Origin of the sequence: Oenococcus kitaharae (assembly GCF_025758695.1) — a bacterium.
Lineage (GTDB): Bacteria > Bacillota > Bacilli > Lactobacillales > Lactobacillaceae > Oenococcus > Oenococcus kitaharae_A.
The window spans coordinates 287,922-345,592 of sequence record NZ_JANJQP010000002.1 but is presented as its reverse complement, the minus strand read 5'-3'; the positions used below and the strand labels follow the sequence as shown (position 1 = coordinate 345,592).

Here is a 57,671-nt window from a genome sequence, read left to right as displayed (position 1 = left end):
GAATATAAAAAGTTCCTGTTGGTGTCGTATTATCCAAGCCTGATGAACAATACATCGTATAGAGAATTCGGCCGGTTTGCGATTTAATATAAACACGCTGTGCCTTCAAAGAAACCTGCACCCAAGTGCCGGGGTTTTCCGAGAAAACAGGATAAGCCTTCTTTTCAGACGCGGCCTGCCAATCAATTTTGACAGGAAGTGCTTTTTTGACCGGTGTCCTGCTGCCGGATGCAGCGGTCTGACTCTTCTGTGATTGTGATAGCAGGGACGAACTTTGACCCTGAGTCCTTGCCGCATGCGGACGAACCACAAAAAAGAGTGTAAAAACAGCCGCTAATAATATAACCAAAGCAGATAATACAATTAGTTTTCTTCTTGCCATTACAAAGTTAATTCTAGCCTAGTTGCTGATTCAAAATAGACAGGCGTGCCAGTTTTAAAGGAATATTAACGTAGATAACGCTGTTTTAATTCAGCCAAACTATCCTGATTCAAACCGATTATCTGTGTGAGATAGGCTTGCAGACTGCCAGCCACCTCATTCATTGCTGCAAAAGCGTTGGCAAGATAATCTGGGTCTGTCATGATAAAATGTTTGGCATTATCGATATCAGCCGCCGAAGCCCCTTGGCGAACCATTTTGGCCAACTCAGCTTCATTTTCAGGCTGATTAAATTGATCAGTTAACGCATAATCCCGAAAAACTGTCTCTTTATCAACACCAACTGCAGATAGAAAAAGTGCCGAGGCCAAGCCAGTGCGATCCTTACCCTTTGTACAATGAAATAACAAAGCGCCTTGACGGTCATCCAACAAATATTGAAAGAAAGCCTGCAGTGTCTGCTGAGAAAATTCATCGACCACCATATTGCGATAAGTGGCCATCATCCGTTCATAGGCAAAACCGAATTCATGTGCCTGGTGCTGAAAGTCATTGGCATCAGCCGTGGAATTGGTTGTATCCTCGTTTAACAAAGGCAGTTCAATCTCTTCAATTGACTCCGAGTAGGCATCTGGATCATTCAAACGTTCGTCTAGGCTTCTAAAATCAATCACGCGTGCAATCTTATGATGCTTAAGTACTTTTAGATCATGAGTTGAAAAATCGGCCATTTTGGCGCCACGAAAAAGACGACCCCAGCGGACCTGTCGATTGTCAACCGTCGAATAGCCGCCCAGATCCCGAAAGTTGCTGCCACCTTTGATGTTTAAAATACGTTTCTCGAACATATCACCTCAAAAAGAAAAAACCGCTATCGCGATTTAATTATTTTGTGCCGAATAAACGATCTCCGGCATCACCCAATCCTGGTACGATGTAGCCTTTATCGTTCAAATGATCATCCAGTGCTGCTGCAAAAATATCAACATCCGGATCAGCCGCTTGGACAGCTTTGACACCCTCGGGTGCCGCAACCAGAACCATTAATTTAATATAACGAGCACCACGCTTTTTTAAAGCCGCGATCGCATCTTTAGCCGACCCACCTGTCGCCAGCATCGGATCAACCACGATGACTTCACGTTTCTCAATATCTTCAGGCAGCTTGATAAAGTATTCATGCGGCTCCAGTGTTTTCTCATCTCGATACATACCGATATGACCGATGCGAGCTGCTGGAATTAATTTGACAACACCATCGACCATACCTAATCCCGCACGCAGAATCGGCACAACCGCCACTTTTTTTCCTGTTAACTGCTTGACGATCGTGTGTGCGACCGGCGTGTCAATCTCGACATCTTCCAGCTGCATATCACGACTGACTTCATAGGCCATCAAAGTGGCAATTTCGTTGACCAGCTCGCGAAAATCTTTTGTGCTCGTATTCTTGTCACGCAAAATCCTCAATTTGTGCTGAATCAACGGATGATCAATAACTGTAAATTTAGACATTTTAGAACCCTTATCTATCCTATCATTCCAAATGAAAATGTTGGCCGCCAGCTGACTTTTCCAAACGATTCATGTAAGCTTCGCCGATGCCTTTTTTCGCTAGACCTTGGACATAGATTCTCTGGATACTGTCACGGTCGTCAAAAGCGCGCAAGGCAGAAAACAATTCCTCAGCAGCTGAATTAGCATCCTTTCCTAATGACCAGCTTCGTTCTTTTGGAAGATCGAACTTCGCTAATATGTCCGTTAAAGCCAAGACTGCATCACTGGATTTCAGCACAGTTTTTAGTTGTTCGGCATCTTCAGCCTGAAAAATAACCACGTCTTTGCTTGGCGCATAATGACGGTATTTCATGCCGGGTGCTTTTGGGGCAACGCCCTTAGCAACTGTAATTGGTGAGCTAGGGTCGATGACTTTTTGGCCAATCACTGCCGCAATTTCATCAGCTGTGACTGCACCAGGACGTAAAATCGTGGCATCAGGGACTGATAAATCGACAATCGTTGACTCAACACCGATTTGCGAAGGGCCATCATCAATCACAGCATCAATTCGGCCGGCCATGTCATGCATGACATGTGCAGCTGTTGTCGTTGAGGGCTTCGTTGACAAGTTGGCAGATGGGCCAACGATCGGATTGTTAAAAAGACTGATCAGATTTCTCGTCACTTGGCTTTTAGGATTACGAAATGCGGCTGTTGGCAAACCGGCCGTGACATTACTTGGCAGAATTTCATCATCAAGTAAAGGCAGAATCAAAGTCAAAGAACCCGGCCAGAAATGCGCAATCAGTTTCTCAGCCCGCTGATCTAGTTTGGCAAAACGACGCAGCATCTGGTCGTCAGAAACGGTCACGATTAAAGGATTGTCATGAGGCCTTTTTTTGGCTGCAAAAACTTTATCAACTGGCTCGGACTTTGTCGCATCAGCACCAATGCCGTAGACTGTCTCAGTAGGAAAGGCTACCACGCCCCCTTTTGCCAAAATATCAGCCGCGCGCTGAATATCTTGATCATTCGTATGTAATAGTAATGTCACTTCAATTCCTCCATGCAATAAAACGATTAAGGCCAGCCATATCTTGAAAGACTTCCGGCTGGGCCTTGGGAAAACTAGCTTGAATTAGTTTGGAAATCGCCGGCCCTTGGGCATCATCCATTTCAAAAATAGCATATCCATCCTTTTTTAAATGGCTAACCATTTCCGGGATTAAGCGGCGGTAAATAGTCAAACCATCTTCTCCAGCAAAGAGCGCCTGATGAGGCTCATAATCCAATACCTGCTTGTCGACACTGTCAGCGCCTTGCGAAATATAGGGCGGGTTAGAAACGATCAAATCAAATTGGCCGGTGACATTGTCCAATAAATCAGATAAAACAAATTTCACATTGGAAGCTGAGAGATTTTGTGCGTTTTCCCTGGCCAAATTCAAGGCTTTCCTGCTGATATCAACTGCTAACACTTTTTCCGCTTTTAACTCCAAAGCCAGGGTAATGGCGATATTACCGCTGCCCGTGCCGACATCTAAAATAGAAAAATCCTTCTCCAAGGGCAGCAGAACCGCATCTTTCACATGATCAATCAGTTCGGCCGTCTCGACTTCCGGAATCAAAACTCGCGAATCAACTTTAAAATGACGCCCGTAGAAATTCGCAAAACCCAAGACATACTGAACCGGTTTGCCCGAAACAACCTGCTGGAAATCCGATCTTAACTGTTGTTCTTTGTCGTCCGGGATTTCATCTGAAAATTTCAGGAGCAGCTCGGTATTATTTAAGTTTAATTCACCACGCAAAAAAAGATCGATTGTTTCAAAATCAATCGACGTTTTAAAAAAATCATTTCTTATTTTGCGTAAAGTCGTCATGTTCCCTATTATAGTTAAATCATTTCCTCGAGCTGCTTTGTCTGGTCAGCAATAATCAGAGCGTCGATGATTTCTTCTAAATCACCATTCATGACACGATCTAATTTATTCAAAGTAAAATTGATGCGATGATCCGTCACACGGTTTTGCGGAAAATTATAAGTCCTGATGCGTTGAGAACGATCGCCGTTACCAATTTTAGTCCTTCTTTGCTGATCATAGAGCTCACGATTTTCTTGAGAAAAATGATCGTAAACACGCGAACGCAGAATCTGCCAAGCTTTAGCCCGGTTCTGCTGCTGAGAACGCTGCTCCTGCATTTCCACTTTGATACCCGTCGGCAAATGCACCAGTCGAACGGCCGAACTCGTCTTATTGATATGCTGGCCGCCGGCTCCCGAAGAGCGATAGACATCTTCGCGCACATCTTTAGGGTCAATTAAATCGTCACTATCAATATCTTCAAATTCCGGCATCACTCCGACTGTGGCCGTACTCGTATGAACACGTCCCTGCGTTTCCGTAACGGGGACACGTTGGACACGATGGGCACCGGATTCGAATTTGAGCTTGCTATAAACTTTCTCACCGGAAATATTGGCTACGACTTCTTTAAAACCACCAGCTTCGCCAGGCGTCTGATCAACAATTTCAAACTGCCAATTCTGAGACTGCGAGTAGCGTGCATACATGTTCAACAAATCGCCGGCGAACAAATTAGCTTCATCCCCGCCTGCGGCACCCCGGATTTCAATAATAATGTTTTTATCATCATTGGGATCCTTTGGAATCATCATCAGTTTCAGTTCGTCAGCCAGTTTTTCTTGGGCGGGTTCTAGTATAGCCAATTCCGTTTTGGCTAAATCAGACATCTCCTTATCAGCCAAAAGTTTTTTATCGTCTGCGATTTCCTGGGCATTTTTTTTGTACTGCTGATAGCTTTCGGCAATCGGCGTGATCTCGCCTAATTCCTTGGCATATTTTGTGTATTTATTACTGTCGGCCGTGACTTCCGGATCTGCCAGCAGTTCGTTTAATTCGTCAAAACGATCAACAACCTTTTCTATTTGGGCAAAAAATTTATCCATCTCTTCTAGTATACGTGCTCGCTTTTAAAAATTTCAGTCACAACATTTCCTTATCCAATAACAAAAAACCAGTCGTCACGGCTGGCTGATTTGTTTAAAATTTCCGAAAACGCGCATAGCGCTGATCAACTAATTTTGCAGCTGGCATCGCAAATAATTCTTTAAATTCGGTGACTAACTGCTGTTTTAAAGCTGTGATATCCAACGGTTCAGCAATAATCTGGTCGACAATCCCATCATCCAGCAAAGCCTTGGGCGTCAGACCCATTAATTCAGCCGCTTCCGCAGAGCGCTTAGCATCTTTCCATAAAATTGAGGCAAAGCCTTCCGGAGATAAGACCGAATATTCACTATGTGCTGTCATCCACACCTGGTCAGCACTAGCCAGCGCTAAAGCGCCACCACTGCCGCCTTCTCCAAAGATCAAAGCAATCACAGGTACTTTTAAAGACATCATGGTCGCGATACATGAAGCAATGGCTTCGCCTTGCCCGCCTTTTTCAGCATCGACACCTGGAAAAGCACCCGGCGTATTGATCAAAGTTAAGACAGGCCGGCTAAAACGTTCAGCCTGTTTCATCAGGCGAATCGCTTTGCGGTAGCCCCAAGGTTCTGGACTGCCAAAATGTGTAGCCAGACGATCTTTGACCTCAATCCCTTTTTGCGTGGCAATCAATGTGATTGGCTGATCGGATAGACGCCCAATACCAGCAATAATGGCCGGATCATCACCGCTATGACGGTCACCATGGAATTCGTGAAAGTCTGTCAGCAGCTGGTCAATGAACTTTCGACTGTCGCTTTTTCCATCACTGCGGGCCTGTTTGACAACTTCGGCGGCAGAAATGGCTTTCTCTTCTGTCATATCGCTGCCCCCCATATACGCTGTTGATTTAAAGCCAGCAGAGATTCAAGTTCCTGAGTTAAATTCTGGCGCGGGACGATTTCATCGACAAAACCGTTTTCCTGCAGTTTTTCAACACTTTGAAAGTCGTCCGGCAATTTACCACCCGTTGTCTGTTCGATCACACGCCGGCCTGCAAAGGCTACCAGTGCCTTAGGTTCGGCTAGTGTAATGTCGGCTTCCATAGCAAAACTCGCCGTCACGCCGCCAGTGGTCGGATCAGTTAAAACGACAATGTATAATAATCCCGCCTCGGCGTGACGGCTAACAGCTGCCGTAATTTTAGCCATCTGCATCAAGGAATGAATCCCCTCCTGCATCCGCGCACCGCCAGAAGCAGTAAATAGAATAACCGGCAGTTTCTGTTCAGTGGCTCGTTCAAAAAGTCGTGCTAGTTTTTCTCCGGTCGCTTGGCCTAGACTGCCCATCACAAAAAAAGGATCCATGATACCGACTGCAGCCAAATACTTGTTCAAACGAGCGCGCCCAGTCCAGACACTTTCGTTTAACTTGGTAGCTTTTCTGGCCTTAGACAATTTTTCCTGATAGCCGGGAAATGACAAAGGATCGGAGCTGACAACATCTTCATCCCATTCAGTCACGTCATTGGACAAGATTTTCAATCGTTTCCTAGCTGGAATCCGAAAAGCATAACCACAATCAGGACAAATTTCCATGCTGCCTAGACGCCGATAATAAAAACGCCCGTGACATTTCGGACATTCACGTATGATCCCTGAAGGAATCTGTGATGAGTATGTATGCAGCAGCTTATCGGTCTGCTGTTTTGAGAAACTTGTTAATCGGTCGAACCAAGTCATGAAGCCTCCTTCTCAGTAAATTTTTGTTTCCAAAAAGGCAAAAACTCTTTTTCGATATAATCGGTTGTCGAACTGTCCTGAACAACTGCCGGGGCATGCATTAAATCACGCTGATAATCAAGATTTGTTTTAACACCCTCGATCGACATTTCAGCCAGCATACGATCCATAATTGATAATGCTTCTGGTCGGTCTTTTCCGTGAGCAATCAGCTTAGCGATCATCGAATCATAGAAAGGCGGAATTCTGCTGCCAGAATCCACGCCAGAATCAATGCGCGCACCTGGGCAGCCCAATGGAAAATGAATCTTCTTAATCAGGCCGGCTTGCGGCATAAAATGATGCCGCGGATCTTCAGCGTTAATCCGGCACTCAATCGCACTGCCATCAATATGAATATCCTTTTGCTGCAAACGTAAGGCCTCTCCGGCCGCAACGTGAATCTGCATTTTCACAAGATCAAGTCCTGTTACCATTTCTGTGACCGGGTGTTCCACTTGAAGACGCGTATTCATTTCCATAAAGTAGAAATGATGCTGGCTGTCCATTAGAAATTCAAAAGTACCTGTGTTCAAATAATCAATCTCATTCGCAGCTTTAGCCGCTTGAGCTAATAAAGCCTGGCGTTCTTGTGTATTAATTAAAGAACAAGGACTTTCTTCAACCATTTTCTGGTGTTCACGCTGTAAGGAACAATCACGCTCCGGAAAAGCCAGTACGTGGCCAAAAGCATCGCGCATGATTTGTACTTCAATATGTTTCGGGTTTTCGATCACTTTTTCCAAATACATACTGTCATCATCAAAAGAAAGCTTTGTCTCGTGTTGGGCATCAGCAAACTTCTGACGAAGATCCTCTGCACTGTTGATCACACGAATACCCTTGCCGCCGCCGCCAGCCGCCGCCTTTAACATGACTGGATAACCGATCTCATCTGCAACCTGTAAAGCCGCATCGACAGATGTAACAGCTTCTTCACTGCCTGGGATGACCGAAATACCATGTTTTTTCATCGTATCGCGAGCATTGGATTTGTTACCCATTAACTCAATTGTGTCAGCTTTAGGACCAATGAAAACCAAACCGCACTCTTCACAAATGCGCGCAAACTCAACATTTTCAGATAGAAAACCGAACCCTGGATGAATGGCATCAGCACCTGAAAGGACAGCTGCACTGACGATATTTTGAATATTCAAATAAGAATCCGCCGGTTGCGGACCGCCGATGCAGACAGCAATGTCGGCCAGCTGAACATAAAGACTGTCGCGATCAGCTGTTGAATAGACCGCAACAGATTCTATTTTCATTTCACGAAGTGCTCGAATAATTCGAACTGCTATCTCGCCACGGTTGGCAATCAAGACCCGTTTAAACATCATGTTTACCTCACCCAATCAGAAAAAGTAAATCCGCTGAACAAGCCTTTTCCCCATCAACGGTCGCAAGTGCATGAGCGCTGCCGATATTTTCCTTCAATTTATCCAAAGTAACTTCTAACTTTAACACATCGCCAGGGCGGACCATACGGCGGAACTTAACTTTATCAACACCGCCAAAATAAGGTGTCTTGCCGGCAAAACGATCCATTTTAAGCAGGGCAATTGCACCAGCTTGTGCTAAAGATTCAACAATCAAAACACCAGGCATAACTGGGTTTCCAGGAAAATGACCCTGAAAAAATTCTTCATTGATCGTGACGTTTTTCTGTGCTGTAATGCTTTCTCCAGGAACTAATTCCAAGACTTTATCAACCAGCAGCATCGGATAACGGTGCGGTAACACAGCTTGAATTTCTTCAGCTGTCATTTCAATTTTATCTGTCATTTTCCTACCTCTGTTTTTACTTTGATCAAGGGCTGATCGTAATCAACCATTGATTCATTATCAATAAGAATTTCTGCAATTTGGCCAGCGACCTGGCTCTTAATTTCCGTCATCATCTTCATGGCCTCAATCACACAAACCACATCACCGACTTTCACCTGATCGCCAACTTTCACATAACTTTGAGCTTCTGGGTTGGGCTGCAGATAAGCCACGCCGACTAAAGGTGATTTAATTGTTTGAAAATTATCCTCAGATTCCGCGGCGGTTGTTTTTGGTACTTCTTCTACGGCCTGAGCAGCATTATCAGCTGCTGAAACTGGTGTATCCGAAGCCTTCAACTGCGAAGTATCTGCTGTTGCAGGCACACTGTGATTGGCAGTCTTATTTTTAGATAAATAAAGATGTACGCCATCAACCGTCAAGTCAAATTCACGGATACTGCTTTGATCTACCTGTTCGATTAAAGCTTTAATCGCTTTTTCGTCCACTTTTAATCACTCCATCTCTTTAATGCGAGCACCGCATTGTGCCCGCCAAAACCAAATGAATTGCTCAAAGCATAATCTGCTTGTGTCTGCTTATTGGCTTCATTGACCAATTGAACTGGACATTCTGGATCTTGTTCAGTGATACCGACGTTAACTGGCAGCTGGCCGTCTGATAATGCACGAGCAGTCGCAATTGCCTCGATCGCACCGGCTGCACCAAGTAAATGGCCAGTCATCGATTTGGTACTGCTGACCAAAACATGACTATCGCTGCCAAATAATTGATTAATTGCAGCAGCTTCTGCTGAATCATTACCTTTTGTAGCAGTACCGTGTGCATTAATATATCCGACTTGTGTTTTGTCTATGCCAGCTTCTTCAATAGCAAGCTTCATCGCGCGAGCGGCTTGCGTACCCGCTGGATCTGGGCTGGTAATATGATAAGCATCTTCTGTCGCACCATAGCCGACCAATTCGCCTAAGATCTTCGCACCGCGTGCACGGGCATGTTCTAAGGATTCTAAAATCAAAGTACCAGCACCTTCACCCATGACAAAGCCGTTTCGGGCTGTATCAAAAGGCAGAGAGGCTTTGGTTGGATCTGTGGATTTTGACAAAGTAGATAAAGCAGCGAAACCACTGATACCGATTTCGTTGACTGAAGCTTCTGATCCGCCTGTCAGCATGATATCCGCGCGTCCAGCTTGAATTGTCCGAAAAGCTTCTCCAATAGCATTGGCACCCGATGAGCAAGCAGTGACAATGGTCATACAAATACCCTTAGCACCAAAACGGATTGCCAAATTGCCAGCGGCCATGTTCGCAATAGAAGTCGGAACAAACATCGGCGATACGCGATCGTCTCCAAGATCATGCATGCGGATCACTTGATCTTGAATCGTTGTTAATCCACCAATACCAGAACCATAAATGACACCAAAGCGTTCGTCATCGACGGTTTTTTCATCCAAGCCAGCTTGTTCATAGGCTTCTAAAGCAGAATAAAGTGCTAATTGAGAAAAACGGTCCATTCTGCGCAAATCTTTTTTAGTCAAACGCTGTAAAGGGTCGAAACCATCTGTTTCACCAGCCAAGGTAACCCCTGTTGCACTTGAATCAAAAGCCGAAATAGGACGAAAACCAACTTTTTCCTGTCTCAATCCCTCGATAAATTCATCGGTCGAGTTTCCCAAGGGCGTTACTGCCCCCATTCCTGTGATTACTACTCGTGTCATACATTTCCTCCATCGTGAAATTAAAATCAGACCATAGCCAGACCGCCATCAACTGTGATGACTTGACCTGTCACATAATCGTTTTCCGCTAAAAAGACGGCCGTTTGAGCCACTTCATCGGGCTGGCCAAAATGGCCTAGCGGAATTTCGGATTTTAATTTTTCTTGTGTTTTTTCAGATAAAACAGCCACCATATCTGTATCAATCATGCCAGGTGTAATCGCGTTGCAGCGCACATTTCTGCGGGCCGCTTCTCTGGCAATCGTCTTTGTCATGCCAATCAAGCCGGCTTTACTGGCTGCATAATTGACCTGGCCAACATTGCCTATTAAGGCAACGACACTGGAAATATTAATAATACAGCCGCTGCGGGCACGATACATGGCTTTTAAAGCAGGCTGTGTGACGTTAAAACTGCCAATCAGATTAGTCTCAATCGGCGCCTTAAAGTCTTCCAAAGTCATGCGATTAGCCAGCATATCGTGTGTGATGCCGGCATTGTTCACCAAGATGTCCAATTGACCAAAATGTGCAAGTGCCTGAGCAACCATCTCCTGTGCTTCAGAAGCATCCGCCACATCACCCGTCACAGCAAACACGCGCTGCGAATCAGTAAATTCAGCTAATACTTGTTCCGGAATAGTTTTGCGTCCGTTTAAAACAACTCGGCATCCGGCTTGATAAAAAGCTTTGGATATTGCTAGCCCGATACCGCGTGTACTTCCAGTAACCAAAACTGTTTTATTTTGTAAATCCATGCAAGAAAATCCTCCGAATATCAGTTTGAGACCGCTGCTAATGCTTCATCCAATGATTGCGCATCACTAACAGCCTGATAACTGTCGAGTTTGATTGTTTTTTTAGCGAAGCTCACCAAAGAATGGCCAGGACCTAATTCAATCACGTGAGTCACACCTTGACGCTGCAATTCTAGTAAGCAATCTGTAAAACGGGTCGATGACACCATCTGCCGGCTTAACGTCTCTTTGATTGTGCCTGCTTGAAAAGCTTGACCTGTCGTGTTACTGATCACATTGATCGCCATTGGCCTAAAATCAGTTTCAGCTAATTCCTGAACAAATTGGTCGTTAGCCGTTGCCATTAAAGGTGTATGAAAAGCACCGCTGACCGGTAAATCGACGATCCGCTTGATACCGGCTTCCGTTAATTTCGAAACCGCTGCCGCCACAGCTTGTGTCTGACCGCCTATCACCGTCTGCTTGGGAAAATTATAATTAGCCGGCTGAACAATCTGATTGGTCTGCTGCGAAATTTCTCGGCAGACGCGTTCAATTAAATCAGTATCAGTACTCATAACAGCTGCCATAGCACCAGGAAAAGCTTCACTAGCTTGCTGCATTAATTCAGCACGTTTTTGAATCAGACGAAAAGCAGCGTCCCATTCTAATGTACCGGCCGCTGCCAAGGCGCTATACTCTCCCAAACTCAAGCCAACTAAAGCTTGTGCCGCGGGCAATTGATTAGAGATAACGCGGTACAAGGCTGTACTCAGCGTAAAGATAGCAGGTTGTGCAAAACGCGTTTGTTCTAAACGTACATCTCCGGTCTGCCACATTTGCCAAAAATCAATACCAGAAATCTCTGCAGCTTTTTGAAACACTTTAGAAAAAACTGGAAAACTTTCATATAATCGGCTGTCCAAAGGGGCAATTTTGCCGCCTTGTCCGCTAAACAAATAAGCTAACTTAATTTTCTTGCCCTCCGAGCAGTGCCGCTGCCTGGTCAGTAACTTCCTGCAAAATTTCAGCAACCGGTTGTATTTTATTTACCAATCCAGAAATTTCACCAGCCATGTAAGATCCTTGTTCCGGATCGCCGGTCTGTACGGCGCGCCTTAGGCTACCGTTACCGAGTTCCTCAACTGCCGCATAATCAGGATCGTTTTTTTGTGCTTCGATCTTTTCATCACGGATAAAGCGCACAGCCATTTTATTTTTCAGCACGCGCGCCGGATGACCGATATATTTACCAGTCACGAGTGTGTCAATGTCTTTAGCTTTTAAAACAGCCTCTTTATAAAGAGGATGAATGTGACATTCTTCGGCTACGAGAAAACGCGTGCCCATCTGGACGCCTTGGGCACCCAGCATCATGGAAGCTGCCAAACCACGGCCGTCGCCAATACCGCCCGCAGCGATCACAGGAATATCAACTGCATCAACAACCTGCGGTACCAGAGCCATGGTCGTCATTCGGCCGATATGCCCACCGGATTCCATACCTTCAGCAATTACAGCATCAACACCTTCACGTGCCATAATCCGAGCCATGCCAGTTGAAGGCACAACAGGGATCACCCGAATACCAGCTTGTTGAAAAGCAGCTAAATATTCAGAAGGATTGCCAGCACCAGTCGTTACCAAAGCAATTGAATCTTTTTCTGCCAAAATGACTTTAATGACTTCCTTAACATGTGGAGAAAGCAGCATCACATTAATACCAAAAGGACGCTTGGTTAAAGATTTAGCAATCTCAATTTCACTTTGGACGACATCAGCCGGTGCATGACCGGAACCAATAATTCCCATGCCGCCGGCGTTAGAAACAGCAGCTGCCAGTTTCCCATCTGCCACCCAAGCCATGCCGCCCTGAAAAATCGGATAACGTAAACCGAGTGATTTGAAAAACGGACTTAATAATTCCATCGGATTTATTCTCCCTTTTTTGCAACCAATTGCTTTGAGACAAAATCGACCAAGTCGCCAACCGTATTCAAACCTTCTTCAACTTCGATCTTGACATCCAATTGGTCTTCGATCTCGTTCATTACTTCAAAAACATCCAAACTGTCGGCATCCAAATCGTTTTTAATGTCGGTCGTCATTTCAATTTTGTCTGCATCTTCACCAGTCTGATCGGCGATAATGTCTTTTACTTTGTTGAATAATTCTTCTTTAGTCATGTGTTTGTTTCTCCAAAATTTTTAATAGTAGTTGATTGATGTTTAAAAATGATAAATAATCGTGCCAACACTCAAACCAGCACCAAAGCCGCTGAGTGTTAATAACTGGCCTCGCTGAATCACACCCTGGCGGATAAACTGATCCAATAGCAGGGGGATACTTGCTGAAGACGTGTTGCCGAACTCGCTAACGTTGCTAAGAAAACGCTCATTAGGCTGCCCTAAAATCTGCGCTGCCTTATTCATGATTCGCTGATTAGCCTGGTGCATGAGAAAGTAATCCGAGTCATCCGGCGTCTGTTCAATTTGGTCAAAAGCCCGTCGAATAGACGCTGGCACCTGTCGCGTGGCAAATGAATATACCGCTTTACCGTCCATTTGAAAATAAGGACTGCCTGTCTGCGGCTGCTGCCAAACTTTAGAAGTTTCATAGCTGCCGACTGTCAACGATTCGGCCTGTTCACCATAAGTGCGCAAATCAGTTGCCAATATACGGTTTGCTTCCTGAGTTGTTTCTAACAAGACACCAGCCGCACCGTCACCAAACAGCACGGCAGTACTTCGATCCTGCCAATCGACTAGTTTGGACAACACTTCCGAACCAATGACGACGCCATAACCTGCTGACAAGCTATTCACCAGCCCCTGGGCTAGCTGCAAGGCGTAAACAAATCCCGAGCAGGCAACGTTAACATCAAATGCAAATGCATTAGTAAGTCCCATCGCAGCCGAGATCGTAGCTGCCGTTGAAGGCGCTAGACGGTCAGGACTCATCGTTGCCACAATCACATACGAAATTTGTTCGGGATGGATACCGCTGTCTTGAATCAGTTGTTTTAGAACGCCAGCCGCCAGAGACGAGGTTGTCTCAGTGACCGCAATATGGCGATTAGAGATACCGGTGCGGCTCTTAATCCAGTCATCTGATGTATCCATCATGGCTGCCAGATCGTCATTGCTGACAACCTTTTTAGGCACTTGGCTGGCCGTGGCAATCATCTTAACTGTCTTCATCGCTATTGCCTTTCTCAGTCGTGATTTCTAAGAAGGACCGTAAATTAAGCATGGCACGTTCGATCAAATCGACTTGGCTGCTATCCATTCCGCCTAAGAAAGTTTCGGTCATTTGGCGATGGAAAGATTCATGTGCACGATAGATGAGCCGGCCGCGTCTTGTAAGGCCTAAGCGAATGACACGCTGGTCATCAGCAGATTGCAGCCGTACAACGTAGCCCTTTTTTACGAGTTTGTCGATCGAAGCCGTCACAGTTCCTGGAGAAAGCTGCAATTTACGAGCCACAGCGGTCGTGGTCTTGTGGTCATACATCGTAATCGCGTCAATCGTGTGCACTTCTTTGACTGTAATATCTTTAAAACGACTCGTACGAAGATATTTTTCTTCAACTTGCAGGATATCGTTATAAACTTCGATCAGCAGGCCGCTGATCTTTTTAATTTTTTGATCAGTCATACGCTGTCACCCGCGTTTTTTTAATGAACAAGTTCGTCCTTTTCCGGTGAAGCTGTCTCCTCGGGTGAAACAACGAACAAAAGCTGTGCACTCGCAATTTGTTCTGTGCCCACCAATGCCGTACAGTCGACGACACCCATGTTTTCACGCACTTTGGTCAATTCAATACTGAGTTCGACCTGTTCACCTGGAAGCAGCGAGCGCACAAATCGTGCTGAGTGAATGCCGCCTAAGTAGGCAGTCTTATGCGCAAACTTCGGGGACTTCAGAATTAATATGGAAGCCGCTTGAGCCAGCATCTCGATAATCAAAATATTCGGAACGGCTGTGATGTCTTGCCGCCCTTGCATGAAATGTTCATTGACCGTGATATTTTTGACGGCCGTGATTGATTCGTCCGGTGTAAATTTCGTAACGCCGTCAATCCAGGCGATCGGATATCGGTTAGGAATCAAATCAGCGATTTGTCGAGCATTTAATAACAACAGTCAACCTCCTTCAAATTTATTTCAAACATCAAAGTGTTTGTGCTTTGTATCTTAGCAACAGCTCTGCGTATTGTCAAACCTCAAGCACTTCCAAAAACGCATAAAAATATCATTTATGCCCAAATAAAGGCATACAAAAGAAAAAATTACAAATTAATTTTCCTATTAAAAACAAATAAAAGTAATTCGAACATCAAATAAAAAGTTCTTGACAATGGTCAACTTATACCTGACAATTGGTTAACAAATGGGGGTGATTTTTATTGTCAACAAGTGAGACCCTGCTCGCATTTCTCAGCCGGCATCCAGGAGAATGGCGTTCAGGAAATGAACTGGCAACTCAATTAGCTATCAGCCGAACGGCGATTTGGAAGGCGTTTAATACGTTAAAAAATCAGGGTTATCTCATCGACAGCAGACATGGCTTAGGATACAAATTATCAGCGAATGACCGTTTAGACGAAAAGATTATCCGTAGTCTTCTGACAATACCTGCCGGCGTCGCGCTGCATCTATTTGAAAACGTCGATTCGACTAATACACTAGCCAAAAAAATGCTGGCTGAGGGCTTAAAAAAGCCAGCAGTTATCATTGCAAACGAGCAAAGCAACGGTCATGGCCGTCGTGACCGCAACTTTTTTTCACCGGCCAACAGCGGGATTTATATGACTTTTGCTTTGCCGCTGAAACAAGGTGAGACCGTGATACCCGGCCTGTTAACGACCGCTTCTGCCGTTGCTTGCGGGCGTGCTATTAAAGAAGTTTTTGGTATTCAAATCCAGTACAAGTGGGTCAACGATCTCCTATTTCAGGATAGAAAATGCGGCGGGATTTTGTCTGAAGCAATGACGGACTTGGAAAGCGGCCAAATTAGTGCTCTGCTTGTCGGGATTGGGATTAACGTAGCCGAACCGCAGAGCCCCATGCCTGTTTCCTTACAAAACAAGGCCGGCAGCCTGGGCCAAGATGACGGCCAACAGCGAAATGTTTTAATCGCTGCCTTGATCAATCAGTTTTTCGGACTATATGCATCATATAAAAGCACTAATTTCCTAGGCGAATACCGACAGCATTCCTATATCCTGCATCATCAGGTTGTACTGGAATTGAATCATCAAAAAATCAGTGGTACTGTCCGGCAAATCGATGACGCCGCTGAGCTGGTACTAGAAGACAGCAAGGGCCAACAACGGCATTTTACGGCTGGCGAAATTACAAAAGTAAATTTAAAAGAAAGGTTATATCATGGATAAATTCACCATTCAAAACAATTTAAAAAAGATCGGACTGGCTTTCTTATTAGCTATTTTCCTAGGATTCAGTTCGCAAATCACAATCCCATTAATCTGGGTCCCGATTACAGGCCAGACCTTGGCTGTTGGCCTAATTGCCAGTATCTTCGGCTTGACTGTCGGGATTGAGTCCTTGTCAATCTATATCCTGATGGGCTGGTTAGGACTTCCCGTCTTCGCTAACGCCCACGCCGGCCTGAGTGTTCTATTGGGACCGACTGGCGGTTATATCTGGGGATTTTTAGTCTACATCCTGCTGGTTCGTTTGATCAATCGTGATCATAATAGTTGGCAATTAGGTATTGCCAATCTGTCAGCAGCCACGATTCAGTTAATTATCGGAGCTGTCTGGCTCATGTTTGCCGCGCCAATGACACTGCCGGCTGCCATAGAAAACGGCATTCTGCCTTTTCTAGTGCCGGGATTGATCAAAATTACAATCATCTGCGGTATCACAATGCTGTCTTGGCGTTATCTACCGAAATTAAATCCGATTAATAAATAATAAAAAACAGGCCTTGAGCCTGTTTTTTTAATCTTTGACGATATTTTTACGAACTAGCATGACCAGCAAAATCACAGCCAGCAGCAGGTCAATCAATAGTCCCCAGGTATAAGTGAAAAAGATGCCGGCGGCTGATGCGAATCTGCCTTGCAGCAACGCTGGAAAAAAGGGGCTAATCGCCGACAATAAGATCGCGAGATGGACAACTAACGCTAGGCCGACCATCATCATGACAACTTTACCTGCCTGCTTAATTTGCCAAAATAAGGCCAGCAGCAGAAAAATCACAAGTAGAAAAAAAGGAAGCAGATAAGTCGGTGTGGAAATAAACTGCCAGTAATTTTCATGACGGGTCGAAAAATTCGCCGCGTCGCCGTGACCACTATGTGTTAAAAAGGTTGACACTAGCAAGAGTAGCAGCAATAAATAAGTGCTAATAGGATTCTTTTTCATAAAAAAACTCCTTTTGCTTGCAAATTATAACAAAAAGAGATATATAAAATCATTATTTAATTAATTCCACTACAATCTGTTTTAGTCAGCAGGCTGATCTTTTTGAGGAAATAGCTCTGCAAGGCGCTTTTTATCAGGATGATGCCAATGCTTGCGGCAGACAGGCACGTAAGCCTCATCTCCACCAATGAAAACTTGGTCACCGGCATACTGTGGTTTGCCATTAACAATACGCAATTGTGTAATGGCTTTTTTGCCGCAGAAGGTACAAATCGTTTTCATCTCTTCTAATTTATCTGCGATTTCAAAAAGCCGTTGGGAACCAGGAAAGAGATGATTAAAAGCATCCTGACGCAAGCCGAAAGTCATGACAGGAATATTCAAATCGTCAACAACTTCTGCCAGTTGATCAACCTGCGCAGCGCTTAAAAACTGGGCTTCATCAATCAAAACAGCAGAAATTGCCTCCGTGTTCTTAGCTACTTCGTCAAAGAGATTGTCTTTTTTATGAATCGCAATCGCTTCGCGTTTTAAGCCAATACGGCTGGCAATAATGCCGACACCAGCCCGGTCGTCAACATCGGGCGTCATCAGTAGGACCTTCTTGCCTTGTGATTCATAGTTATGTGCTACCTTCAGGATTTCGATTGTCTTGCCGGATCCCATAGCACCATATTCAAAAAATAGCTGTGTCATGTTTCCAATTATATCAGTGATATTTTTATGCTAGTCTATAATTTGTTTATGACTATTAGAAGCAAATTCGCCTTGTTTGCCGGATCGACAAGCTACATACTATTACATAAAATTCTTCATCGCGGCGGTACCTCGCTCCCCGGCAAAATCGCTTATCAGCTGGATCCAGCTATTTTAAAAGAATTTGCCAACAAAATCCAGACCGTGATTATCACAGGCACAAATGGTAAAACGTTGACAACTGCCCTTTGTGCGCGTGTCTTGTCTCAAAGCGGCCGCTTGATTATTACAAATAAATCCGGTTCCAATATGATTCAAGGTATCGTCGCCACAATTATGGCCCACGCTGCTCAAATCCGTCAGGCTAATCGGCAGGGACAAAAGCCAATCGCTGTCTTAGAAGTCGATGAAGCTAACGTCAAAGCAGCGGCTCAGAGTCTGCAGGCCAGTCATTTTGTTTTGACAAATATTTTTCGCGACCAAATGGATCGCTATGGCGAAATTTATACAACTTATGAAAAAATCACCGATGGTATCAATAGCAGCCCAAAAGCTGAAGTGATTGCCAACGGTGATTCTCCGATTTTTGCACGCAAACCCTATCCCAATCCAGTTGTCTATTTTGGTTTCGCCGACCGTCCCGAGACTGGCGACCACCGCGCACCAACGAACACGGACGGCATTTTGGCTCCGACCGATGATCAGGTACTGCATTACCACTATTTGACTTACGCCAATTTGGGCAGCTATTTTACGCCTGATAAAAGTTTCAAACGGCCCGATCTGAAATACGCCGTCACCAAAGTCGATTCGCTAACGCCAGCTAAATCTGATTTTGAAATTGATCAGCATGCTTTCACACTGCCTTTAGGCGGTCTCTACAATATTTATAACGCGCTGGCTGCTTATGCTTTGGGCCGTGAATTCGGGTTGTGCGCTGATCAAATTTTCGCTGCGCTTAATGAAGACTCACGTATCTTCGGCCGTCAAGAACAGCTGCACATCGGCGACCACCTTGTCACGATTGTGCTGATTAAAAATCCCGTCGGTGCTAACAGCGTCATCGACATGATGATCAGCGATCCCCAGCCCTTCAGCCTCGTTACGCTGCTAAACGCTAATTACGCTGATGGGATTGATACCAGCTGGATTTTTGACGCGGAATTCGAACGTCTCCATGAGACAAAACTGGCTAAAATTATCGTTGGCGGCCAGCGTTATCAAGATTTTAGCGTCCGTTTGAAAATGGCCGGTTTCCCCGACCAAATTGTCGAACAGGATTTTGGCAAACTGATTGACCGCATTAAAGCCCTGCCAACGAAAAATGCTTACGTAGCCGCAACATATACGAGCATGCTCATGTTCCGAGCAGAATTAACCAAAGCCGGCTTGGCAAAAGGGAGTTTTTAATGACAGCTTATAAGCTTCGAATTGCACATTTATATGGTGATTTGATGAATACATACGGCGATTACGGCAATGTGATCGCTTTGACTTACTATGCTAAACAAATTGGTGTGACCGTCGATTATCATCTCGTTTCGCTCCATGACACATTTAAGGCTGACGATTATGATTTCGTGCTTTTTGGCGGCGGTCAAGACTACGAAGAATCCGTGACCGCTAAAGACCTGCCGGGCAAATCAGCGGAAATCAAAGCTTATATCGAACAAGGCGGATCATTATTGGCTGTTTGCGGTGGTTTCCAATTATTAGGCCGGACCATGGAATTTGCGGATGGCAAAGTCATCAACGGTATCGGCGTCATGTCGCATCATACTGTTAATCTCAATTCGCCTGAATTAAAAGATGGTATGCGCGGCAAACGCCTAATCGGCAATATCGAAATTAAAAATAACGAAAACGGCGAAACCTATCATGGTTTTGAAAACCATCAGGGCCGTACTTTTTTGGGCGAGGGCGAAAAAGCTCTGGGTCATGTTATTTCCGGCAACGGCAATAACGGCGATGACCAGACAGAGGGCGTAATTTATAGACAAGTCTACGGCACCTATTTTCACGGGCCGATTCTGACGCGTAATGGTAATTTAGCCAAGCGCATCCTGAAAAACGCGCTGTCAAAACGCTATCCAGAGATTGATTGGCAAGGCAAATTAGCCGCGATCCCAACTGAAAGTTTTTAAAAATCAAGCAGCTTGTTTTCTGGTGACCAACGTTTCCCAAAATAATAGGGCACAAAAGATCAATCCCAGTAGACCAAAAGCCATCGAAAAATTCACAATTTGGATTAAATAACCGACTAATGGAAAAACAACAATCATCGATAAAGAGAACAGCATGCTGGCCGTGCTAATCAGGGTCGCTCGTTGACCGCTCGGAATTAATTGATTATTGTAATTGCTGAATAACGGTTCCACAGCTGCAGCCAGCAAGTTGACAATTAAATAAAGGCCGATTAAAGTCGGAATCCAATTAACCCATGTCAGCAGCAGGCACAATGTCAGCAGAGTACTAAGACCAAAAATTAAATGTTTTTGAGAAAAACGGCTCTGCAAATAGGGCGTCATCTGAACAGCAGCAATGTTGGTAACAGCTGAAACCAGCATCAAAAACGAAATTAACCAGCTGCTGAAATGATAGTCGGCCATCAGAGACTGGAAATAGTAATAATAACAGGTACAAATGCTGGAAAACACAGCCTCAATCAGCATCAGATGCTGAAGCTGTTTGGTCTGATATAAAAATTTTGCCGATTCTTTAATAATGGACCAAATGCGCGGCTGTTCCGTGGCTAAACGATCATTTTGTCGGATCGGCTCATGCATCCTATAAGCTGCCAGACCGGCGATGATGGCGCAGGCAATTTCAATCCAGTAGGTTATTTGAAAATGCCAATGCACAAAAACAGCAGCTAACATGGCGCCGATTGTGCTAGCGGCTTCGATTAAAGAATTGCTGACGCTGACCACATGCGGATATCGGCCATGACGATCCTTTGGGTCCAATGATTCATACATCAGGGCATCAATCGTGCCGGACTGCATATTGTAAGACCAGGCACTGAAAATAAAGGAGACAGCAAAGAAAAAGAAATTATTGGCAAACAGCATGATAACTGCGCTAATAAGAGCCATCAGCCGGCCGAAAACCAGAACGGTTTTGTATTTGAAACGGTCGGCTAAAACACCTGTTGGCAGTTCAAACACAAAACTTGCAATATGAAAAATGCTTTCACAGAGGCCCATCTGCCATAAGGACAGACCTTGCTGCCCCAAGTACATAACCCAAAGGCTTGTGATACCGAAATAACTAGCAAATTGGTAGATATAGCCTTTGTAGAGATTTTGGCGAATTATTTTATTGTCCATATGACACTCCAAAGAGCATGTCAGACCGCCAATAAAAAAGTGGTCAGCTCATCGCCGACCACTGATCAAGTGTTTATAGTTCGGACTAACAGCAATAATTATTTGAATGCGTTAAAAAAAGAGACACTTGTCCCCTTGAGCACTAAAACATTGATTATTGCGTGTTGTAAACTAATCCAAGCCGCCAAGAATAGAAAAGCCTTTCCTATGAATTAGATTTATTTTAACAAAAAAACATCCGCACAATCGGATGTTTCAAAAATCATTTTTTAGTTAGCTTTAATATCAGATCATCTTTAGTGACTTGGCCGCTGCTTTTCACGAGTTCAAAATGCGACAGGCTGTTAGAATTCGTAATCACAGCAATTACGGTATCATCGAAGCCAGCTTTTTGAATGGCTGGATCCCAGAACTCGATCAGCAAATCACCGCGTTTGACATGCTGGCCGCTTTCGAAGTAATTAATAAAACCAGTCCCGCGCATGTTCACCGTCCCAACTCCGATATGGATCAGACTGGCAATACCGTCATCAGAAACCATCCCGACGGCATGCCGTGTCGAGAAAGTCGTTCGAATGATACCGTCAAAAGGTGCATAAACCCGGCCATCATTGGGCTTGATCGCAAAACCTTCACCCATGGATCCGGAAGCAAAAGTCGGATCAGAGACATCCTTCAGGGGTACGAGATCACCGGAAATCGGCGCATAGTAGGCGAATTCACCTTCTTTTAATGCAGCAACGGGAACCCTAGCGTTTTCCTTGCTGTCACTGAAGTTTTTGCCCCAGCTTTTTTCCAACTGATCAACAATTTTGGCGTGTGCTTTTTCATCCAAAGTGACTTTCTTAAAGAACACAATCGTGGCAATGGCCACTAGCAGCAAAGGCAGGCCGAACATCATAATTTTGAAGATCGTACTTCCCTGACCTGTGACTGTATGAGAAGAAGCACCAGCCGTCATGCCGGCCCAAACAGCCGTGATACCGACAACACCGTTTGAAATCGCGCCGCCCAGCTTATCAAGCAGAGGGCGAACAGACAAAGTCAGGCTTTCGTCTCGATGTCCGAACTTTAATTGGCCGTATTCGACAGAATCCGTAATTGTCATCAAAACGACTAGGAAAACCAATGGCTGTGGAATAAAGAAGAGTTCAGCACCGATCAGAACCAGCAGTAGAGAATTGCCAGCCATCGTAAACACGGCAATACCGACAATCAAGACAGCAATCGAAATGAAGAAGACGTTTCGACGATTGAACTTTTTGGCCAGCGGCGGGAACAATAAGACGGCCAGCAAGCCGATAAAGGTGTTTAACGTAGCTAGAATTGAAAACTGGCTGGCGTTACCCAAGATATAAGTAAAGTAATACAGTTCCAGAGCGTTCGTGATCTGAATACCAGTTGCATAAAAAGCATAAGACAGAGACAGCCACATCAACTGATCATTGCGCGTCAAAACATGCAAAACGTCCTTCAGCGAGGTCTTTTCTTTGTTTTTACGCAGATCAGAATCAATTTCTTTAGTTCCTAAACCAACTGCAATGGCTGAAATCCAGGAGACCAAGCCGATAATTAAGGCAAAAGCAAACCAGCCACGATTGTCTCCCTGCCCGTTATTGCTGTTCAAAGAGAAGAAAAGCACAATCGGCATGACAATTACACCGACAATATTCGCCCCGATCGTTGAACCAACACGAGCAAATGTCGCTGTCTTTTCACGTTCGCGAGAATCAAATGACAAAGCCGGAATCATTGACCAAAAGCCGATATCCTTAAAAGAATAAAACACGTCCATCGTGATATACAAAACAGCAAAAATAATTAAATACAAGATCGGATTAGATATATTCAACCCGCCGAGATTTGTAAACAATAATGTCAGTGCAATCGATCCAACAGTACCGCCAACAACGACCCAAGGCTTGAATTTGCCCCAACGCGTTGTCGTATTATCGATCGTATTGCCAATAAAGGGATCAATCGCCAATTCGATAAAACGCAGTACCATAATGATCAGCGTAATATAGCCGATCATGCGGGCACCTGATGCGCCGCTTTCCTTATCGAATAGATGCGATGTCACAAACATAATGAAATAGGTCGACAAGGTCGCATAAAACATGTCATGGCCAAAAGCACCAAAAGAATAAGACAGCCTCGAAGTTACTGTCTTCTTTGTTTTTTCCATAAAACTCTCCTTAATCCAGGTTGTATTGCCAAACATTTGTAGGGATAGAACCTGCAAATTATAGTAAGCGCTTCCAAAATAAAAGTCAAGTTTTTTACTAAATGTTTATTAAAAAAATTTGAAACACCCGCTGTCAGCTGTAAAAAATGCATATTTTCATGTGGCTTAAGTAAAGCGCTAACAAAAATATTACAATGAATTTAACTAGACTATGACAGTAACGATTAAGGAAATTGCAAAACTCGCAGCCGTGTCCCCTGGGACTGTTTCTCGAATCTTAAATTCAGATCCGACTTTATCTGTGACTGAAAGTACGCGCAAACGAGTGAAACAAATCGCGGGCAAGCTGAATTATGAAAATAATCGCGAGCAAAGAAGAAAGAGCGTCGCCACGATTGCTGTTGTTACCAGCATGTCCGAGCAAAGAGAGGTCGACGACCCTTATTGGCGCAGCGTCCACCAAGGCATTAAACAGGCCGCAAAACAAAGCAGAGTCACAATTGCGGGTATTTTTCGCTTGACCGATGGCCTCAAAGATATTGATTTAAGCCAATATTCGGCCGTCATCGTGACCGGCGACCTATCTATTTCGGCCATTAGGCAAATCAAGAAAATCAACCCGAATCTGGTGCTTGTTGATTCCCGAGATCGATTAGCCGATATCGATTCCGTCAATCCGGATTTAGCGGAAATGACCGAGAGAATTTTAAACGAATTCAAACAAAGCGGCCGTCAGCATATTGCCTTTATCGGCGGGATTAACGAACGAATTGGCCTGGATGGCCAAATCAAAAACCGCAGCAAGGATCCACGGACAATCGCCTATGAAAAATGGATGTCCCAACAGCAGCTTGAGAGCAACGAAATACTGGGCGGCTGGTCGTCTGCTGCCGGCGTGGATGCGGTCAAAGCACTACTGCAGCAAAACAAGCCTTGTGATGCTTTATTAATTGCTTCGGATGTGATCGCAATCGGCGCCATCAAAGCACTGCAGGAGAGCGGCCTCATGATTGGAACAGACTTGGTTCTGGCCAGCTTTGATGACTTAGATACCGCTGCCTATTTGAGTCCCTCTTTGACCAGCGTAAATCTGCCCCAGCACGCGCTGGGCGCAAGCGCCGTCAGCCAAGCCAGCGAACTCGCCCAAAGCAGTCGAACTTGGACTAAGTGGGTCACTATCCCCAGTCGGCTGATCTATCGAGATTCTTTTCAAAAAAATGAGTAAGCGCTTTCTTGTAATGCGTTTTTGTGGTAAACTACTTTTCGGATTTACTAAATGTTTACAAAAAATATCTCAGTAGGAAAGAGAAGCTGAGTAGGCAGTTAGATAAATCACACCTGCAAACACGCATTGTTAGAAAGTATTGATTTCGAGACGAAATTTGGAGTTTTATTCATGACGGATATTTATACAAAATTAGAGACTATTTTTCAAGAAAAATTTTCAGCTAAACCAGAGCGGCGTTTTTTCTCGCCTGGACGCATTAATTTGATCGGCGAACATACGGATTATAATGGCGGACATGTTTTTCCAGCTGCAATTACATTGGGCACTTATGGTGTTGCATCCAAAAGACAAGATCAGACAGTTCGCCTCTATTCGGGCAATTTTGAAGAACAAGGTGTTGTTAGTTTTGATTTGGATAAAATACAAAAAAGTCCTAACAACAGCTGGGACAATTACGTCAAAGGCATGATTCTCGCCCTTGAGAAGGAAGGCTTCCAGATTCCTAACGGTTTTGACCTGGCCATAGAGGGCAATCTGCCAAATTCTTCGGGCCTATCCTCGTCAGCTTCACTAGAGTTGTTGATCGGTGTTGTTTTGGAAGATTTATTCGATCTGAAAACTACACGCTTGCAGCTGGTTCAAGCCGGTCAAAAAGCTGAGAATGACTTCATTGGCGTCAACTCAGGCATCATGGATCAGTTTGCCATCGGCTTTGGTAAAAAAGACCAGGCCATCTTCTTGGACACGAATACACTGGACTATGAATTGGTACCGGCTAAGTTTGGCGATAATGTGATTTTGATTATGAATACAAACAAGCAGCGCAAATTGGCAGATTCCAAATATAATGAGCGCCGTCAGCAATGCGAAGAAGCACTGAAAAGACTGCAGAGCAAGCTGCCTATCAAATCTTTGGGCGAATTGAGCATCAGCGAATTTGATAAAAATACGGATCTGATCGCTGATGAGACCTTAATTAAGCGTACACGCCATGCTGTTTATGAAAATCAGCGGACCCTGTTGGCTAAAGATGCACTGACAAGGGGCGATCTCAAACAGTTCGGCCAACTAATGAACCGTTCTCATAAGTCTTTGAAAGATGACTACGTGGTCACTGGTGATGAGTTGGACACATTAGCCGAAACAGCTCAGCAGCAGGAAGGTGTTTTAGGTGCTCGTATGATTGGTGCAGGATTCGGCGGCTGTGCAATCGCCCTTGTTGACAAAGATAAAGTGGATCAAGTCAAACAAGTCGTTGGCGACCGTTACTTTAAGAAATTCGGTTATCGTGCCGGTTTCTACGTTGCACAGATCGGCGACGGTTCAAAAGCAGTAGATTAAAACAACATTTTTATGGAGGATTTTTAATGACGCAGAATTTAGCGGAGACTTTTGCGGATTTGGTGATCGGCTGCGGCCGTACTTATTCAGAGATGGATAAATTATATTTAGTCAATCGGATTTATGCCTTAAGTGGTGAAGAACATCAAGATTTTCCGACTGGCATTTCTGACAAAGATATCCTGCAGGTGCGTGATCAGCTGCTTCAAACAGCCGTCGCGAATGGAAAAATTGAAGACTCACTCACAGATAAAGAAATTTTAGGTTCTGAGTTAATGGCTTTCACGGTCCCAAAACCCAGCACGGTTAATCACATTTTCTGGGAAAAATACAAACAGTCACCTAACACAGCTACAGATTATTTCTTTAATTTATCCAAGGCCAGCGACTACATCAAAACTAAAGCAATTGCCAAAAATATCGCTTTTCAGACAAAAACGGATTATGGCAATCTAGAAATCACAATCAATTTATCCAAACCGGAAAAAGATCCTAAAGCCATTGCTGCAGCCGGAAGACAAGCTTCGACCAGCTACCCGCTTTGCCAGTTATGTATGGAAAACGAAGGCTATTCAGGGCGTCTAGGCTATCCGGCTCGTGCTGAACACCGCATCGTGCGTCTGCCCTTAAATCACGAGACTTGGGGCTTTCAATATTCGCCTTACGCTTATTTCAATGAACATGCGATTTTTATTGCGCCAGTACACCGCCCCATGCATATTGACGCCGTCACGATTAATAACCTTTTGTCGATCGTGACCAAGTTTCCTGAATATACGGTTGGTTCCAATGCTGATCTGCCAATTGTCGGCGGATCGATTTTAAGCCACGACCATTATCAAGGCGGCCGGCACGAATTTCCGATGGCCAAAGCACAAGTAGAAAAGACTTTTGCTTTGACAGACTTTCCCGGTGTTTCAGCTGGTATCGTGAAATGGCCCATGTCTGTGATTCGTTTGGCTGGCAAAGATCAAGCTGATCTAGTCAAAGCAGCCGCACATATTTTGGACAGCTGGCGGCACTATTCCGATGAGTCGGTTGATGTGCGTGCAGAAAGCCAAGGCACCAAACATCATACAGTGACACCGATTGCGCGCTTTAGAGACAACCAATTTGAATTGGACCTGGTCCTGCGCGACAATCAGACTTCCAGCCAATATCCTGATGGCATTTTTCATCCGCATCAAGATGTCCAGCATATTAAAAAAGAAAATATCGGCCTGATTGAAGTCATGGGATTGGCTATCTTACCAGCTAGACTGAAGACTGAATTAGCCGAAGTGGTTAAATTTGTGCTCGGTCAAGACAATCAAATGGCTGATTACCATCGTCTCTGGGCTGAAAAATTGAAGGCGAGTTTTACAGGCAATGCCCAAGAAGCAGATGATTATGTTTTGCAGGCTGCAGGGCGTGTCTTTGCTCGCGTCTTGGAAGATGCTGGTGTTTTCAAACGCAATGCACAAGGTCAAGAAGCCTTTGATCGTTTTATTAAACAACTTTAAAACGAAATCGGCCTCTTAAAAAGGAGCTCAAAATGATTTTTCGTCAAGATGCTTTTGGCAGATATAATAAGCAAAAAGTGATTCGCTATACACTGGTTAATCAGCACGGAACTAAAATTTCTGTCCTGAATTTCGCCGGCATTTTGCAAGAATTTTCTGTCTTGGATGCCGGCAAACGGCGTCAGCTGTTGTTAAAGTCAGATGATTTAAGCAATTATACCGACAATGATCTTTATCTCAATCATGTGGTTGGGCGCACCGCTGGCCGCATTAAGAATGCCTCATTTCCACTGAACGGCCAAAATATTTCTCTGTTAGAGAACGAAAACGGCAATTCACTGCACGGTGGGCCGCAAGGTTTTTCTTTTCAATTCTTTCAAGTCGAGCAGGCAGATGACCGTGGCAAAATTGTTTTATCTAAACAGATGGCGGCCGCTGAAGACGGTTTCCCTGGTGATTTATTGCTGACAGTCAGTTATGAATTAAGCGAAGACGATCGTCTAACGGTCACCTTTGCAGGCAGACAAACTCATGCAGATGGCGTTTTTAACCCGACACTGCATACCTATTTCAATCTGGCTGACGATGAAGTTGGTGATATCACAGGGCATAATCTATGGCTGAATAGTGATCAGCATTTGGCTTTCGATGCCAGCAAAGCCCCTGACGGTCATCTGATTGTAAATCAAGGACCTTACGATCTTAAAAATCAGCCAGACCTGGGCAAAGCGTTGGAACAGTTACAAAAAACGACTTCTGAAGGCGGGTTCGACGACGTCTTTTTGCTGGATCCGGACAATCGCGCTGGCACTGATTCTGCAGCTGTCATCACGGATCGCAGCAGTGGCAGACAAGTCCGTCTCTATTCCACAAGAAACGCTATTGTCGCTTATTCAGCCGATGCAATTGATCGGGGACTGACTTTTAATCATGGTGCAGCCCGCCCTTGGGCCGCTATGGCCTTGGAAGCTCAAACTGCACCTAACAGTGAGAACATTCCAAGCTTAGGCGATGTTGTGATTAAAGACGGCAGCACAAAGACTTTCAGCATCGATTATCAATACTGCCACCTATAGATACACGCTCTTTAAAGCCCTTTGGGGGCTTTTTTTATTAAAAAAGCTTATTATCTGCAAATTCAGATAATAAGCTTTTACATAAATGTAAAGATCAGACAAATTAAGAAAACTTGATCCCACCATCAACAGCAATAGATTGGCCCGTAATATAATCACTTTCATCGCTAGACAAAAAGCTAACTAGTTTGGCAACATCTTCAGGCTCCTCGCCTCGTCCCAAAAGAATACCGTCAATAAAGGCTTGGCGTGTCGATCCCAAAGGTACATTCTTGCGCTCTGAGAAACGCTGATCGATTTCATCCCACATTGGCGTTAAAACGATGCCTGGGTTATAAGCATTCACTCGAATCTTATCAACAGCCAATTCTTTAGCAGCCGCTTGCACCAGCCCGCGTGTGGCAAACTTTGTCGCTGAATAAATACCCAGCATCTCAAAGCCTTCCATACCAGCAATTGATGATGCCAGCACGATCGATCCGCCGTCACCCGATTTGCGGATTAAACGCGGTGCCGTCTGCAAAGCCCAAATTTGCGACTTCAGGTTAATATTAATGACATTGTCAACCTCTTCAACCGGCGTTTCTTCAATGTTATCCACCCAGTCAATTCCAGCGTTGGCAACAAAAACATCCAGACGGCCAAATTCGTCTTCAGCCTTCTTAATTAACGCCACATTAACAGCGCGATCCGAAACATCCCCGGCAAAAGTCACGGCTTGACCGCCAGCTGTCTTGATTTCTTCAGCGACTTTATCCAATTTGGATTGCGTCCGGCCGTTAATAATGACAGCATATCCATCATGTGACAGGCGCTTGGCAATTCCCTCGCCGATTCCTTGTCCGCCACCGGTAATAATTGCTACTTTTTTTGTCATCTCATTCACACGTCCTTTGTTTTTAAATTCACAAGTGTTATTGTACAACTTTTTAAAAGCGGTTACATATGGATAGCAATACCTTGTTAAACATTTTTAATCTTTGTTGATGTCAAAACAGTCCGAAACATGTTTACCAGCATGGTCCTCGCCTAACAACAAATGGTCAACGTGACCCAAAAGCTGATTGAGTGTGTCGACAATATGCGGGTCATCCAATTCGTAATAGACAGATTTTCCGATCCGTTCTTGACTGATTAATTGATAGGCACGTAGTTTTTGCAGCTGATGGGAAACTGTTGACTGCTCCGATCCTAAAGCCGAAACCAGTTCGCCCACATTCAAACGATCCTGCTCTAGCAGATTCAAAATCTGGATTCGCGTTGGACTAGCCAGCACCTTGGCGATTTTAGCCGCTTCATCCAGTTTGGCCTGGTGGATCAATTTTAAACTTTCGGACATACCTCTATTTTAAAGCATTGACAGCAAATGCCGCATCGTCCCTGATTCCCACATGATCATGACACCGAGAAACACATAAACAACCAGCTGGAAAAGATCTGCATAGCGATTCAAAAAGCCGCGAATCAGTGGAAACTTCGTCATTTTCAAGGCAGTTAAAGAAACAATCGACAACACGAGCAAAAAGACAATCAAGATCATCGGCAGATAACTAAAACTGACACTGGAAAAAAAGGGAACGTAAATCGCAAGATTGTCAGCGCTGCAGGTGGTCAGCGTCATCAGCACAACATCACGAATCAAATGCGCATCGGAGGCCTTGGCTTTGGCAGCTTCGTCTTCTTTGGAGAAGAAAGTCTTCAGACCGACAGCAATTGGAAACAACCCCAGCAAACCTAAAATCCAGCTTTCCGGAATAAACTTCAACAGATAAGCCATCAACAAACTAACCGCTATCAAAATACCGTTGCCGATCAATTCACCGATGAAAATCCGGCGGTGGCAGCGGCTTTTTTTATGTTTCCCAAAAATTGCCAACAACATGACAAAGTAATCTGAAGTCGTCCCGAAATAAGACAGAAAAGCACCTGATAAAACTGTCAACATAGCTCGCCTCTGATTAACACATGATCAACTATTCATATGTTTATATGCTCATGTTAGCATATGATAAATAAATAAAAAAGCCCCTTGGCAAATTAAGCAAGCAAACGCGTCCGACGGATTTCACTACCATCTTTATCCAAAATCAAAACATTCAACGCTGCCTCTATTGAAGCAGAATGCGATCCGCCGTCAATGTCATACCGAACACGATCACTTGCATCATGCTGCATGGCTGCAATCGGGTTGCGGCTATTGCCAGTCAGCAGAAAAGTCGGTGTATGCCCCGTCACAATCACTTTGTCCGTCTGATTACGATGCCAAACAGAATCAATCGCCCCTCTTTTCTTAGGGTCTTCCAAATACGCCTTCATGCCGCTGCTGAAAATATAGGGTTCGCGAATCCAGATCAAATCTTCAATAGCAGTATCATGGTAATCCTGTTTGCTCCAATCCAGGCCCGCATGGACAAACAAACGCTGCTGGTCTTCGATACCATAAGGAATCCTATCCAAAAAATCAATATAATGGGCGTACTTTTCGTTCAGCTCTTCTTTTGTCAGCTCGATATTAATATCATTTGGTGTTAGTCCGAGACGTTTCTGACTGCCTAAAATACCATTCCTGCCCCAATTAAAAAACTTATCCGAATCCCCAATGGCCGTACCATACAACATATCGTCGTGATTGCCGTGAATGGCCAGCGCGCCATGATGTTCAACCTGATCCATAATAAAATCAATCACCTTGATTGGTTCGTGTAAATTATTGCCATTGCTATCAGTGTAATCACCTAAAAAAATCAGCGTATAACCGTCCTGGCCAAATTCCGGCAGCTGGGTAATTTTTCTTAATGCCTGCCAATTTTCGTGAATATCAGAGACTAAAATTGTTTTGTCGAGTTCGTTATGCCTTTCAAATTTATTCATTAAGAATATTTTAATATTCTGCAATGGCTTTTTCCGAACTTTTTAGAATTGTCAAAGCTTTTACATCTATCTTTTCAAGCTTTTAGCCATAACAAGATTCGATCAGACATTTTTCTTGCTAACAAATAATCGGTCTGTAACAACGGTTGGCAGTACTTTTTTTAATTTTGCAAGAAGACTGATATTTTTTGAAAAAAAGATAAAAAAAATAACGTTCGTGTATTTTTGGGCTATTCTACATTTAAGCTAATTGGTAACGCGTTTAGGGTGGTAATCCGAATATTTTTGGACAAAACGCTATTAGTGTGAAGATTTAGCAAAAAAGTTTAGGAGAGTTTTATGAATCGTTTTCGTTGGACTATTGTTGGAATAGTCGTCGTAATCATCGCAGCGGTTGGTATTTACTTTGGCGTTAATAGCGGCAAATCAGGCACCAACAACGCAGCTGGAAAGAGATCAGTTGCTATCATCACTGATACTGGTGGTATTGATGATCACTCATTTAACCAGTCTGCATGGGAAGGATTGCAGAAATATGGTAAGAGTGCAGGTTTATCCAAGGGAAATGGCGGATATAACTATTTCCAGAGTAACGATGAATCTGATTATCGGCCAAATATTAACTCAGCCGTTCAGGCTAAGTTCAATACCATTATCGGAATCGGCTTCTCTTTGGAAACAGTCGTTAAGCAGTCCGCTAAACAGAATCCAAAAGTTAACTACGCCATTATCGATGATGTCATTCCAAATGTTAAAAACGTCGTTTCAGTAACATTCCAGACCGAACAGTCTTCATACCTGGCCGGTGTGGCAGCGGCAAAAGCTTCAAAGACTCAAAAGATCGGCTTCATCGGTGGCGTGAAGGGTGACGTCATTGATACGTTCCAGGCCGGTTATGTTGCAGGCGCTAAGTCTGTCAACAAAAATATCCGTATTGATGTTCAATATGCGAACTCGTTTGCTAACGCAGCCCAAGGCCGTACAATTGCTTCTGCCATGTACGCCAACGGCGATGATGTGATCTTTACAGCTGCCGGCGGTACTGGTAACGGTGTCTTTGCTGAAGCGAAAGCTTTGAACCAGAGGAATACAGCAGCTAATAAAGTTTGGGTCATTGGTGTTGACCGTGACCAAAAAGCTGATGGCGCTTATACCGACAAAAACGGCAACAAGTCAAACTTCACTTTGGCTTCGGCTGTTAAGGAAGTTGGCCAATCAGTGATCGATATTGCAAAACAAGCACAGGCCGGCAAGTTCCCTGGTGGCAAAGTTGTTACCTTCGGCTTCAAGCAGAATGGTGTTTATCTAGCAAGAGATTCAATGAGTGCCAGTGTTTGGCAAGCTGTTCAAGCTCAGCAGAAGCGGATCGAATCAGGCGCAATTAAAGTACCTATTCATCCAAAGTCTTACGCTTCGGTACAATAAGATTAATCCTGCCCATCGCTTTACGGCGGTGAGCCTACATATTGGGGAGACACGAGGAAAGCATGGTAAATCAAACCCAGCAGGACATTCCTGCAATCGAAATGAAGCACATTGTCAAGAAATTCGGTGATTTTGCCGCCAACGATGATATCAATCTAGATGTTAAAGCTGGTGAGATTCACGCTTTGCTTGGCGAAAACGGTGCTGGAAAGTCTACACTGATGAATATCTTGTCAGGTCTGCTGCAGCCGACCTCTGGCGAGATTTTTTTGCGCGGTCAAAAAATCACAATCAAAGATCCCGCGACCGCAGCCAAGCTCGGTATCGGTATGGTTCACCAGCACTTTATGCTCGTAGATGCCTTCACAGTGGCTGAAAACATCATCCTTGGTGCCGAGACCACTAAGGGCATGTCCTTGGATTTAAAGGCAGCTAAACAGAGAATTCAGGAACTCGTTGATAAATACAAACTTGCTGTTGATCCAGAAGCTTTAACAGCCGATATTTCAGTCGGCCAGCAGCAGCGTGTTGAAATTTTAAAAACACTTTACCGCCAAGCTGATGTCCTGATTTTTGACGAACCTACTGCCGTTTTGACACCGCAGGAAATTCAGGAATTAATCGCGATCATGAAAAATCTGGCGGCTGAGGGCAAGGCAATTATTCTGATTACACATAAACTAGAAGAAATCAGGCAGGCTGCTGATCGCGTAACGGTCATTCGTGCCGGCAAATCTTATGAAACATTTGATGCGAAAAATGTTTCTGCAGTCACATTGGCCGAAAAAATGGTTGGCCGCAAAGTCTCCTTTACGACAGAAAAAAAGCCGGCCCAAGTTGGCAAAAACATTCTTGATATTGAACATCTAACTGTTCAAAACGCTGAAGGCGTCACCAAAGTCAATGACTTATCCCTAGATATCCATGCGGGTGAAATCATTGGTGTTGCGGGCATCGATGGTAATGGCCAGACAGAGTTGGTCCAAGCAATTACGGGCCTGACCCATATACAATCTGGTAAGGTCACACTGGACGGCAAAGACATCACGAATAAATCTCCTCGGAAAATTATTCAATCCGGTACCGCACATATTCCTGAAGATCGTTTGCGTCATGGCCTAGAAGTCAACATGTCTCTGGCTTACAACATGGTCATCCAAAATTATTATGAGTCGCCTTACGCCAAAATGGGCGTCCTCCAATGGAAAGCTATCGCAGACCATGCACGCAAACTAGTCAATCAATTCGATGTGAAGATTACTTCTATTGAAGAACCAGCCGGGGCTCTTTCTGGCGGTAATCAGCAAAAAGCCGTTTTAGCTCGTGAATTATCCCGAAAATCAAAAATTGTCATCGCAGCTCAGCCGACTCGTGGACTAGATGTCGGCGCGATTGAATATATTCATAAACAGCTCGTTTCACAAAGAGATCTCGGAAAAGCTGTTTTGCTGGTCAGCTTCGAACTCGATGAAATCTTAGATTTAGCTGATAAAATCGCCGTCATCTCATCCGGCAAAATTATCGGTACCGTTGATGCCAAAGAGACGAGCAAAGAAGAACTGGGCCTTATGATGACGGGCATGAGCCTGCAAAAAGCAAGACAGGAATTATCAGCAACCAAAGCGGAGGCCAAACAATGACACAAACTAACAACAAAGCATTGATTGCGGTTCTATCTGTTGTCTTCGGATTAGTTGCCGGTGCCATCATTATGCTGATCTTCGGTTACAATCCCTTCAGCGGGTATGGTTCTTTGATTGCCACAGCTTTTGGTACGCCACAAAATATTGGTGAAATTTTCTCACAGATGACACCGCTTATTTTGACCGGTTTATCCTTTTTGGTTGCGCAACAGGCTGGTTTTTTCAATATTGGTATGTCCGGCCAACTCTACGCCGCTTGGGTGGGGAGCGTTTGGTTTGCCTTAGCCTTCCCACAATTACCAGATTTCCTGATTATTATCGGTGCAACCCTTTTTGGTGTCATACTTGGCGGCATTTCTGGCTTGATTCCCGGCTACCTGCGCGCGAAATTTGGCGCATCTGAAGTCATCATTACGATTATGCTGAACTATGTTATTCTCTACCTTGGCAATAGTGCAATCACATCTTTTCCAAAGGCCATCAGGCAAACAACTGATTCGACTAACCAAGTTGGTGATCACGGCAGCATCGCAATAAAGTGGCTGTCGGATTTAACCAATCAGTCCTCCATTTCTGCAGGTATCTTTATTGCCGTGATCGTGACAATCCTAGTCTGGTTTATTATGAAAAAAACGACCTTTGGTTTCTCGATAGAAGCCGTCGGTAAAAATGCTGATGCGGCTAAATATGCCGGTATCAATGAAAAAGCAACACAGATCTGGGCAATGACCTTATCCGGTGCCTTAGCTGGCTTAGGTGGTGTAACGGAAGGACTGGGCCATTATGGCAACGTCTTTGTTCAAAACTCGACACCAGAAACAGGCTTTAACGGCATGGCGGTTGCTCTGTTAGGATCCGGCTCCTTTATCGGTGTTATCTTGGCAGCAGCTTTATTCTCCGCCCTCACGGTTGGCGGATCCGGTATGCCCAACATTTCAGGCGTACCAACCGAACTGGTTTCGATTGTCATTGCCTTGATTATTTTCTTTGTCGGTTCCAGTTATTTGATTCAGCTCCTAATTAAAAAGATCAAGGCAGCTGATGCCGCCTCTGCCGGTTCTGGAAAAGGTCCGAAGGGTAAAAAGCCTAAGAAAACAGACCAAACTGAGGAGGCACAGGCATGAATATCTTATCAATTTTAGCCTTGTTAATTAGTACCACCATCATTTACTCGGCTCCTTTGGCTTTTACAGCAATCGGCGGTACTTTTTCTGAAAGAGGCGGCGTGGTCAACGTTGGCCTCGAAGGTATCATGACCATGGGTGCCTTCAGTTCGATTGTGTTCAACCTGTCTTTCGGCAACAGCCTTGGGCAATTAACACCTTGGCTGGGCTTGGTTGTCGGTGCCATCGTTGGTTTGGCTATTGCATGGCTGCACGCACTTGCGACTGTCACTTTGCGCGCGGATCATATCGTTTCCGGTACGGTTATCAATCTGATTGCGCCGGCCTTAGGTGTCTTTTTAATTAAGGTTATCTACGGCAAAGGTCAGACAGACCAGATTAGCCAGAGTTTTGGTTATTCCGATATTCCTCTGCTGGATCGTATTCCGATTCTAGGCCGACTGTTCTTCCATAACACAAGCTACCCAGCTTTGCTTTCCATTTTGGTTGCTTTCTTAACCTTTTACATCATCTATAAAACACGTTTCGGTTTAAGACTCAGGTCAGTCGGTGAAAACCCTCAGGCCGCTGATACTTTGGGTCTGAATGTTGCTCGGCTGCGTTACGAAGGTGTCCTGATTTCCGGCATTCTTGGTGGTATCGGTGGTGCCCTTTACGCCGAATCAATCGCGCTGAACTTCGCTGTTTCAACGATTGCTGGTCAAGGATTTATTTCGATGGCTGCCATGATTTTTGGCCGCTGGAATCCGATTGGGGCCATGCTGGCAGCCATGTTCTTCGGCCTATCACAGTCCTTATCGGTTATCGGCGCACAAATTCCTTTAATCAATCAGGTACCGTCAGTTTGGCTGCAGATCTTCCCTTATGTGTTAACAATCATCATTTTGACAATCTTCTTTGGCAAGACACGAGCACCAAAAGCAGATGGTGTTAATTACATCAAATCAGAATAAAACAAAAGCGGTTTTCCTGGGAAAACCGCTTTTTTGATAGCTAAACTTATTTCTTAACATAAGCGTACTTGTAGTAGAAGGAATCACCAGAATTAAAGTTCTGCAGTCCCTTCAATTTCGGGTTAACCAGGCTTGGGTAAGCATTCCAATAAACTGGTGCCGCACCTGCATCCTTGGCCAAAGCGACTTCGGCATCGACTTCATCTTTCGTCCTGGCTTTGCTGTTCAAAGCATCTTGATCCATAGCCCGATTAAAGGCATCTGTATAGGTCTTTGACTGCCACTTGCCATCATTGTTAGTACCATTATTTGTAAACAAAGTCAGATAACCAGTCGGCTCGGAATAATCAGATGACCAGCCCGCGACCATCACATCAAAATTCTGGTTCTGCTGATCGTGCAGACGCTGCTGGAAAGGTACAAATTTCTCAGACACTTTGACGTTCCCCAATTGCTGCCATGCCTGCTGAAGATAATCAACTTCAGGCTTAGAAACAGGATTTTCAGCCGTTGCTTCCACAGAAAGGGACAAACTTGTCAAGCCTGCTTGTTTCATCCCTTTTTTGAACAATTTTTTAGCCTGCTTGAGATTGTAACGATAGTAACGGCCTGTCTGCTTGCGCACAACAGTCCCAAAATCTTTGCCATCGGCCGTTTTGCCGCCAGCACCAACAGGTACAAGCCCAGTGGCAGCCTTATACATGCCGCCTGATATTTGATCAGCAATCGCCTGCCGGTCGATTGACCGGCTCAAGGCAAGGCGGATATTGCGATTAGTCAGCCCCTTTGTCTTGCCGGTCTGATTGAATTCCAGGTAAAAACTGGCATTGCCGTCATAGGTCTTAAAGTCCGACCGGTTCTTATTGGCCGCAACAGCCTGTTGAGAACCAAGCGGCGTCAAGTCCAAACGGCCTCTTTTATAAAGTCCGATAGCTGCCGTAGGCTCTTTAACGACTGTCTCGATAACCTTATCTGTCTTAACATGTTTTTTGTCCCAATAGTTGTCGTTTTTAATCAAGCTGAAAGAACCATTAGTGCCATTCCAGCCAGTCAAACGATAGGGGCCGTCATAAACCTGCTTATTCGAGGCTGTACCCAGCTGTTTGCCGTATTGGCGTGCAACCTTAGGGTTCTGAGCGAAGAATTGCGGTGCAGCCATTTCCAGCTCGAATTGCGGCATCGGGTGATCCAATTCAACGACAAAAGTCCGGCTGTCTTTAGCGTGTACACCCAGAGAACTGGCTGACATCTTGCCCGCTTGAATAGCATCGGCGTTCTTGATTCCCAAGAATTTATAGGCCGCTTGACTGCCGGTCTTCGGATTGACAATTCGCCGCCAGGCAAAAACAAAGTCGGAGGCTGTCAGCTTATCCCCGTTTGACCATTTGAGTCCTTTTCGTAATTTAAAAGTCCATGTTTTGCCGTCGCTGCTATGCGACCATTTTTCAGCTAAGCCAGCCTTAATCTGACCATTTGCTTGGCGGCTTAATAAGCCTTCCTGCACGTTGATTGCAATTTGGTCAGCATAAGCATCAGTCATCAAAGCTGTGTCCATTGTCGTTAAATCGGTCGGCATTGAAAAATACAATGGCGGCCTTTCTTTAGCCTGGGCTGCCAGTGGTACTGCCGCCGAAACACTCAAACTGGTAATTAACAGCCCTGTCATCAAAGCGGCGCGTCCTCTTGTTTTTAAAATCATATTTGAATACTCCTTTCCTTCTCAATTCATGTCGAAAATAAAATTCCTTTATTATAACCACGAAAATACATGAGAATCAAATCAATTGAAAAAAATGTTCAACGTGGGGCAAATACGCCGCTAACATTTGCAAAATGATTTTTTCCAGTATAATTAAAAACAGAAATCGCCTCTCAAAAACCGGCAGCAGCAACATGACATCGCGCTATATAGAAATTTATCAACAATTGAAAACCGAAATTATCCAAGATAAATATCCGATCGGTTCCTTTTTGCCCAGTGAAAGCAGAATGGCGGATCGTTTCAACTGCTCGCGGGATACCATTCGAAAATCTCTGTTACGGCTTGGTGAAGATGGCTATATTCAAAAGCAGCATGGCCGCGGTTCGCAAGTCCTGCATCACAATCTGATTAATTTTCCTATTTCCGGTTTGACAAGCTTTCAAGAACTCAAACAAGGGCAAAAACTCAATGCCAGCACAAGAGTCGCCGTCTTTGAAGAAATACAATCCACGGCGGCCAATCATCAATTGACCGCATTTCCGATAGGCAGCAGGCTTTATCATGTGGTTCGCGTTCGATTCATCAATGGCTCTCCCAGTGTGATTGATGAAGATTACTTTGATCAAAAAATCGTCAGCAAGTTAACACCCGAAATCGCTGCCGCCTCGATCTATGACTATTTGGAAAACCAAGTCGGCTTGAAGATCGCCTACGCCGAAAAATCCGTCACTGCCACACTCGTAACTGACCAGGACCGTAAACTGATGCCGGATCTGCCCAAATACGAAAATAGACTGATTCAAATTGAAAGTCGTGTCCATTTAGCTGACACGACTTATTTTCAGCATACGATCAGCCGCCATCGCCCGGATAAATTTCAGTTTCACGAATTTTCCAGACGCCAAAAGATAAACTAAAACCCAGTTGCAAAGACTGGGTTTTATAATCAATATTTAATGGCAATGACTTCATAAGGGCGCAAGACAAACTTGTCAGCCATTCTGCTATCTGCATAATTGGCCAGCAGCAGGCTTCCTGCTTGGGCTTCTTTTGGCAAATCAACCGTGACAGCCTTTTCGCCAAAATGTGTCACGACAAGTAGATGCTGATCTTGCAGCTGGCGTTTAAAAGCATAGACCTCAGGCACATTAGCAAACATCGGTTGATAATCACCCAGTGCTATCACGGTTTCTTGCTTTCTTAAAGCGATCAAGCGCTGATAAAATTGGAAGAGCCCTTGAGGATCAGCCAAGTCCTTAGCAGCGTTAACCTGCTGGAAATCACCGTTAGCCAACCAGGGTTTATGATCAGAAAAACCGGCATACTCGTCTGCGTTCCATTGCATCGGAATCCGAGAATTATCACGCGACTTGCTTTTGACAATCGCAAACGCGTCATCGGCGCTCATCCCTTTAGCCAGCAGTTCTTGATAAGCATTTTGGGACTCGACGTCGACATAATCAGACATCGACTTAAAATCAGGATCGGTCATGCCAATCTCTTCACCCATATAAATATAGGGTGTGCCGCGATTGAGATGAATGGCCGCCGCCAGCATCGCTGCACCGAGATGATAATACTGAGGATTTTTGATGAAACGGTTAATCGCCCGCGGCTGGTCGTGATTGTTCCAAAACCAAGCCGGCCAGCCACCACCATCAGAAAGGCCCTTGCCCCATTCATGGAGAATATGACGCAGTTTCTCAAAATCATAGGGCATTTTCGTCCATTTATTGCCATTTTCATAATCCACTTTTAAGTGGTGAAAACTGAAGGCCATGGATAATTCATGTCTGCCAGCTGCCGTATAGGCAATGGCATTATCGACAGTTGTCGAGCTCAGCTCGCCAACTGTGATGACTTCTGGATGTTTAGCAAAGACATCTCGATACATATTCTGCAGATAGTCGTGCACAATTGGACGATCAGTATACATGGCTTTGCCGTTGCCGCCATGCGGATCATCCAACAGTTCCTGATCTTTACCGACAACATTGATCACGTCGAAGCGGAAAGCCTTGGCGCCTTTATCCAGCCAGAAATTAAGGACCTTGTTTAATTCGGCAATGACTTCTGAATTCCGCCAATTCAAATCAGCTTGCGAAACGTCATATAAATGCAGGTAATCCAGATCAGTATGGCCAAAAGGTGCCCAAGCACTGCCGCCAAATTTTGATTCCCAACTTGTCGGAGCCGACCCATCGGCTTTTTTAGGACGCAGAATGTAGTAATTCTGATATTTTTTGTCACCAGCTAAAGCTTTTTGGAACCATATATGCGCCGTTGACGTATGATTGAAGACCATATCCATCATGATGCTGATGTGATCGGCTGCCGCTTTAGCAACTAACTCTTCAAAATCCGCCATCGTGCCAAAGACCGGGTCAATCGCACAATAATCGCTAATATCGTAGCCGTTGTCGCGCTGTGGCGAAGGAAAAATCGGGTTCAGCCATAGATAATCAATACCCAGTTTGGCCAAATAGGGCAGTTTTTCAATAATTCCGCGCAAGTCACCGATACCATCCCCATTAGTGTCTTTGAATGATTTTGGATAAGCTTGATAAACAACTTTATTTGCAAATGTAGATTGTGTTTCCTTCATAAATTAGTTAACCGCATCCTTAAAGACATTTTTCTTTTCAACGTTCCGGACTGTATCAACATCACTGTCTTTAAAGCCCCAAAGATAAACGGCCAAGAAGGACACAATCGTCGTAATGGCACTCGCTAGCAAAAAGATGTAAATATTATTCGGATTTGTTTTTGAGAAGAAGGATGGAAAACCAATCCAAGAACCCGTAAAACCAAACATATCAATTTTCAAAAGACCTGCAACAAAAGCACCTACGCCACTACCGACATTGGCCATCCAAAAGACACGGCCGTACTTCAAGTTAATACCATACATAGCGGGTTCAGTGACACCGGCAAAGCCTGACAGCGCGCCGGCTAATGATAAACCTCTAATATCAGCTTTCTTACTCTTAGCCCAAACTGCTAATGCACCAGCACCTTGTGCGATCATCGTGAAGTTAATCAAACCATTTAAGACAGAATGACCAGTGGAGGCAATATCATTAGAGATCAACGGAATAACCATCCAGTGGAGGCCAAAGATGACCAAACACTGATAGAAACCACCAATAACCAGACCGGCAATGGCTTCGTTGGATGTGACCAAGAAGTTGATCACAGCAGCCAAACCAGCAGAAATAAGTGAAATTACCGGTCCAAAGAGTACCAGCACAGCAGCCGATACGATAAACAAAGTGAATAGTGGTTGGAAAATAGAACGCAGGCTTAACGGCAAGACTTTCTTGAACCAGTTGCCGACCGGCCTTGCCAGCCACGCTGCGAAAATAATTGGAAAGATTGAATAAGTATATTGTGGAATGTGAATCGGAATACCGAACAGGCTGGCATTCAATGGAATACCGAACAACGTGCTCATTCCTTTTGTAGGTGCTGCCCACAGAGCAGCAATTGTTGGGTGAACCAGCACGCCGGCAATCGCTGCCACAACAATTGGATCAGATCGCAATTGTTTAGCTGCGGTGTAACCAACGAGAATCGGCAGGAAATAAAAAGTCGAATCGCCCATCGCGTTAATAATGATATATGTGGATGATTTGACATCAATCCAGCCTAAGTTGAAGGTGAACAGAGTTAAGAGACCTTTTAAAATACCAGAAGCAGCTAGCAAACCAATGATCGGAATCATTGATCCTGTGATCGTGCCGATCAAAACCTGAAAAGCATACTTGATCCATCCCCAGAGGTTCGTGGGGCGTTTCTTGGCTGCTTGGGCCTGTGTGGCTGCGATTGCCTGATTGGTTGCATCTTCATCGACAACACGATTACCCAGTTGTGCAATGACTTCGTCATAGACATCTGTCACGGCTGGTCCGATAACCACTTGGAACTGATCCAATGCCGCATTATAGACAGCCCCGGCAACACCATCCAGACTAGATACCTTGTTAGCATCGGCTTTTTTAGGATCTTTTAGATAAAAACGCAGTCGCGTAATACAGTGAATTAATTTATCAACATTATCAGCACCGCCGACACCATCAATAATATCGGCAGCTAATTTTTTATAATCTTGTTTTGCCATAATTACCTTTCTAATAAATTATTTGCTTGTTGCCTGGCCAATTTCCTGGCCTTGCTGAGCCGGTCCGTAATTAACCGAGAACTTGTCCAGCGCATCTTTGGAATTTGTAATCAGTACCATCGTGGTTAAAGGAAAACCAGCAGCTTTGATCATCGGCCAATCCACCTCAGCCAATTTATCACCACCAGCCACGACATCACCGACCTTCACAAAGAGTTTAAAGGGTTTGCCGTTCATGCTGACTGTATCAATGCCCATGTGGACAAGCACTTCTAAACCATCAGCGCGCTTCAAGCCGACTGCATGCGGCTGAAGCACAGTGACCGTCCCGGCAGCAGGTGAAACGACAACCGGGTCTTCTGGTTCGATCGCAAAACCTTCGCCCATCATCTTTTGAGCGAAAACTGGATCGGAAACCGTTGTCAGGTCTGCCACTTTCCCGCTGACAGGCGCATATAACTTTTCATCATTGATTAACTCTTTTTTCTTTTTGCCAAATCCAAACACATGACCCTCCTTAACTTGTACGTACAACATTGACCTACACCGTAATCATAAGCGATCCAGACACTCATTGCAAGCGTTTACATAAAACGCTTTCAAAAATATTATTTCACAAATAATCACACATCAAAAAAGCCCGTTTAACAGGCTTAAGAATTCAACAAGAATGAGATTGTGATCAAAAATGATTGGATCAATTGTTAGTTTGTGATGAGTCTGAGGCCTGCGCTGAGATTTGCTGACCCGAAATTTTCAAGACCTGATCATAATCGCGTAAAAAGCGAGTATCCACTTGGTGTTCGATTTCAATCACTGTCGCTGGAAAAGCCAGGATTAAGTGATGGATGGCCAAAGCACTAGTAGTATCCAACCCAGAAAGAGCTTCATCAACTAGAAGAATTTTCGGATGATAAAGCAGTGCTGTGTCGGGTACAACGGAATGTAGTACAAAAACCCGCCTCACGAAGAGACGGGCTTGTATTAAGGCAAGTTATTCCATAAGGGCCTGCACCAAGCCCTCAGCCAACATTATAAAATAAAAAAACACAATATATTCACGATCCGGCAGGTTTACGCAGTTTGTTGCACGCAAAATCAGTGCAAAAAATGCTATTTGTTTCTCACGCTTGTAGTACTTAATTGAACCAGTAAGCATCTTTCATATCAGCTTATAAGCAACAAAAAACCGCTATCTCAACGATAGCGGCTATCCCTCTTGAATTGCCCTTGCTGGACTCGAACCAGCGCATGATGGCACCAGAAGCCATTGCCTTACCAACTTGGCCAAAGGGCATTAACAAGATATCATTTTACCATGATATCACGTTAAAATTCAAGCATTCGTCTGCTGTAATTTTGAATGATGAAGCCCGTAGCCGTAATAGATAATCAAGCCAATCACCGTCCAGATCGCAAACATCAGTAAGGTCTGGCTCCTCAGCTGCGTAATGAAAAAGAAACTCGTAATTCCGCCAATAATCGGAATAATCGGATAACCAGGGACTCGAAAACCATCCGCATTAGCAATATCAGCTCGGTGTCGAAGCGGCAGGATACCAAAGTTGACAAAGACAAAGGCCGCTAAAGTGCCAGCATTGATCAAAGAAGCTAATTCTGAAAGAGGTACCAACCCAGCTAGGAGAATCTCGATCAAACCAGCAATCAGTAGAGAGTTCATCGGGACATGCTGCTTACCGGTGATTTTACCAAGAAATTTCGGTAATAAACCGTCCCGGCCGAATGAGTAGATCAGACGGGATGAAGCAAATACCAAGGCCAACACACCTGTGAACATGCCAATCATCGAACCAATGCCAATCACAGAAGCCAAGCCGCCCTGTTTGACATAACTGAAGGCAAATGACGCAGGATCACTCACATTCAAGTTTTTATAATTAACCATGCCGGTTAAGATAATAGCAAACAAAGTATAGAGAACCGCAGCAACCAAGACCGTATAAATAATGCCACGTGCCATTTGTGTTTTTGGTTTTTTAACTTCAGCTGTATGTGCCGCCAGGGTATCAAAACCAATGAAAGCAAAGAAGATGCCCGAAGTACTGGCCCAGATGCCCCCAAGTCCAAAGAGGCCGGTCTGAAATTCTTTTGGATAGAAAGGCACGTAATTACCCGGTTTGATAAAGAAGATACCCACGGCAATGAAAAGTGTCAAAATGAGCAGTTTGATCAAAACGAAAACATTTTCTACCCAGCGTGTCGTGGACAGGCCGATCATCTGAACCCCAAGGATCACCAATAATAACAGCACGGCCGGCAGATTGATAATACCGCCTTCAAAGGGGCCAGCCAACACAGCTTGAAAACCTTTAATATGATTTGTTTGCAACAAGCCGCCCAAGTAGGACGAAAATCCTACAGAAACGGCCGAAGTCGCTAAGAAATACTCCAAAATTAGTGACCAGCCTAAAAACCAGCCAACCACCTGCCCAAAGACAACCGACCCATACGAGTAGGCCGAACCAGCGACCGGCATCGCGCTGGCAAATTCTGAATAGGCCATGCCGGAAATACCGGAAATGATGGCTGCAATCAAAAAGCCGATCGCCACAGCCGGGCCGGAATGCTGTGCTGCTTCAGTCCCCGGCAAGATAAAAATACCAGTACCGATAACTGTCCCAATTCCAAGTGCAACTAAATCTTTTGTGTCCAAAACACGTTTTAAGTGCGAATCTGCACTTGCAAACTGTGCAATCGAATCACGACGAAAAGATCGTTTAAAAATTCCCAAAATTGCCTCCCTTAAAAAGTAAATTGTCAAAATTATGCCATGTAAGTAGACGAATGTAAACAAAAAAAGCCAAAGAATTCTCTTTGGCTTGTGAAATATTTGTTAACTTTAATTAAAGAGTCGCGTCATACCAGGCTAAGACTTGTTTAGGTGTCAGTCGTTCGCCATCTCCGATGTGAGAAAGCTGTTTGCCATCCTGGAAAAGAACAAAGGAAGGAATACCTCGAAGCCCTTGAGCTTTAGCAATCTCAAGATTGGCATCGCGATCGGCGTCAAACCAATTAGCAGTCTGCGAGACGTGATCCCTGATGCTTTGGACGAAGGGTTTGATAGCTTTGCAGTCGCCGCACCAGTCAGCTGACAAAAACATTACCTGCCGTCCCGGCTCATTTATCTTATCTTCAATTACTTGATCGCTATTAACTTCTGGTTCATAAAAGTTCATACTTACATTTTATCAGTAAAATACGATTTGCCAAGTCCTTGAACACTTTTAACTGCAGGCAGACACAATGGCCGCCGAATTCAAGAGAATGCTGGTTGTTCGGACCATTGAGTCTATCTGATTATCTATATATCTGGCGTAATTGTTTGAAAAATAAATCAACAAATGCCATTAATTTTTCACGCGTTAAATAGACATTGTCGCCATTTTTGAAGGAAAGGACACTTTCGTAAGGAAAACCATCAGGAAACACAATCGGGCGGCCAGTCATAATTGCTTGATTAATAATTCGCAACTCAATCAGCGAATTAAAGCTTTCAGTAATTTTGTCTGCCTGATCCAAGGCTCTATTTGCAAACCGGCGATCCAAAGATAAAAGCACACTTTGCAAGAAAATTTGTTCTTTAGACTGAACCTGATCTAATAAGAGATGCGTCTGTCCCTCGGACCGATCAATATATTCTTTTGTATAATGCTGAATTGCTGGCATATCTGCTCCTCAAAATATCATTCACAGTTGGACAGCAAATGCTGTAGATATATAAATAAGGTTTATCTTATATATCTTCGTTTTCCGTGTCGACTAAATCATCATCAACCTTAGGATCCTGCACTTCATGCCCTGTAATTTTCTGAATTTCTTCAAAAAGAATACCCTCGCGCAAACCGGATTGAGAAAAAATCACTTGATCAGAATCAATGTATTGAAACAATTTAATCAAAGGCAGCATACCACCAACGATAATATCGGCGCGTTCTTTGGCTAGACCCGGCATTTCACCGCGTTCTTTGGCATTTTTTGACAAAACCTCTTCAAAAATTTGATTTGCCTCAGTAGCCGGCAAATGATAACCGTGAATCGATAAGCCAATCATTTCCTGCTTGCGTCTGGAAATTTTAGCCATCGTTCGATTAGAACCGCCAATAGCCACAATTGGGAAATTTCGCACTTCTGTCAACCAAGCGACATCCGTAAAAAGACGCTGTAAAGCTGTAATTGCTCTAAAAAATGAGACAGCCGTTACTTTGTCTTTTTCCAGATATGTTTCCGTCAAATTGACGGATCCTGCCGGCAGGGAAACAGCATGTATCTCCTGTCCATCCCTCACCATGACCATTTCCGACGAAGCACCACCAGTATCCAAGATCAAAGCATTTTCGATTGGCAAAGTTTCAATGATGCCTAAATAGTCATAATGCGCCTCTTGCAGGCCAGGAATGACTTCCAATGGCTGATCCAAGGCACTTTGAAATTTACTTAAAAACTCTTTTTGGTTAGAGGCTTGCCGGACAGCTGCAGTAGCAACTGCTCTCACAGTAATCTCATCGTAGGCATCGATTTCTTTTTTGAAATTTTTCACTGCCTGGATTGTCCTGTCGATCGCATCGGGCTGCAAAACACGTTTTTTGCCCATGCCAGCCGATAGCCGTACCATTTCTTGAAAACGACCCAAAATCTCATACTGGCCGTCCTTCTCGTATTGACTGATTGTCATACGAACAGAATTTGATCCCAAATCAATCACTGCAAATTTTGCCATAAAGCCTCCTTTGTCTCCAGTGTAACTTATTGATCGCCAATAAATTTCTCAGCAAATTTATCTGAAACGAATTTATGGTCCAGAAAAAGCTGCTGGCTATCAACACTTCGTCGACGTTTGGAATGTTTGATATAACTGCCATCAGCTTTCATTTTCCACATGTTGACCGTGTCAGCCCACATGGTTTCAAAAATTTCCGCTACCTCAGCTTCACAGGCGGGGTCGAGAATAGGAACCATCAATTCTACGCGCCGATAAAGATTTCGAGGCATCAGGTCTGCACTAGCAATGTAAGTCAATGGCTGCTGCCCGTTAGCAAAACGATAAATACGCGAATGCTCTAAAAAGCGGCCGACAATGGAGTGAACTTTAATCTTATTCGTGACTGATTTTATTTCAGGTTTTAAGGTCTCAATACCTCTAATTAACAGATGAATCGGAACACCCGCTTGACCAGCAGCGACTAAATGATTAATGATCTCGGTATCATTTAATGAGTTTGCTTTCATCCAGATACCAGAACTTTGGCCTGCCGCTGCATGAGCAGCTTCTTGATCAATCAAGTCGGTCAGTCTCGCCGCAATACCGTTGGGTGAAATATAAGCTAGTTTAAGTTCGCTTGGCATTGAATAACCGGTTAAATAATTAAAAATCTGGGTCACATCATCTGCCAACTGTTCGTTTGCAGTGAACAAAGAGATATCAGTATAAAGACGGGCTGTGATTTCATTATAGTTGCCCGTACCAATGTGCATATAGCGTGTCGTTTTGCCAAATTCTCTTCTAACGACCAAAGCCATTTTGGCATGCACTTTCAAATTCGGCAAACCATAAATGACATGAACACCTTCTTTTTCTAATTCTCCGGCCCAATGGACATTGTTTTCTTCATCAAAACGTGCCTTAACTTCGACCAAGGCTGTCACTTGTTTGCCATTGGCAGCGGCTCGTGCCAAAGCCGCGATGATTGGCGACTGGTCTGACACGCGATAAAGGGTCATTTTAATCGCCATCGTCTCGGTATCATCAGCTGCCCGATTAATAAAGTTGACCACAGGCGCGTAGTCATCATATGGATGCTGCAGAATCACATCATGGTCAGCAATTGTTTCAAAAATACGTGAACCCATCAAATCTCCTGCCAGGCGAGATTTAAAAGGTGTATACATCAATTCGGGCCGCTGAACCTGTTTAATCAAAGTATCCAAAAAAGCCAAATCCACAGGTCCTGAAACACGATAAACACGTCTCTTATTCAGAGGAAGCGCCTTCTCGAGGTGTTTTTCCAGTTTGCGCGACATCTGTTTTTCAGCAACCAGTCGAATTACCTGACCCCGCTCGCGCTTTTTCAGCTGTGTCTGAACTTCTTTTAATAGATTGGGTGAATCTTCCTCGGCAATTTCCAGCTCCATATCACGCAGAATATGAAAAGCGGATACCTCTTGAATATCATAATGATTGAACAGAAGACTAATAAATTCCTGAATAGTATCTTCGATTAAAACATATGTCTGGCCATCTCCAGTAGGCAGCTGAATGACACGCTGCAGATTTTTCGGAACTTGAATAAAGGCATAACGATCAATTTTGCCTTTCTTCTTGCTGCCAGCTGCTAGTCGAATACCTAAATTCAAACTATCATTGGATAAAAAAGGAAAAGGCCGCGTACCATCATCAGCCATGGGTGTTAGAATTGGTAAAATCTCCTGCTTGAAATAATTTTGCAGCCAAGCATATTGATCAGGCTGCAAATCAGCTACTGCTAAGACATTCACGCCGCTTTTAGCCAGCATCGGAATCAAAGAACGCGCATAAAGGGAATGCTGTTTTTTTAGTTGTGTTCCGGCAGCAGCGGAAATTAAATCCAGTTCGGCAGATGGGGTTAAACCAGTGGGATCCTGAGTTATCAGATGCAGCTGCACCATTTGATGGATCGAAGCTAGTCGAACCATAAACCATTCGTCAAGATTTTTTTGCGTAATCGACAAGAAACGCGCCCGCTCCAGCAGCGGGTGCCTGATGTCTCTGGCTTGAGCTAAGACGCGGTCATTGAAACGGAGCCAAGAAATTTCGCGATTGACAAGATGCTTTGAATTTTTTTCGTTTTCAGCCATAAATACAATTCTTACTTATTCTTGCTTATGTACAAAAAAGGGCAGCCTCCCTGCAATTACCAGAGGCTGACACGTTTTTCAGGCGCACGATACATAGCGTCTTTAGGGCCAATGTTAAAGGTCTCAAAGAAATCCGCAAAATTCTTAACCGGCTCATTAGCACGCAATTTATTCGGTGCGTGTTCATCAATACTTGTCAAAAGTTTGATATATTCGGTACTAGCCTTCATACGCCAGATCTCAGCCCATGTTTTGAAAAATAATTCAGCAGAGAATTGATCATCCTCTTTTGCGGCCTGCAGCGCCGCTGAAAGTCCGCCCAAGTCGGCAATGTTTTCCGTTAAGGTCAGTTTCGGATTAACTGGTGCACCGTCAACATCTAGGCCGGACCAGGAATCAACGATTGCTTGTGCTTTTTCTTGGAATTTGGCCAGGTCCTCGTCAGTCCACCAATTATTCAAAGAGCCCTTTTCATCAAAACGAGCGCCATTTGTATCAAAAGCATGTGAGACTTCATGCGCAATAACAGCACCGATACCGCCATAATTAGCTGATGCATCACGATCAAAGTCATAGAAAGGCATCTGTAAAATACCAGCCGGAAAATTAATTGAATTGGTCTGCGGATCATAGTAAGCGTTGACTGTATCGGGTGTCATGACCCATTCAGTATTATCAACCTTGGTGTCCCAGCGACCCAAATTGAATTCGGCTTCTTGTTTGACCAAGACGCGTTCGTTTTCGGCCAAACTGGCAGTCAAATCAACTTTGCGAGCCAGAAAACGTGCCGGTACCTGATCTGGATAACCGATTTTAATCGCAATATGATCTAATTTACTGATTGCTTTTTTAATCGTCTCTTGACTGAGCCAATCGTTATCAGTCAGGCGGGACGGGTAAACACCGATCATTTTATGAATCATGGCCTCTACATTCTTTTTGGCTTCTGGTGAAAAATGTTTGATACGGAAATATTCGCCTAAGAGAAAACCAAACTGGCGGTGTGCCAAAGCATAGGCAGCACGAGCTGCTTCAGGTGCTTGAGCGGCACCAGTCAGTGTCCGAGAATAGCTGCCGGCAATCTTATACAGATCATAAGAGGCAAAACGCGCGTAAGCCGAGGCATTGGCTGCTATTAGCCAGTTCTTAAAAATCGGCCAGTTCTCAGAAGCGAAGACTTTCTTGCCTGCTTCCCAAAAACGTTCAGAAGTCAAAACAACCTGATCGACATTTTTACCGACTAGTTGGTCAATATAATGTTTCAAATCGACTTGATCAACAGTGGCTGCAAAATCATCAATTGATTTAGGATGATAGTTCTTATAATATTCCATTTGTTCTTGACGGCTAAGCACCAATTTCGGCAGCAAAGCATCAAATTTTTTAGCATCGGAGACAATCTTGGCAACATCCTCTTCGCTATAACCAGCGGCTGCCAAAATTTCGCTGGTCATTTTAGACCAAGCTGCCAGTAAAGCTTCTTTTTGCGGATTATCATCAGCATAATAAGTCGTATCCGGCAAGATAGTATCAGGTTCGTCTACCCAGAAAATATAGTGGTCAGCTTCTTTAAAATCTGGTGCAACGCCAAAATTAAAACCAGTTGTGTAACCCTGCATATCCAAATCAGCAGCTTGATCAGAAAAATCCTGAAAACTCGTTAGCTTGTCAAGGACGGCTAGAGCTTGTTTGACCGGTTTGGCACCATCAGCATTCCGCTTTTCCCAATCATCGGCTAATTTATAAAAGTCAACAAAATTCTTTAAATAAGCCGGGGCCTCTTTCTCCCCCTTGGCAAAAGCCTCAGTATCGGCACGCATATCATCCTCAATCGACAGGTATAAATCTGTAAACGAACTTGCAGCCGGCATATCGGGACGAATTTTTGCCGTTTTCAACCATGCTTCATTGACCGAAGCAAAGAGATCATCTTGTACTTTAACCATGTTTCCTCCTAAATTGTTTCAATTCTAACATTAAAAAGACCGCGATTGCTTGTTTGCCAAAACCACTCAGCATTTGTTAACCGCTATCATTGACTCAAGGCTTTCTGCAAGAATACTATAAAAACAGACCAGTTTCTGATGATAAAAATACGGAAAGAAGGACCTTATGGACGAATATCGTATTGAAGAAGACAGCTTGGGGTCAGTGAAAATTCCACAAAATGCACTTTGGGGACCACAAACTGAACGCAGCCGCCAAAATTTTTCTGCCGGCAGCAAGATGCCTTTGGTCTTAATCAAAGTGCTGTTGCAGCTGAAAAAGGCCGCAGCTGATGCCAATCGAGCAGCAGGTACTCTGAGCGATGATAAAGCGAATTTGATTATTCAAGCTGTTGATAAATTACTCGTACTCAATGATGAAGATCTCAGACAAGACTTTCCCCTGGTCATTTATCAGACAGGATCTGGTACCCAGACGAATATGAATGTCAATGAGGTCGTGGCACATATGGCAGGGCGGCTGAATTCACAAATTCCTATTCTTCCTAATGATGACGTCAATCAGGGACAAAGTTCAAATGATATTTTCCCGACTGCCATGAATATCACAGCTGCTTTGGCTGTCACTAAACTCAATCAGGCCATTCAACATTTAATCAGAGAATTAAAAAAGAAAGAAACGCAATATTGGCGGACTGTTAAGGTTGGCAGAACACACCTTCAAGATGCCACCCCCCTGACTTTTGGGCAGGAAATCAGCGGCTGGGTCAGTCAATTGCAGCATGATTTGTCTTATCTGCAGACACTAGCACCGACGCTTAATGAATTGGCCATAGGTGGAACTGCTGTCGGGACGGGCCTGAATGCCGCACCAGGTTTTGCCCAAACAATTGCCAAAAAAATGGCTGATCTTTATCACATCCCCTTCACTGCTGATTCCAATAAATTCTATGGGTTAGCAGCACATTCCGGCCTTAATGTTGTGCACGGCGCGATCAAAACATTAGCCAGCGATCTCTTAAAGATTGCTAATGATATTCGTTTTCTAGCCAGCGGGCCAAGAGCGGGTTACGGTGAATTAACAATTCCAGCCAATGAACCTGGATCGTCAATTATGCCCGGAAAAGTGAATCCGACACAAGCCGAGGCCATCACAATGGCCGCAGTCCGAGTGTTAGGCAACGATGTCGTAATTAGTCTAGCAGCCAGCCAGGGAAATTTTGAAATGAATGTCTATAAACCTGTTTTGATTAGTGCCTTTTTGGAATCCGCTGATTTGCTCAGCACGACAATTACCTCATTTACAGACAAATTAGTCGTCGGGCTCATAGCAAATGTTCAGCGCATGCAAGAACTGTTAAATCAGTCCTTAATGACCGTGACCGCCTTATCGCCGCATATCGGCTACCACGATAGTGCCATGATCGCTCAGCTAGCGCAGCGAGAGGGGCTCACACTTAAGGCAGCAGCATTGAAATCTGGCAAAGTATCAGAGAAACAGTTCAATAAATGGGTTGTCGCAATTGACATGACCAACATCCAATAGGCCGCCAGGAATGAAACACCCCCCCAGTAAACTCAGACAAACAAAAACCGCAAGCTAAGAGACACAGAACTTGCGGTTTTTGAAAATGTTTAATATCGTGATAAATTTTAAGCTGCCATACGACGATCAAACCATTTAGCAATCAGAGACAGACCAAAGTTCAAAATGAAATACATAATTGCCAGGGCAATGAAGACTGGAATTGTGTAATTCGAATTTTGAGCATAAACAATCTGTCCACGGAAAGTCATTTCAGCTAACACAATACCAACTGCTAAACTGGTATCCTTCACCAAAGAAATCAGCTGTGAAATGATTGGCGGAATCATCTTCTTGATGCCTTGCGGCAGCACAATGTGCATCAAAGCTTGGGCATTACTCATCCCAACTGATCGTGCACCTTCTGTTTGGCCAGCCGGGACTGCCAGCAGGCCGCCTCGAATAATTTCGGCCAGCATTGTCGATTCAAAAACTGTCATCGCAATTACAGTGGCCCAAAAAACCGGCAGGTACAATCCGATTCTCGGGAGCACAAAGTAAATGAAGAAGATAATCAGTAAAAGAGGCAGATTACGTATAACATCATTAATAATCGTCACGTAACGAGATAGAAATGGCACTTTTTCGTACATAATCACGCCAACAAAAGCACCAATCACGAGACTGGCAATCACAGAAATAATCGACACACCAATAGTTATACCAAGCCCTCCAAGAAGGTAATTGATGTTGCTTGGTGTAAAAGCGTCAAATATACTTGCAGCGATAATCATCATGAGTCCTCCTTTGCCAATCCCTTAGTTTTTGCTTCCAAATATTTCATGTAATAACTCAAAGGCAAGGTAATAATCAGATAGAAAATACCAACAATAATATATGAGTTAAAACTATCAAAAGTAGCAGCGGCCACGTTATTAGCTGTATACATCAAATCTCCACCAGCCACAAAAGCTAGAATTGACGAGTTTTTTACCAAGTTAATGAATTGGTTTCCCAAAGAAGGAATCGCAATTTTGTAAGCCTGCGGCAGGACAATAATGCGTAAAGTTTGCGAAAAACTCAAACCGTTAGCACGAGCACCTTCTGTCTGGCCAATATCGACAGCGTTGATACCAGCGCGGACGGTTTCTGCAATAAAGGCCGATGTATACAAGGAAAGCCCAATCGTACCTGCAGTAAAACCATCCAATGCAATAACCCGCGTACCGACAAGGTAGAAAAACATCACAATAATCAGCAAAGGGATATTTCTGAAAACCTCAACATATATTCTGGCAATGCCGCGCGCAATCCGACTCGGGACGATCTGCAAAATTGCGAAAAGTGTCCCCAAAATCAAAGATGCAATCAGAGCAATAATACTAGACAAGACCGTATAACCGAAAGCCGTTAGAAAAGCACCAAAATTAGAAGTCAATAAATTTATCATCTCTCAAGCGACCTCCAGTTCAGTCCGGGAACACCACGGAACCATTTTCTGATCAAACGGTTATACGTACCGTTTGCAATAATTGCCTTTAAAGCACGATTAGTCTGCTTAACCATGGCTGTCTGATGGTTATCATAAGCGACACCATAAGGCTCAGTGGTAAAAGTGCCGCCGACAACCGAATAGCCGGGGTTTTCTGTGGCAAGCCCGTATAAGATACCATTATCAGTTGTGAGCGCCTGACCTTGGCCGGCCTTTAAAGCAGCCATAGCCTGACCATAATCGCCCAATGCCAACACTCGAGCTTTAGGAGCAAATTTTTTAATATTAATAACAGAGTTAGACCCAACGACACCAAGAATTGTTGATTTACTATTATTCAAACTACGCACATTTTTAATACCAGAACCGTCCTTAACCAAGATAGCTTGTCCGGCTTTAAAATATGAATTTGAGAAATCAATGATTTTTTCACGTTCGGGTGTAATCGTTGCCGTGGCGATAAAACCATCAATATTCGCATTTTTTAATAACTGAATTCGAGTATTTGAAGTCACTACCGTAAAATCAGCCCGCATCGGAACACCAGACTGCTTTGACAGTTGAACCGTCAAAGCCTTAGCAATATCAACATCAAAACCTTCTGGCTCGCCGCTTTTGGTATTCATTAAGCCGAATAATTTAGTATCGGCCTTAACGCCCCAGCGAATGGCGCCCAAACGCTGAACACGTTCCCAGGTATCAACATGCCGAGCATTTCTGGCTGCCACAGCCGAAGCAAAAATGACACCTAAAATGATAACAACCGTTAGGATGATCGAGGTGATGATACCGATTCGCCTTTTTTTTGCTTTTTCCATTCAGTATCCTCCTTAATGATCCAAAACTTGATCAACAAATTGCTGAGCACGTTCACTTGTTGGTTTGTTGAAGAAATCTTCTGTTTTGGAGTCTTCGAGGATTTGACCATCAGCCATAAAAATAACGCGGTTGGCTACTTTACGGGCAAAATTCATTTCATGTGTCACGATCAGGCTTGTAAGGTCAGAATCATTAGCAATCTCCTGGATAATCCTTAAAACATCACCGATCATTTCTGGATCGAGCGCTGAGGTCGGTTCGTCAAATAGCAGCGCTAACGGCTTCATAGCAAGACTTCGAGCAATAGCGACACGCTGCTTTTGGCCACCAGAGAGCATGCTTGGCATCGAACCAGCCTTGTCTTTTAATCCAACTCGATCAAGCAGATCTAAGGCATATTTTTCGTTTTCCTCTTCCGGAATATGATTCACAATTCTAGGAGCCAACATGACATTTTCCAGCACCGACTTATTGTTGTATAAGTTAAAATGCTGAAAAACCATACCAACACGTTTGCGAATCTTATTGATATCGGTTTTCGGATCATGAATATCAAAACCGTTGACGGTCAGATGCCCTTCCTGAATTGGTTCCAAACCGTTAATCGCCCGAATCAGGGTTGATTTTCCGGAACCTGATGGCCCGATCAAAACAACTGTCTCGCCACGATCAATGGTCAGATTTACTTTTTTCAAAGCGTGAAAACTACCGTAATATTTTTCTACGTCCTGAAACTGGATCATAATATCCTTTTTTTCTTCGGCCATATAAACTCCTTTCAAATAGGTCTTCTGGTTAATGAAATTATACAGAACATTGATCGGCAAAAACAAAAAATTATTAATTTTAATAAAAAAAACGCCTTACTTGCCGGCGTTTTCCATACTCTGCATTTTATAAAGATCGTAATAATAACCTTTTTGAGCTAATAACTGGCGATGTGTCCCTTGTTCGACCACAACGCCTTTGTCCAAAACGAGAATCAAATCAGCATCTTTGATCGTCGACAGTCGATGGGCAATGGCAATTGTTGTTCGATTGGTTCGCATATTCTTCAGTGCTCTTTGAATAGCTGCCTCAGTCTGCGTATCAATGTTAGCCGTCGCTTCATCGAGAATCAGAATTTTTGGATCCCGGACAATGGTTCTCGCAAATGAGATCAACTGTTTCTGTCCAGCCGACAGAGAGGACCCGCCTTCCAAAACTGGTGTTTTATAGCCGTGAGGCAGCGAATCAATGAATTTATCTGCATCAACAAAACGTGCAGCGTCTACAATCTGCTGATCTGTAATTGAATCATCATACATCCGGATATTTGAATTGATGTCCCCATAAAACATGAAACTGTCTTGCAGGACCAGTCCCATTTTTTCCCGAAAATCGACAGGATCCAGATCTCGAATATCCTGTCCATCAATTAAGATACTGCCCTTTTGGAACTCATAGAAACGCATCAGCGCATTAATTGTGGACGATTTCCCAGAACCGGTGTGACCGACTAAAGCAATCGTCTGCCCTGGTTCGGCTGTAAAAGAAAGATCATGCAGAATAGTTGTCTTGCCGTCATAAGAGAAATCGACGTGGCGAAATTCAATCTTGCCATCAGTAATTTTGCCATTAGCATTCTCGTTCTGAGCAGGTTCATAAGTCGTATCATCGAGAATCTTACCTGCACGATAACCGGAAACGACGCCATCCTGAAAAGTCGACAAACTTTGCTGCACATTATTCAAGGGATTAAAAATGTTGCCGATCCAGTTCGTAAAGGCATAAATCGTCCCGCCAGCAACAGCAGCCGTAAAGGACTGATTCCCTAAATACCAGAGAATGAACACTGTCGTCATACCAAGTAAAAGCTGGTTCATCGGGCCAAGGAGCCGTGAGTCCATTTTGACCATGTGAAAACGTGCATCAAAATATTCCTGATTGATCTTTTCGAATTCACTCTTCATGCGTGTTTCTTGATGAAAGTTCTGAATGGTCTCGATGCCATTGATCGATTCAGCCAATTTAGCATTCAGAGCGGACAATTTAGCACGCATATTACGGTAAACACTTGAAGAATACTTTTGATAAACCCAGATCGTCAGCAAAGTCACAGGAACGATTAATAGCAGCCAATAGGACAAACCTGGATCTGAAGCGAACATAAAGATATACACACTAATGATTGAAGCAACCGCATAAATTAAATTGACCAGCAGCATCCAAAAATCAAAAAACGATTCAGTATCATTCATAACTCGTGTAACAAGTGCACCGCCAGGAACCTGATCAAAATAACGCATACCCAGTTGATGCAGTTTGGCATATAGACGCTTACGAACGTTATTTAAAGCCGTTTCAGAGGCTTGTCCATACCAGAAATTCTGAAAATAAGTTAATATAGCAGAAAAAATTTGGATTGCGCCGAAACCTAGTGCAAATGAGATAACGGCATTCAGCGGTGTATTAGGATTAGTCAACTGCTTATTCATGAAATTCTGCAGAATATAAGGCAGATAGCCGCTGATTAAAGTTGAGATCAGAGCAAATAAGATCGCGCCGGCAAACATCCAATAGGCTGGTGTGGCCAT

The 57,671-nt window shown here is 44.1% G+C and carries 57 protein-coding genes and 1 tRNA gene (2 of these 58 cut by a window edge); 14 read left to right on the top strand and 44 right to left on the bottom strand.

All coding sequences use genetic code 11. The annotated features are described in order from the left end of the window. From NRF22_RS05145 to fabZ (NRF22_RS05055), 19 genes are all read right to left on the bottom strand, one after another. A protein-coding gene (locus tag NRF22_RS05145) for a L,D-transpeptidase (RefSeq protein ID WP_263779513.1) crosses the window boundary here: on the bottom strand, nucleotides 1–382 show its 5' portion. The gene continues 251 nt to the left of window position 1, outside the view; 382 of the gene's 633 nt are visible here — the first part of the coding sequence; its start codon is at nucleotides 380–382; the stop codon falls past the left edge of the window. 65 nt (nucleotides 383–447) lie between these two features. Then, on the bottom strand, nucleotides 448–1,230 hold the full coding sequence (locus tag NRF22_RS05140) for a tyrosine-protein phosphatase (RefSeq protein ID WP_263779512.1): 783 nt from the start codon (nucleotides 1,228–1,230) through the stop codon (nucleotides 448–450). A gap of 37 nt (nucleotides 1,231–1,267) precedes the next feature. Beyond that, the gene (gene upp, locus NRF22_RS05135) at nucleotides 1,268–1,897 is read right to left on the bottom strand and encodes a uracil phosphoribosyltransferase (protein ID WP_263779510.1); all 630 of its coding nucleotides are present in this window, start codon (nucleotides 1,895–1,897) and stop codon (nucleotides 1,268–1,270) included. Between the two features lie 22 nt (nucleotides 1,898–1,919). Beyond that, nucleotides 1,920–2,936, bottom strand: a complete 1,017-nt coding sequence (locus NRF22_RS05130; RefSeq protein ID WP_263779509.1) for an L-threonylcarbamoyladenylate synthase — start codon at nucleotides 2,934–2,936, stop codon at nucleotides 1,920–1,922. 1 nt (nucleotide 2,937) lies between these two features. Continuing rightward, complete coding sequence (gene prmC / locus NRF22_RS05125; RefSeq protein ID WP_263779507.1) at nucleotides 2,938–3,765, bottom strand: peptide chain release factor N(5)-glutamine methyltransferase; 828 nt, start codon at nucleotides 3,763–3,765, stop codon at nucleotides 2,938–2,940. A gap of 14 nt (nucleotides 3,766–3,779) precedes the next feature. Then, entirely contained in the window at nucleotides 3,780–4,853 is a 1,074-nt protein-coding gene (gene prfA, locus NRF22_RS05120) for a peptide chain release factor 1 (RefSeq protein WP_263779506.1), read from the bottom strand. Nucleotides 4,854–4,947: 94 nt separating this feature from the next. Continuing rightward, nucleotides 4,948–5,718, bottom strand: a complete 771-nt coding sequence (gene accA, locus NRF22_RS05115; RefSeq protein ID WP_263779505.1) for an acetyl-CoA carboxylase carboxyltransferase subunit alpha — start codon at nucleotides 5,716–5,718, stop codon at nucleotides 4,948–4,950. Further along, complete coding sequence (locus NRF22_RS05110) at nucleotides 5,715–6,578, bottom strand: acetyl-CoA carboxylase carboxyltransferase subunit beta (RefSeq protein ID WP_263779503.1); 864 nt, start codon at nucleotides 6,576–6,578, stop codon at nucleotides 5,715–5,717. The genes accA and NRF22_RS05110 overlap by 4 nt, the downstream gene beginning before the upstream one ends. Further along, on the bottom strand, nucleotides 6,575–7,957 hold the full coding sequence (locus tag NRF22_RS05105; protein ID WP_263779722.1) for an acetyl/propionyl/methylcrotonyl-CoA carboxylase subunit alpha: 1,383 nt from the start codon (nucleotides 7,955–7,957) through the stop codon (nucleotides 6,575–6,577). The genes NRF22_RS05110 and NRF22_RS05105 overlap by 4 nt, the downstream gene beginning before the upstream one ends. Before the next feature lie 10 nt (nucleotides 7,958–7,967). Then, entirely contained in the window at nucleotides 7,968–8,405 is a 438-nt protein-coding gene (gene fabZ / locus NRF22_RS05100) for a 3-hydroxyacyl-ACP dehydratase FabZ (protein ID WP_263779501.1), read from the bottom strand. Further along, a complete protein-coding gene (gene accB, locus NRF22_RS05095; protein ID WP_263779500.1) occupies nucleotides 8,402–8,896 on the bottom strand; it encodes an acetyl-CoA carboxylase biotin carboxyl carrier protein in 495 nt (164 codons plus the stop codon). The genes fabZ (NRF22_RS05100) and accB overlap by 4 nt, the downstream gene beginning before the upstream one ends. A gap of 2 nt (nucleotides 8,897–8,898) precedes the next feature. Beyond that, entirely contained in the window at nucleotides 8,899–10,131 is a 1,233-nt protein-coding gene (gene fabF, locus NRF22_RS05090) for a beta-ketoacyl-ACP synthase II (RefSeq protein ID WP_263779498.1), read from the bottom strand. A gap of 26 nt (nucleotides 10,132–10,157) precedes the next feature. Beyond that, complete coding sequence (locus tag NRF22_RS05085) at nucleotides 10,158–10,889, bottom strand: 3-oxoacyl-ACP reductase family protein (RefSeq protein WP_263779497.1); 732 nt, start codon at nucleotides 10,887–10,889, stop codon at nucleotides 10,158–10,160. A 20-nt stretch (nucleotides 10,890–10,909) separates the two neighbouring features. Beyond that, nucleotides 10,910–11,827 (bottom strand): ACP S-malonyltransferase, encoded by a 918-nt coding sequence (locus tag NRF22_RS05080; RefSeq protein WP_412178718.1) that lies wholly within the window; start codon nucleotides 11,825–11,827, stop codon nucleotides 10,910–10,912. Between the two features lie 10 nt (nucleotides 11,828–11,837). Continuing rightward, a complete protein-coding gene (locus tag NRF22_RS05075) occupies nucleotides 11,838–12,797 on the bottom strand; it encodes a nitronate monooxygenase (RefSeq protein WP_263779495.1) in 960 nt (319 codons plus the stop codon). Nucleotides 12,798–12,802: 5 nt separating this feature from the next. Then, entirely contained in the window at nucleotides 12,803–13,054 is a 252-nt protein-coding gene (locus NRF22_RS05070; RefSeq protein WP_263779494.1) for an acyl carrier protein, read from the bottom strand. Between the two features lie 42 nt (nucleotides 13,055–13,096). After that, the gene (locus NRF22_RS05065) at nucleotides 13,097–14,068 is read right to left on the bottom strand and encodes a beta-ketoacyl-ACP synthase III (RefSeq protein WP_263779493.1); all 972 of its coding nucleotides are present in this window, start codon (nucleotides 14,066–14,068) and stop codon (nucleotides 13,097–13,099) included. Beyond that, nucleotides 14,055–14,525, bottom strand: coding sequence for a MarR family winged helix-turn-helix transcriptional regulator (locus NRF22_RS05060; RefSeq protein WP_263779492.1), 471 nt, complete (start codon nucleotides 14,523–14,525; stop codon nucleotides 14,055–14,057). The genes NRF22_RS05065 and NRF22_RS05060 overlap by 14 nt, the downstream gene beginning before the upstream one ends. A 20-nt stretch (nucleotides 14,526–14,545) precedes the next feature. Then, the gene (gene fabZ / locus NRF22_RS05055) at nucleotides 14,546–15,010 is read right to left on the bottom strand and encodes a 3-hydroxyacyl-ACP dehydratase FabZ (RefSeq protein WP_263779491.1); all 465 of its coding nucleotides are present in this window, start codon (nucleotides 15,008–15,010) and stop codon (nucleotides 14,546–14,548) included. Nucleotides 15,011–15,276: 266 nt separating this feature from the next. Between fabZ (NRF22_RS05055) and NRF22_RS05050 the strand changes: the two genes are divergently transcribed. Together NRF22_RS05050 and NRF22_RS05045 are read left to right on the top strand one after the other, a co-directional pair. Then, on the top strand, nucleotides 15,277–16,266 hold the full coding sequence (locus NRF22_RS05050) for a biotin--[acetyl-CoA-carboxylase] ligase (protein ID WP_263779489.1): 990 nt from the start codon (nucleotides 15,277–15,279) through the stop codon (nucleotides 16,264–16,266). Next, nucleotides 16,259–16,810, top strand: a complete 552-nt coding sequence (locus NRF22_RS05045) for a biotin transporter BioY (RefSeq protein ID WP_263779487.1) — start codon at nucleotides 16,259–16,261, stop codon at nucleotides 16,808–16,810. The genes NRF22_RS05050 and NRF22_RS05045 overlap by 8 nt, the downstream gene beginning before the upstream one ends. Nucleotides 16,811–16,837: 27 nt before the next feature. On the opposite strand, the gene NRF22_RS05040 is transcribed toward NRF22_RS05045, so the two are convergent. Beyond that, the gene (locus NRF22_RS05040) at nucleotides 16,838–17,263 is read right to left on the bottom strand and encodes a hypothetical protein (RefSeq protein ID WP_263779486.1); all 426 of its coding nucleotides are present in this window, start codon (nucleotides 17,261–17,263) and stop codon (nucleotides 16,838–16,840) included. Between the two features lie 81 nt (nucleotides 17,264–17,344). Further along, nucleotides 17,345–17,959: a thymidine kinase gene (locus NRF22_RS05035; protein WP_263779485.1), complete on the bottom strand. Its 615-nt coding sequence runs from the start codon at nucleotides 17,957–17,959 to the stop codon at nucleotides 17,345–17,347. Nucleotides 17,960–18,007: 48 nt separating this feature from the next. Between NRF22_RS05035 and NRF22_RS05030 the strand changes: the two genes are divergently transcribed. Further along, entirely contained in the window at nucleotides 18,008–19,369 is a 1,362-nt protein-coding gene (locus tag NRF22_RS05030) for a MurT ligase domain-containing protein (RefSeq protein WP_263779484.1), read from the top strand. Further along, a complete protein-coding gene (locus NRF22_RS05025) occupies nucleotides 19,369–20,103 on the top strand; it encodes a type 1 glutamine amidotransferase (RefSeq protein WP_263779483.1) in 735 nt (244 codons plus the stop codon). The genes NRF22_RS05030 and NRF22_RS05025 overlap by 1 nt, the downstream gene beginning before the upstream one ends. A 3-nt stretch (nucleotides 20,104–20,106) precedes the next feature. On the opposite strand, the gene NRF22_RS05020 is transcribed toward NRF22_RS05025, so the two are convergent. Further along, complete coding sequence (locus NRF22_RS05020) at nucleotides 20,107–21,288, bottom strand: MFS transporter (RefSeq protein ID WP_263779482.1); 1,182 nt, start codon at nucleotides 21,286–21,288, stop codon at nucleotides 20,107–20,109. 262 nt (nucleotides 21,289–21,550) lie between these two features. After that, nucleotides 21,551–23,476: a glycoside-pentoside-hexuronide (GPH):cation symporter gene (locus NRF22_RS05015; protein WP_263779481.1), complete on the bottom strand. Its 1,926-nt coding sequence runs from the start codon at nucleotides 23,474–23,476 to the stop codon at nucleotides 21,551–21,553. A gap of 211 nt (nucleotides 23,477–23,687) precedes the next feature. Here NRF22_RS05015 and NRF22_RS05010 point away from each other — a divergent pair, with 211 nt between their 5' ends. The 4 genes from NRF22_RS05010 (at nucleotide 23,688) to NRF22_RS04995 (ending at nucleotide 28,623) form a co-directional block, all read left to right on the top strand. Beyond that, nucleotides 23,688–24,701, top strand: coding sequence for a LacI family DNA-binding transcriptional regulator (locus tag NRF22_RS05010; RefSeq protein ID WP_263779480.1), 1,014 nt, complete (start codon nucleotides 23,688–23,690; stop codon nucleotides 24,699–24,701). Between the two features lie 171 nt (nucleotides 24,702–24,872). Next, on the top strand, nucleotides 24,873–26,045 hold the full coding sequence (locus NRF22_RS05005) for a galactokinase (protein WP_263779478.1): 1,173 nt from the start codon (nucleotides 24,873–24,875) through the stop codon (nucleotides 26,043–26,045). A 26-nt stretch (nucleotides 26,046–26,071) separates the two neighbouring features. Beyond that, nucleotides 26,072–27,547, top strand: a complete 1,476-nt coding sequence (galT, locus tag NRF22_RS05000; protein WP_263779477.1) for a UDP-glucose--hexose-1-phosphate uridylyltransferase — start codon at nucleotides 26,072–26,074, stop codon at nucleotides 27,545–27,547. Between the two features lie 32 nt (nucleotides 27,548–27,579). Further along, the gene (locus NRF22_RS04995; RefSeq protein ID WP_263779476.1) at nucleotides 27,580–28,623 is read left to right on the top strand and encodes an aldose epimerase family protein; all 1,044 of its coding nucleotides are present in this window, start codon (nucleotides 27,580–27,582) and stop codon (nucleotides 28,621–28,623) included. Nucleotides 28,624–28,726: 103 nt separating this feature from the next. Here NRF22_RS04995 and NRF22_RS04990 read toward each other — a convergent pair whose 3' ends face one another. The 4 genes from NRF22_RS04990 to NRF22_RS04975 form a co-directional block, all read right to left on the bottom strand. Continuing rightward, entirely contained in the window at nucleotides 28,727–29,500 is a 774-nt protein-coding gene (locus NRF22_RS04990; RefSeq protein WP_263779475.1) for a glucose 1-dehydrogenase, read from the bottom strand. Nucleotides 29,501–29,596: 96 nt separating this feature from the next. Beyond that, a complete protein-coding gene (locus tag NRF22_RS04985; protein ID WP_263779474.1) occupies nucleotides 29,597–29,962 on the bottom strand; it encodes an ArsR/SmtB family transcription factor in 366 nt (121 codons plus the stop codon). A gap of 9 nt (nucleotides 29,963–29,971) precedes the next feature. Further along, the gene (locus NRF22_RS04980) at nucleotides 29,972–30,568 is read right to left on the bottom strand and encodes a cadmium resistance transporter (protein WP_263779473.1); all 597 of its coding nucleotides are present in this window, start codon (nucleotides 30,566–30,568) and stop codon (nucleotides 29,972–29,974) included. Between the two features lie 92 nt (nucleotides 30,569–30,660). Beyond that, complete coding sequence (locus tag NRF22_RS04975; RefSeq protein WP_263779472.1) at nucleotides 30,661–31,494, bottom strand: metallophosphoesterase; 834 nt, start codon at nucleotides 31,492–31,494, stop codon at nucleotides 30,661–30,663. A 339-nt stretch (nucleotides 31,495–31,833) separates the two neighbouring features. On the opposite strand from NRF22_RS04975, the gene NRF22_RS04970 reads away from it, so the two are divergent. From NRF22_RS04970 to NRF22_RS04955, 4 genes are all read left to right on the top strand, one after another. Further along, nucleotides 31,834–32,919, top strand: coding sequence for a BMP family lipoprotein (locus NRF22_RS04970; RefSeq protein WP_263779471.1), 1,086 nt, complete (start codon nucleotides 31,834–31,836; stop codon nucleotides 32,917–32,919). A 62-nt stretch (nucleotides 32,920–32,981) separates the two neighbouring features. Continuing rightward, nucleotides 32,982–34,559 carry an ABC transporter ATP-binding protein gene (locus NRF22_RS04965; protein ID WP_263779470.1) on the top strand — a complete coding sequence of 526 codons (1,578 nt, stop codon included), beginning with the start codon at nucleotides 32,982–32,984 and terminating at the stop codon, nucleotides 34,557–34,559. Next, on the top strand, nucleotides 34,556–35,686 hold the full coding sequence (locus NRF22_RS04960; RefSeq protein ID WP_263779469.1) for an ABC transporter permease: 1,131 nt from the start codon (nucleotides 34,556–34,558) through the stop codon (nucleotides 35,684–35,686). The genes NRF22_RS04965 and NRF22_RS04960 overlap by 4 nt, the downstream gene beginning before the upstream one ends. Then, on the top strand, nucleotides 35,683–36,639 hold the full coding sequence (locus NRF22_RS04955) for an ABC transporter permease (protein WP_263779468.1): 957 nt from the start codon (nucleotides 35,683–35,685) through the stop codon (nucleotides 36,637–36,639). Before NRF22_RS04960 ends, NRF22_RS04955 begins: the two co-directional genes overlap by 4 nt. Before the next feature lie 46 nt (nucleotides 36,640–36,685). Here the strand turns inward: NRF22_RS04955 and NRF22_RS04950 are convergent, their stop codons facing one another. Beyond that, nucleotides 36,686–38,305 carry a peptide ABC transporter substrate-binding protein gene (locus NRF22_RS04950; RefSeq protein WP_412178720.1) on the bottom strand — a complete coding sequence of 540 codons (1,620 nt, stop codon included), beginning with the start codon at nucleotides 38,303–38,305 and terminating at the stop codon, nucleotides 36,686–36,688. A 227-nt stretch (nucleotides 38,306–38,532) separates the two neighbouring features. On the opposite strand from NRF22_RS04950, the gene treR reads away from it, so the two are divergent. After that, nucleotides 38,533–39,258 carry a trehalose operon repressor gene (gene treR / locus NRF22_RS04945; RefSeq protein WP_263779465.1) on the top strand — a complete coding sequence of 242 codons (726 nt, stop codon included), beginning with the start codon at nucleotides 38,533–38,535 and terminating at the stop codon, nucleotides 39,256–39,258. Between the two features lie 29 nt (nucleotides 39,259–39,287). Here the strand turns inward: treR and treC are convergent, their stop codons facing one another. From treC to NRF22_RS04890, 11 genes are all read right to left on the bottom strand, one after another. Next, nucleotides 39,288–40,946, bottom strand: a complete 1,659-nt coding sequence (treC, locus tag NRF22_RS04940) for an alpha,alpha-phosphotrehalase (protein WP_263779464.1) — start codon at nucleotides 40,944–40,946, stop codon at nucleotides 39,288–39,290. Between the two features lie 3 nt (nucleotides 40,947–40,949). After that, nucleotides 40,950–42,461 carry a PTS transporter subunit EIIC gene (locus NRF22_RS04935; protein WP_263779463.1) on the bottom strand — a complete coding sequence of 504 codons (1,512 nt, stop codon included), beginning with the start codon at nucleotides 42,459–42,461 and terminating at the stop codon, nucleotides 40,950–40,952. A gap of 18 nt (nucleotides 42,462–42,479) precedes the next feature. After that, complete coding sequence (locus NRF22_RS04930; RefSeq protein WP_263779462.1) at nucleotides 42,480–42,968, bottom strand: PTS glucose transporter subunit IIA; 489 nt, start codon at nucleotides 42,966–42,968, stop codon at nucleotides 42,480–42,482. Between the two features lie 190 nt (nucleotides 42,969–43,158). Then, nucleotides 43,159–43,428: a hypothetical protein gene (locus NRF22_RS04925; protein ID WP_263779461.1), complete on the bottom strand. Its 270-nt coding sequence runs from the start codon at nucleotides 43,426–43,428 to the stop codon at nucleotides 43,159–43,161. Nucleotides 43,429–43,685: 257 nt separating this feature from the next. Continuing rightward, nucleotides 43,686–43,758: transfer RNA gene (locus NRF22_RS04920), tRNA-Gln, on the bottom strand. A gap of 39 nt (nucleotides 43,759–43,797) precedes the next feature. Continuing rightward, on the bottom strand, nucleotides 43,798–45,213 hold the full coding sequence (locus NRF22_RS04915) for an APC family permease (RefSeq protein WP_007744477.1): 1,416 nt from the start codon (nucleotides 45,211–45,213) through the stop codon (nucleotides 43,798–43,800). Between the two features lie 112 nt (nucleotides 45,214–45,325). Next, nucleotides 45,326–45,658 (bottom strand): thioredoxin family protein, encoded by a 333-nt coding sequence (locus NRF22_RS04910; protein WP_007744485.1) that lies wholly within the window; start codon nucleotides 45,656–45,658, stop codon nucleotides 45,326–45,328. 121 nt (nucleotides 45,659–45,779) lie between these two features. Beyond that, complete coding sequence (locus NRF22_RS04905) at nucleotides 45,780–46,148, bottom strand: hypothetical protein (RefSeq protein ID WP_263779460.1); 369 nt, start codon at nucleotides 46,146–46,148, stop codon at nucleotides 45,780–45,782. 67 nt (nucleotides 46,149–46,215) lie between these two features. Next, entirely contained in the window at nucleotides 46,216–47,199 is a 984-nt protein-coding gene (locus NRF22_RS04900; protein WP_007744487.1) for a Ppx/GppA family phosphatase, read from the bottom strand. Nucleotides 47,200–47,225: 26 nt separating this feature from the next. Continuing rightward, nucleotides 47,226–49,313 carry a polyphosphate kinase 1 gene (gene ppk1 / locus NRF22_RS04895; RefSeq protein ID WP_263779458.1) on the bottom strand — a complete coding sequence of 696 codons (2,088 nt, stop codon included), beginning with the start codon at nucleotides 49,311–49,313 and terminating at the stop codon, nucleotides 47,226–47,228. Between the two features lie 56 nt (nucleotides 49,314–49,369). Next, nucleotides 49,370–51,259: a M13-type metalloendopeptidase gene (locus NRF22_RS04890; protein ID WP_263779456.1), complete on the bottom strand. Its 1,890-nt coding sequence runs from the start codon at nucleotides 51,257–51,259 to the stop codon at nucleotides 49,370–49,372. Between the two features lie 166 nt (nucleotides 51,260–51,425). Between NRF22_RS04890 and NRF22_RS04885 the strand changes: the two genes are divergently transcribed. Beyond that, complete coding sequence (locus NRF22_RS04885) at nucleotides 51,426–52,805, top strand: class II fumarate hydratase (RefSeq protein ID WP_263779455.1); 1,380 nt, start codon at nucleotides 51,426–51,428, stop codon at nucleotides 52,803–52,805. A 107-nt stretch (nucleotides 52,806–52,912) separates the two neighbouring features. Here NRF22_RS04885 and NRF22_RS04880 read toward each other — a convergent pair whose 3' ends face one another. The 5 genes from NRF22_RS04880 to NRF22_RS04860 form a co-directional block, all read right to left on the bottom strand. After that, the gene (locus NRF22_RS04880) at nucleotides 52,913–53,581 is read right to left on the bottom strand and encodes an amino acid ABC transporter permease (RefSeq protein ID WP_007744491.1); all 669 of its coding nucleotides are present in this window, start codon (nucleotides 53,579–53,581) and stop codon (nucleotides 52,913–52,915) included. Beyond that, a complete protein-coding gene (locus NRF22_RS04875) occupies nucleotides 53,578–54,234 on the bottom strand; it encodes an amino acid ABC transporter permease (RefSeq protein WP_007744492.1) in 657 nt (218 codons plus the stop codon). The genes NRF22_RS04880 and NRF22_RS04875 overlap by 4 nt, the downstream gene beginning before the upstream one ends. Next, the gene (locus tag NRF22_RS04870) at nucleotides 54,231–55,094 is read right to left on the bottom strand and encodes a transporter substrate-binding domain-containing protein (protein ID WP_007744493.1); all 864 of its coding nucleotides are present in this window, start codon (nucleotides 55,092–55,094) and stop codon (nucleotides 54,231–54,233) included. Before NRF22_RS04870 ends, NRF22_RS04875 begins: the two co-directional genes overlap by 4 nt. 12 nt (nucleotides 55,095–55,106) lie before the next feature. After that, nucleotides 55,107–55,838 carry an amino acid ABC transporter ATP-binding protein gene (locus tag NRF22_RS04865; RefSeq protein ID WP_036593922.1) on the bottom strand — a complete coding sequence of 244 codons (732 nt, stop codon included), beginning with the start codon at nucleotides 55,836–55,838 and terminating at the stop codon, nucleotides 55,107–55,109. 120 nt (nucleotides 55,839–55,958) lie between these two features. Then, on the bottom strand, nucleotides 55,959–57,671 hold the 3' portion of the coding sequence (locus NRF22_RS04860; protein WP_263779453.1) for an ABC transporter ATP-binding protein. Its footprint extends 102 nt past the window's final position; only the last 1,713 of its 1,815 coding nucleotides appear in the window; its start codon lies off the right edge, out of view; its stop codon occupies nucleotides 55,959–55,961.

Bases quoted from the DNA above. Each gene is read 5' to 3' on its own strand.
- NRF22_RS04990 (WP_263779475.1), bottom strand. From the start codon at position 29,500: ATGACAAAAAAAGTAGCAATTATTACCGGTGGCGGACAAGGAATCGGC.
- NRF22_RS05020 (WP_263779482.1), bottom strand. From the start codon at position 21,288: ATGGACAATAAAATAATTCGCCAAAATCTCTACAAAGGCTATATCTAC.
- NRF22_RS04905 (WP_263779460.1), bottom strand. From the start codon at position 46,148: ATGCCAGCAATTCAGCATTATACAAAAGAATATATTGATCGGTCCGAG.
- NRF22_RS05110 (WP_263779503.1), bottom strand. From the start codon at position 6,578: ATGACTTGGTTCGACCGATTAACAAGTTTCTCAAAACAGCAGACCGAT.
- NRF22_RS05040 (WP_263779486.1), bottom strand. From the start codon at position 17,263: ATGAAAAAGAATCCTATTAGCACTTATTTATTGCTGCTACTCTTGCTA.
- NRF22_RS04880 (WP_007744491.1), bottom strand. From the start codon at position 53,581: ATGATGATTATCGCTGCAAGTATATTTGACGCTTTTACACCAAGCAAC.
- NRF22_RS04910 (WP_007744485.1), bottom strand. From the start codon at position 45,658: ATGAACTTTTATGAACCAGAAGTTAATAGCGATCAAGTAATTGAAGAT.
- NRF22_RS04870 (WP_007744493.1), bottom strand. From the start codon at position 55,094: ATGGAAAAAGCAAAAAAAAGGCGAATCGGTATCATCACCTCGATCATC.
- prfA (WP_263779506.1), bottom strand. From the start codon at position 4,853: ATGGATAAATTTTTTGCCCAAATAGAAAAGGTTGTTGATCGTTTTGAC.
- NRF22_RS04950 (WP_412178720.1), bottom strand. From the start codon at position 38,305: ATGACAGGGCTGTTAATTACCAGTTTGAGTGTTTCGGCGGCAGTACCA.
- NRF22_RS05025 (WP_263779483.1), top strand. From the start codon at position 19,369: ATGACAGCTTATAAGCTTCGAATTGCACATTTATATGGTGATTTGATG.
- NRF22_RS04955 (WP_263779468.1), top strand. From the start codon at position 35,683: ATGAATATCTTATCAATTTTAGCCTTGTTAATTAGTACCACCATCATT.
- NRF22_RS04985 (WP_263779474.1), bottom strand. From the start codon at position 29,962: ATGTCCGAAAGTTTAAAATTGATCCACCAGGCCAAACTGGATGAAGCG.
- NRF22_RS04875 (WP_007744492.1), bottom strand. From the start codon at position 54,234: ATGATAAATTTATTGACTTCTAATTTTGGTGCTTTTCTAACGGCTTTC.
- NRF22_RS05070 (WP_263779494.1), bottom strand. From the start codon at position 13,054: ATGACTAAAGAAGAATTATTCAACAAAGTAAAAGACATTATCGCCGAT.
- NRF22_RS05030 (WP_263779484.1), top strand. From the start codon at position 18,008: ATGACTATTAGAAGCAAATTCGCCTTGTTTGCCGGATCGACAAGCTAC.
- NRF22_RS05010 (WP_263779480.1), top strand. From the start codon at position 23,688: ATGACAGTAACGATTAAGGAAATTGCAAAACTCGCAGCCGTGTCCCCT.
- upp (WP_263779510.1), bottom strand. From the start codon at position 1,897: ATGTCTAAATTTACAGTTATTGATCATCCGTTGATTCAGCACAAATTG.
- NRF22_RS05035 (WP_263779485.1), bottom strand. From the start codon at position 17,959: ATGACACAGCTATTTTTTGAATATGGTGCTATGGGATCCGGCAAGACA.
- NRF22_RS05065 (WP_263779493.1), bottom strand. From the start codon at position 14,068: ATGAAGACAGTTAAGATGATTGCCACGGCCAGCCAAGTGCCTAAAAAG.
- NRF22_RS04885 (WP_263779455.1), top strand. From the start codon at position 51,426: ATGGACGAATATCGTATTGAAGAAGACAGCTTGGGGTCAGTGAAAATT.
- NRF22_RS05005 (WP_263779478.1), top strand. From the start codon at position 24,873: ATGACGGATATTTATACAAAATTAGAGACTATTTTTCAAGAAAAATTT.
- fabZ (WP_263779501.1), bottom strand. From the start codon at position 8,405: ATGACAGATAAAATTGAAATGACAGCTGAAGAAATTCAAGCTGTGTTA.
- NRF22_RS04970 (WP_263779471.1), top strand. From the start codon at position 31,834: ATGAATCGTTTTCGTTGGACTATTGTTGGAATAGTCGTCGTAATCATC.
- NRF22_RS05075 (WP_263779495.1), bottom strand. From the start codon at position 12,797: ATGGAATTATTAAGTCCGTTTTTCAAATCACTCGGTTTACGTTATCCG.
- NRF22_RS05085 (WP_263779497.1), bottom strand. From the start codon at position 10,889: ATGGATTTACAAAATAAAACAGTTTTGGTTACTGGAAGTACACGCGGT.
- NRF22_RS05060 (WP_263779492.1), bottom strand. From the start codon at position 14,525: ATGACTGATCAAAAAATTAAAAAGATCAGCGGCCTGCTGATCGAAGTT.
- NRF22_RS04935 (WP_263779463.1), bottom strand. From the start codon at position 42,461: ATGGCAAAACAAGATTATAAAAAATTAGCTGCCGATATTATTGATGGT.
- NRF22_RS05045 (WP_263779487.1), top strand. From the start codon at position 16,259: ATGGATAAATTCACCATTCAAAACAATTTAAAAAAGATCGGACTGGCT.
- fabF (WP_263779498.1), bottom strand. From the start codon at position 10,131: ATGACACGAGTAGTAATCACAGGAATGGGGGCAGTAACGCCCTTGGGA.
- NRF22_RS05140 (WP_263779512.1), bottom strand. From the start codon at position 1,230: ATGTTCGAGAAACGTATTTTAAACATCAAAGGTGGCAGCAACTTTCGG.
- NRF22_RS05105 (WP_263779722.1), bottom strand. From the start codon at position 7,957: ATGTTTAAACGGGTCTTGATTGCCAACCGTGGCGAGATAGCAGTTCGA.
- prmC (WP_263779507.1), bottom strand. From the start codon at position 3,765: ATGACGACTTTACGCAAAATAAGAAATGATTTTTTTAAAACGTCGATT.
- NRF22_RS05015 (WP_263779481.1), bottom strand. From the start codon at position 23,476: ATGGAAAAAACAAAGAAGACAGTAACTTCGAGGCTGTCTTATTCTTTT.
- ppk1 (WP_263779458.1), bottom strand. From the start codon at position 49,313: ATGGCTGAAAACGAAAAAAATTCAAAGCATCTTGTCAATCGCGAAATT.
- NRF22_RS04965 (WP_263779470.1), top strand. From the start codon at position 32,982: ATGGTAAATCAAACCCAGCAGGACATTCCTGCAATCGAAATGAAGCAC.
- NRF22_RS04960 (WP_263779469.1), top strand. From the start codon at position 34,556: ATGACACAAACTAACAACAAAGCATTGATTGCGGTTCTATCTGTTGTC.
- NRF22_RS04865 (WP_036593922.1), bottom strand. From the start codon at position 55,838: ATGATCCAGTTTCAGGACGTAGAAAAATATTACGGTAGTTTTCACGCT.
- accA (WP_263779505.1), bottom strand. From the start codon at position 5,718: ATGACAGAAGAGAAAGCCATTTCTGCCGCCGAAGTTGTCAAACAGGCC.
- NRF22_RS04975 (WP_263779472.1), bottom strand. From the start codon at position 31,494: ATGAATAAATTTGAAAGGCATAACGAACTCGACAAAACAATTTTAGTC.
- treR (WP_263779465.1), top strand. From the start codon at position 38,533: ATGACATCGCGCTATATAGAAATTTATCAACAATTGAAAACCGAAATT.
- NRF22_RS04980 (WP_263779473.1), bottom strand. From the start codon at position 30,568: ATGTTGACAGTTTTATCAGGTGCTTTTCTGTCTTATTTCGGGACGACT.
- NRF22_RS04900 (WP_007744487.1), bottom strand. From the start codon at position 47,199: ATGGCAAAATTTGCAGTGATTGATTTGGGATCAAATTCTGTTCGTATG.
- galT (WP_263779477.1), top strand. From the start codon at position 26,072: ATGACGCAGAATTTAGCGGAGACTTTTGCGGATTTGGTGATCGGCTGC.
- treC (WP_263779464.1), bottom strand. From the start codon at position 40,946: ATGAAGGAAACACAATCTACATTTGCAAATAAAGTTGTTTATCAAGCT.
- NRF22_RS04890 (WP_263779456.1), bottom strand. From the start codon at position 51,259: ATGGTTAAAGTACAAGATGATCTCTTTGCTTCGGTCAATGAAGCATGG.
- NRF22_RS04995 (WP_263779476.1), top strand. From the start codon at position 27,580: ATGATTTTTCGTCAAGATGCTTTTGGCAGATATAATAAGCAAAAAGTG.